At 68.4% G+C, this 54,743-nt stretch carries 55 protein-coding genes (1 of these 55 running past the window's edge); 26 read left to right on the plus strand and 29 right to left on the minus strand.

The features are described 5' to 3' along the window. Positions 1 to 964, plus strand: a 964-nt coding sequence (locus MFF22_RS11855; protein ID WP_238249173.1) for a glycosyltransferase, incomplete at its 5' end; no start/stop codon positions are given. A gap of 66 nt (positions 965 to 1,030) precedes the next feature. Here MFF22_RS11855 and metH read toward each other — a convergent pair. The 3 genes from metH to MFF22_RS11870 form a co-directional block, all read right to left on the minus strand. Further along, positions 1,031 to 4,771 (minus strand): methionine synthase, encoded by a 3,741-nt coding sequence (metH, locus tag MFF22_RS11860; protein ID WP_238249174.1) that lies wholly within the window; start codon positions 4,769 to 4,771, stop codon positions 1,031 to 1,033. 151 nt (positions 4,772 to 4,922) lie between these two features. Then, positions 4,923 to 5,837: a methylenetetrahydrofolate reductase [NAD(P)H] gene (metF, locus tag MFF22_RS11865; protein ID WP_238249175.1), complete on the minus strand. Its 915-nt coding sequence runs from the start codon at positions 5,835 to 5,837 to the stop codon at positions 4,923 to 4,925. Positions 5,838 to 5,938: 101 nt separating this feature from the next. Next, positions 5,939 to 6,976 (minus strand): ArsR/SmtB family transcription factor, encoded by a 1,038-nt coding sequence (locus MFF22_RS11870; protein WP_238249176.1) that lies wholly within the window; start codon positions 6,974 to 6,976, stop codon positions 5,939 to 5,941. 189 nt (positions 6,977 to 7,165) lie between these two features. Between MFF22_RS11870 and MFF22_RS11875 the strand changes: the two genes are divergently transcribed. Then, positions 7,166 to 7,690, plus strand: a complete 525-nt coding sequence (locus MFF22_RS11875; RefSeq protein ID WP_238249177.1) for a DUF2937 family protein — start codon at positions 7,166 to 7,168, stop codon at positions 7,688 to 7,690. A gap of 145 nt (positions 7,691 to 7,835) precedes the next feature. Then, complete coding sequence (locus tag MFF22_RS11880) at positions 7,836 to 9,086, plus strand: peptide ABC transporter permease (protein ID WP_238249178.1); 1,251 nt, start codon at positions 7,836 to 7,838, stop codon at positions 9,084 to 9,086. Between the two features lie 48 nt (positions 9,087 to 9,134). Here MFF22_RS11880 and MFF22_RS11885 read toward each other — a convergent pair whose 3' ends face one another. Continuing rightward, the gene (locus MFF22_RS11885) at positions 9,135 to 9,485 is read right to left on the minus strand and encodes a septal ring lytic transglycosylase RlpA family protein (protein WP_238249179.1); all 351 of its coding nucleotides are present in this window, start codon (positions 9,483 to 9,485) and stop codon (positions 9,135 to 9,137) included. Positions 9,486 to 9,948: 463 nt separating this feature from the next. On the opposite strand from MFF22_RS11885, the gene MFF22_RS11890 reads away from it, so the two are divergent. After that, positions 9,949 to 11,178 (plus strand): site-specific DNA-methyltransferase, encoded by a 1,230-nt coding sequence (locus tag MFF22_RS11890; protein ID WP_283206171.1) that lies wholly within the window; start codon positions 9,949 to 9,951, stop codon positions 11,176 to 11,178. Positions 11,179 to 11,227: 49 nt separating this feature from the next. Here the strand turns inward: MFF22_RS11890 and mutY are convergent, their stop codons facing one another. Then, positions 11,228 to 12,463 (minus strand): A/G-specific adenine glycosylase, encoded by a 1,236-nt coding sequence (mutY, locus tag MFF22_RS11895; protein ID WP_238249180.1) that lies wholly within the window; start codon positions 12,461 to 12,463, stop codon positions 11,228 to 11,230. A 68-nt stretch (positions 12,464 to 12,531) separates the two neighbouring features. Between mutY and MFF22_RS11900 the strand changes: the two genes are divergently transcribed. The 8 genes from MFF22_RS11900 to MFF22_RS11935 all read left to right on the plus strand — a co-directional run bounded on the left by MFF22_RS11900 (position 12,532) and on the right by MFF22_RS11935 (position 18,142). Next, positions 12,532 to 13,047 carry a DUF721 domain-containing protein gene (locus tag MFF22_RS11900; protein ID WP_238249181.1) on the plus strand — a complete coding sequence of 172 codons (516 nt, stop codon included), beginning with the start codon at positions 12,532 to 12,534 and terminating at the stop codon, positions 13,045 to 13,047. Between the two features lie 92 nt (positions 13,048 to 13,139). After that, positions 13,140 to 13,781 (plus strand): DsbA family protein, encoded by a 642-nt coding sequence (locus MFF22_RS11905; RefSeq protein ID WP_238249182.1) that lies wholly within the window; start codon positions 13,140 to 13,142, stop codon positions 13,779 to 13,781. Between the two features lie 193 nt (positions 13,782 to 13,974). Next, a complete protein-coding gene (locus MFF22_RS11910) occupies positions 13,975 to 14,349 on the plus strand; it encodes an AtpZ/AtpI family protein (protein WP_238249183.1) in 375 nt (124 codons plus the stop codon). A gap of 65 nt (positions 14,350 to 14,414) precedes the next feature. Then, positions 14,415 to 15,170 (plus strand): F0F1 ATP synthase subunit A, encoded by a 756-nt coding sequence (locus MFF22_RS11915; RefSeq protein ID WP_238249184.1) that lies wholly within the window; start codon positions 14,415 to 14,417, stop codon positions 15,168 to 15,170. Between the two features lie 63 nt (positions 15,171 to 15,233). Next, the gene (locus MFF22_RS11920; RefSeq protein ID WP_007566773.1) at positions 15,234 to 15,461 is read left to right on the plus strand and encodes a F0F1 ATP synthase subunit C; all 228 of its coding nucleotides are present in this window, start codon (positions 15,234 to 15,236) and stop codon (positions 15,459 to 15,461) included. A gap of 140 nt (positions 15,462 to 15,601) precedes the next feature. Then, complete coding sequence (locus MFF22_RS11925; RefSeq protein ID WP_238249185.1) at positions 15,602 to 16,180, plus strand: F0F1 ATP synthase subunit B family protein; 579 nt, start codon at positions 15,602 to 15,604, stop codon at positions 16,178 to 16,180. 15 nt (positions 16,181 to 16,195) lie between these two features. Further along, the gene (locus MFF22_RS11930) at positions 16,196 to 16,681 is read left to right on the plus strand and encodes a F0F1 ATP synthase subunit B family protein (RefSeq protein ID WP_238249344.1); all 486 of its coding nucleotides are present in this window, start codon (positions 16,196 to 16,198) and stop codon (positions 16,679 to 16,681) included. Positions 16,682 to 16,864: 183 nt separating this feature from the next. Continuing rightward, complete coding sequence (locus tag MFF22_RS11935) at positions 16,865 to 18,142, plus strand: NAD(P)/FAD-dependent oxidoreductase (RefSeq protein ID WP_238249186.1); 1,278 nt, start codon at positions 16,865 to 16,867, stop codon at positions 18,140 to 18,142. Positions 18,143 to 18,147: 5 nt separating this feature from the next. Here the strand turns inward: MFF22_RS11935 and MFF22_RS11940 are convergent, their stop codons facing one another. Both MFF22_RS11940 and MFF22_RS11945 read right to left on the minus strand, forming a co-directional pair. Beyond that, positions 18,148 to 19,011 (minus strand): formate/nitrite transporter family protein, encoded by an 864-nt coding sequence (locus MFF22_RS11940; RefSeq protein ID WP_238249187.1) that lies wholly within the window; start codon positions 19,009 to 19,011, stop codon positions 18,148 to 18,150. 26 nt (positions 19,012 to 19,037) lie between these two features. Continuing rightward, positions 19,038 to 19,778, minus strand: coding sequence for a competence/damage-inducible protein A (locus MFF22_RS11945; protein ID WP_238249188.1), 741 nt, complete (start codon positions 19,776 to 19,778; stop codon positions 19,038 to 19,040). A 91-nt stretch (positions 19,779 to 19,869) separates the two neighbouring features. Between MFF22_RS11945 and sfsA the strand changes: the two genes are divergently transcribed. Beyond that, positions 19,870 to 20,580 (plus strand): DNA/RNA nuclease SfsA, encoded by a 711-nt coding sequence (gene sfsA / locus MFF22_RS11950; RefSeq protein WP_238249189.1) that lies wholly within the window; start codon positions 19,870 to 19,872, stop codon positions 20,578 to 20,580. A 121-nt stretch (positions 20,581 to 20,701) separates the two neighbouring features. Here the strand turns inward: sfsA and MFF22_RS11955 are convergent, their stop codons facing one another. Beyond that, positions 20,702 to 21,529 (minus strand): FkbM family methyltransferase, encoded by an 828-nt coding sequence (locus tag MFF22_RS11955; RefSeq protein WP_238249190.1) that lies wholly within the window; start codon positions 21,527 to 21,529, stop codon positions 20,702 to 20,704. A gap of 104 nt (positions 21,530 to 21,633) precedes the next feature. Between MFF22_RS11955 and MFF22_RS11960 the strand changes: the two genes are divergently transcribed. Then, positions 21,634 to 22,398, plus strand: coding sequence for an alpha/beta fold hydrolase (locus MFF22_RS11960; protein ID WP_238249191.1), 765 nt, complete (start codon positions 21,634 to 21,636; stop codon positions 22,396 to 22,398). 21 nt (positions 22,399 to 22,419) lie between these two features. Here the strand turns inward: MFF22_RS11960 and MFF22_RS11965 are convergent, their stop codons facing one another. The 10 genes from MFF22_RS11965 to MFF22_RS12010 form a co-directional block, all read right to left on the minus strand. After that, a complete protein-coding gene (locus tag MFF22_RS11965; RefSeq protein WP_238249192.1) occupies positions 22,420 to 23,181 on the minus strand; it encodes an ABC transporter permease in 762 nt (253 codons plus the stop codon). Positions 23,182 to 23,189: 8 nt separating this feature from the next. After that, positions 23,190 to 24,116, minus strand: coding sequence for an ABC transporter ATP-binding protein (locus MFF22_RS11970; RefSeq protein WP_238249193.1), 927 nt, complete (start codon positions 24,114 to 24,116; stop codon positions 23,190 to 23,192). Between the two features lie 94 nt (positions 24,117 to 24,210). Beyond that, positions 24,211 to 24,498: a hypothetical protein gene (locus MFF22_RS11975; protein WP_238249194.1), complete on the minus strand. Its 288-nt coding sequence runs from the start codon at positions 24,496 to 24,498 to the stop codon at positions 24,211 to 24,213. A gap of 592 nt (positions 24,499 to 25,090) precedes the next feature. Then, positions 25,091 to 25,390: a hypothetical protein gene (locus MFF22_RS11980; protein ID WP_238249195.1), complete on the minus strand. Its 300-nt coding sequence runs from the start codon at positions 25,388 to 25,390 to the stop codon at positions 25,091 to 25,093. 104 nt (positions 25,391 to 25,494) lie between these two features. Next, positions 25,495 to 25,878 carry an SUF system Fe-S cluster assembly protein gene (locus tag MFF22_RS11985; protein ID WP_238249196.1) on the minus strand — a complete coding sequence of 128 codons (384 nt, stop codon included), beginning with the start codon at positions 25,876 to 25,878 and terminating at the stop codon, positions 25,495 to 25,497. Positions 25,879 to 25,934: 56 nt separating this feature from the next. After that, a complete protein-coding gene (locus tag MFF22_RS11990; protein WP_238249197.1) occupies positions 25,935 to 27,179 on the minus strand; it encodes a cysteine desulfurase in 1,245 nt (414 codons plus the stop codon). Positions 27,180 to 27,362: 183 nt separating this feature from the next. Further along, complete coding sequence (locus MFF22_RS11995; protein WP_238249198.1) at positions 27,363 to 28,685, minus strand: SufB/SufD family protein; 1,323 nt, start codon at positions 28,683 to 28,685, stop codon at positions 27,363 to 27,365. Then, entirely contained in the window at positions 28,685 to 29,437 is a 753-nt protein-coding gene (gene sufC, locus MFF22_RS12000; protein ID WP_238249199.1) for a Fe-S cluster assembly ATPase SufC, read from the minus strand. Before sufC ends, MFF22_RS11995 begins: the two co-directional genes overlap by 1 nt. 218 nt (positions 29,438 to 29,655) lie before the next feature. After that, positions 29,656 to 31,125 carry a Fe-S cluster assembly protein SufB gene (gene sufB, locus MFF22_RS12005; RefSeq protein ID WP_238249200.1) on the minus strand — a complete coding sequence of 490 codons (1,470 nt, stop codon included), beginning with the start codon at positions 31,123 to 31,125 and terminating at the stop codon, positions 29,656 to 29,658. 67 nt (positions 31,126 to 31,192) lie between these two features. Further along, entirely contained in the window at positions 31,193 to 32,362 is a 1,170-nt protein-coding gene (locus MFF22_RS12010; protein WP_238249345.1) for a cysteine desulfurase family protein, read from the minus strand. A 267-nt stretch (positions 32,363 to 32,629) separates the two neighbouring features. Here MFF22_RS12010 and MFF22_RS12015 point away from each other — a divergent pair, with 267 nt between their 5' ends. From MFF22_RS12015 to MFF22_RS12025, 3 genes are all read left to right on the plus strand, one after another. Beyond that, a complete protein-coding gene (locus MFF22_RS12015; RefSeq protein ID WP_238249201.1) occupies positions 32,630 to 33,286 on the plus strand; it encodes an alpha/beta hydrolase in 657 nt (218 codons plus the stop codon). 170 nt (positions 33,287 to 33,456) lie between these two features. Next, positions 33,457 to 33,843: a response regulator gene (locus MFF22_RS12020; RefSeq protein WP_238249202.1), complete on the plus strand. Its 387-nt coding sequence runs from the start codon at positions 33,457 to 33,459 to the stop codon at positions 33,841 to 33,843. 67 nt (positions 33,844 to 33,910) lie between these two features. Beyond that, positions 33,911 to 35,206 carry an O-acetylhomoserine aminocarboxypropyltransferase/cysteine synthase family protein gene (locus MFF22_RS12025; RefSeq protein WP_238249203.1) on the plus strand — a complete coding sequence of 432 codons (1,296 nt, stop codon included), beginning with the start codon at positions 33,911 to 33,913 and terminating at the stop codon, positions 35,204 to 35,206. 241 nt (positions 35,207 to 35,447) lie between these two features. Here MFF22_RS12025 and MFF22_RS12030 read toward each other — a convergent pair whose 3' ends face one another. The 9 genes from MFF22_RS12030 to mdcA all read right to left on the minus strand — a co-directional run bounded on the left by MFF22_RS12030 (position 35,448) and on the right by mdcA (position 45,762). Then, entirely contained in the window at positions 35,448 to 36,617 is a 1,170-nt protein-coding gene (locus MFF22_RS12030; protein ID WP_238249204.1) for an acetyl-CoA acetyltransferase, read from the minus strand. Between the two features lie 47 nt (positions 36,618 to 36,664). Further along, on the minus strand, positions 36,665 to 38,371 hold the full coding sequence (locus MFF22_RS12035; protein ID WP_238249205.1) for an IlvD/Edd family dehydratase: 1,707 nt from the start codon (positions 38,369 to 38,371) through the stop codon (positions 36,665 to 36,667). 222 nt (positions 38,372 to 38,593) lie between these two features. Beyond that, entirely contained in the window at positions 38,594 to 40,075 is a 1,482-nt protein-coding gene (locus MFF22_RS12040) for an aldehyde dehydrogenase (protein ID WP_238249206.1), read from the minus strand. A 226-nt stretch (positions 40,076 to 40,301) separates the two neighbouring features. Beyond that, positions 40,302 to 41,225 (minus strand): ACP S-malonyltransferase, encoded by a 924-nt coding sequence (locus MFF22_RS12045; protein WP_238249207.1) that lies wholly within the window; start codon positions 41,223 to 41,225, stop codon positions 40,302 to 40,304. Between the two features lie 149 nt (positions 41,226 to 41,374). Then, positions 41,375 to 42,016 (minus strand): malonate decarboxylase holo-[acyl-carrier-protein] synthase, encoded by a 642-nt coding sequence (mdcG, locus tag MFF22_RS12050; RefSeq protein ID WP_238249208.1) that lies wholly within the window; start codon positions 42,014 to 42,016, stop codon positions 41,375 to 41,377. Beyond that, positions 42,006 to 42,722, minus strand: a complete 717-nt coding sequence (gene mdcE, locus MFF22_RS12055) for a biotin-independent malonate decarboxylase subunit gamma (RefSeq protein ID WP_238249209.1) — start codon at positions 42,720 to 42,722, stop codon at positions 42,006 to 42,008. Before mdcE ends, mdcG begins: the two co-directional genes overlap by 11 nt. Then, on the minus strand, positions 42,709 to 43,623 hold the full coding sequence (locus tag MFF22_RS12060) for a biotin-independent malonate decarboxylase subunit beta (protein WP_238249210.1): 915 nt from the start codon (positions 43,621 to 43,623) through the stop codon (positions 42,709 to 42,711). The genes mdcE and MFF22_RS12060 overlap by 14 nt, the downstream gene beginning before the upstream one ends. Positions 43,624 to 43,625: 2 nt before the next feature. Continuing rightward, entirely contained in the window at positions 43,626 to 43,934 is a 309-nt protein-coding gene (gene mdcC, locus MFF22_RS12065) for a malonate decarboxylase acyl carrier protein (RefSeq protein WP_238249211.1), read from the minus strand. A gap of 181 nt (positions 43,935 to 44,115) precedes the next feature. Continuing rightward, positions 44,116 to 45,762 (minus strand): malonate decarboxylase subunit alpha, encoded by a 1,647-nt coding sequence (mdcA, locus tag MFF22_RS12070; RefSeq protein ID WP_238249212.1) that lies wholly within the window; start codon positions 45,760 to 45,762, stop codon positions 44,116 to 44,118. 216 nt (positions 45,763 to 45,978) lie between these two features. On the opposite strand from mdcA, the gene madL reads away from it, so the two are divergent. From madL to MFF22_RS12085, 3 genes are all read left to right on the plus strand, one after another. Beyond that, positions 45,979 to 46,440 carry a malonate transporter subunit MadL gene (gene madL / locus MFF22_RS12075; protein WP_238249213.1) on the plus strand — a complete coding sequence of 154 codons (462 nt, stop codon included), beginning with the start codon at positions 45,979 to 45,981 and terminating at the stop codon, positions 46,438 to 46,440. 17 nt (positions 46,441 to 46,457) lie between these two features. Beyond that, the gene (madM, locus tag MFF22_RS12080) at positions 46,458 to 47,222 is read left to right on the plus strand and encodes a malonate transporter subunit MadM (RefSeq protein ID WP_238249346.1); all 765 of its coding nucleotides are present in this window, start codon (positions 46,458 to 46,460) and stop codon (positions 47,220 to 47,222) included. 135 nt (positions 47,223 to 47,357) lie between these two features. Further along, on the plus strand, positions 47,358 to 48,038 hold the full coding sequence (locus MFF22_RS12085; protein ID WP_238249214.1) for a GntR family transcriptional regulator: 681 nt from the start codon (positions 47,358 to 47,360) through the stop codon (positions 48,036 to 48,038). 185 nt (positions 48,039 to 48,223) lie between these two features. Here MFF22_RS12085 and MFF22_RS12090 read toward each other — a convergent pair whose 3' ends face one another. After that, positions 48,224 to 48,631, minus strand: a complete 408-nt coding sequence (locus MFF22_RS12090; protein WP_238249215.1) for a cell division protein ZapA — start codon at positions 48,629 to 48,631, stop codon at positions 48,224 to 48,226. A gap of 4 nt (positions 48,632 to 48,635) precedes the next feature. Continuing rightward, a complete protein-coding gene (locus MFF22_RS12095) occupies positions 48,636 to 48,932 on the minus strand; it encodes a DUF4164 family protein (protein ID WP_238249216.1) in 297 nt (98 codons plus the stop codon). A gap of 539 nt (positions 48,933 to 49,471) precedes the next feature. On the opposite strand from MFF22_RS12095, the gene gap reads away from it, so the two are divergent. The 6 genes from gap to MFF22_RS12125 all read left to right on the plus strand — a co-directional run. Further along, the gene (gap, locus tag MFF22_RS12100; protein ID WP_238249217.1) at positions 49,472 to 50,476 is read left to right on the plus strand and encodes a type I glyceraldehyde-3-phosphate dehydrogenase; all 1,005 of its coding nucleotides are present in this window, start codon (positions 49,472 to 49,474) and stop codon (positions 50,474 to 50,476) included. Positions 50,477 to 50,574: 98 nt separating this feature from the next. After that, complete coding sequence (locus tag MFF22_RS12105) at positions 50,575 to 51,057, plus strand: hypothetical protein (RefSeq protein WP_238249218.1); 483 nt, start codon at positions 50,575 to 50,577, stop codon at positions 51,055 to 51,057. Positions 51,058 to 51,095: 38 nt separating this feature from the next. After that, positions 51,096 to 52,298, plus strand: coding sequence for a phosphoglycerate kinase (locus MFF22_RS12110; protein WP_238249219.1), 1,203 nt, complete (start codon positions 51,096 to 51,098; stop codon positions 52,296 to 52,298). A gap of 198 nt (positions 52,299 to 52,496) precedes the next feature. Further along, positions 52,497 to 53,567, plus strand: a complete 1,071-nt coding sequence (gene fba / locus MFF22_RS12115; RefSeq protein ID WP_238249220.1) for a class II fructose-bisphosphate aldolase — start codon at positions 52,497 to 52,499, stop codon at positions 53,565 to 53,567. A 33-nt stretch (positions 53,568 to 53,600) separates the two neighbouring features. Next, positions 53,601 to 54,254 carry a thiamine phosphate synthase gene (locus tag MFF22_RS12120; RefSeq protein WP_238249221.1) on the plus strand — a complete coding sequence of 218 codons (654 nt, stop codon included), beginning with the start codon at positions 53,601 to 53,603 and terminating at the stop codon, positions 54,252 to 54,254. After that, a protein-coding gene (locus MFF22_RS12125; protein WP_238249222.1) for a tetratricopeptide repeat protein crosses the window boundary here: on the plus strand, positions 54,251 to 54,743 show its start. The gene runs 524 nt beyond the window's last position; only the first 493 of its 1,017 coding nucleotides appear in the window; the start codon lies at positions 54,251 to 54,253; its stop codon lies beyond the right edge, outside the window. Before MFF22_RS12120 ends, MFF22_RS12125 begins: the two co-directional genes overlap by 4 nt.

Below are 54,743 nucleotides of genomic sequence, written 5' to 3' on the forward strand. Positions count from 1 at the left end.
TTCAACGCTGTTTGACAGCTTTTGTCCTGGGTGCGGGGTGCCGGCCAAGGTGAAAGGTCATCTCGATCACGAGGAGATCGATACCTATTCACGGACGAACGCCGACCTAGCTGAGAAGTCGGTCGCGAAGAAGAAGCGAAATGTGGTCGAGGTGACGAAGGAGAACTTCAAGAGCGTGGAAGAAAAGCCTGTCACACTCTACTCGCCAAACCTTTATCGGAAAGGTCCGCGTATCTTCGTGGTGACTCCCTACCATAAGGAGTCAATGGCCTACCTCCGGCGTTGCCACGAAAGCGTGGTGTCCCAGCAGGTCGAGGCCAGGGTGACCCATGTCATGGTGGCAGACGGGCATGCCCGGCCTGAGATCGATCAGTGGGAAGTCATCCATATCCGTCTTCCGAAGGAGCATGGCGACAACGGCAACACACCGCGGGGAGTTGGGGCCCTCGTCGCGCAGTCGAATGAGGCGGAGTTCATCGCCTTTCTGGACGCCGACAATTGGTACAATCCTGACCACCTGACCAGCATGCTGGAGATGCACCGGCAGACGAACGCGGACGTACTGTGCAGCTTGCGCCACTTTTACGATCCTGAAGGGAAACTGCTTTCCCTTTATGAGATCGACGAGAATGAAGGGCGACACGTCGATACCAGCTGCCTCATGCTCCACAAGCCCGTCTTCGATCTGAACACGATGTGGACGAGGATGCCGAAAGTGCTTTCTCCCTGGTGCGATCGGATTTTCTTCTCCGGGATCCAGCATCGACGCATAATCCGCGCCTATACCAACCAGCGAAGTGTGTCTTTCACAACCCTTTATCAGAATCACTATGTCGCGCTTGGGCTTCCCATCCCCGAGAACGCAAAAACGCCGCCTGAGCAGGACATGCTGACGTATCTGCAGTCGGTCGAGGGTGTGCGGGACACGGTGCAGCAGCTGGGCTTCTGGCCGCTGGCGGTCTGACTGGACAGACAAGTCGGCCCGGGTGCGCGATGGACCCGGGCCGTCGTCTGCGGATTTTGCTCGTCGTTATTCGGCGGCCTGGGCAAGGTAGGCGACCGGGTCGTAGTTAAGGATCGGCCCGAGCCACCGCTCCACCGCCGCGACATCCATGCCCTTGCGTCGGGCATAGTCTTCGACTTGATCGCGCTCGACCTTGGCGACGCCGAAATAGTGAGCGTCCGGGTGGGCTAGGTAGAGGCCGGAGACCGACGAGCCGGGCCACATGGCGTAGGACTCCGTGAGCTTCACGCCGATTCGACGCTCGGCCTTCAGCAGGTCGAACAGAGTCACCTTCTCAGTATGGTCGGGCTGGGCCGGGTAACCCGGCGCCGGGCGGATGCCGGCGTAGGGCTCGCCGGTTAAATCGGCGGGGGTAAAGGTCTCGTCCGGCGCGTAGCCCCAGAACTCCCGGCGGACCCGTTCGTGCATCCGCTCGGCGAAAGCCTCGGCGATCCGATCGGCCAAGGCCTTGACCAGGATCGCCCCGTAATCATCGTTGGCCCGTTCGAACCGCTCGGCGATGCGGACCTCCTCCAAGCCCGCCGTCACCACGAAGGCACCGACATAGTCCGCGATGCCCGTCTCCGCCGGGGCGACGAAGTCGGACAGGCAGAGGTTCGGGCGCCCGTCCCGCTTCGAAAGTTGCTGGCGCAGGCCGTGGAAGGTGGCGAGGCGCTCGCTGCGGGACTCGCCGGTCCAGAGGGCGATGTCGTCACCGACGCTGTTGGCCGGCCAGAAGCCGAGGACGGCTTTCGGATTGAACCAGCGCTCCTCGACGATTTTCTTCAGCATCTCCTGGGCGTCCTCGTAGAGGGCGCGCGCGGCCGGGCCCTGCTCCGGGTCGTCGAGGATCGCCGGGAAGCGGCCCTTGAACTCGTAAGTCTGCAGGAACGGGGTCCAGTCGATGTAGGGCACAAGGTCCGCGACCTCGTAGGAGCCGAAGACCCGGGCGTCGGTGAAGCTCGGCTTCTTCGGCGCGTAGGATGACCAGTCGACTTTGAAGGCGTTGGCCCGGGCCTTGGCGAGCGGCAGCCGCAGTTTGTCGGCCTCGCCGCGGGCATGAGCCTGCGCCACCTTGGCGTACTCGGCCTTCACCTTCTCGATGGTGGCCGTCCGCGTCTCCTTGGAAATCAGGCTCGACACGACGCCGACCGCCCGGCTCGCATCCGTCACGTAGATCGCCTGCCCGCGCTCGTAGGCGGGGTGGATCTTCACTGCGGTGTGGACGCGGCTCGTCGTGGCACCGCCGATGAGCAGCGGCACGTCGAAGCCCTCACGCTCCATCTCCCCGGCGACGTGGACCATCTCGTCGAGGGAGGGGGTGATGAGGCCCGACAGGCCGACGATGTCCACCTTCTCGCGCTTGGCCGTTTCCAGGATCTTGGCGGCCGGGACCATCACGCCGAGATCGATGATCTCGTAGTTGTTGCAGGCCAGCACAACGCCGACGATGTTCTTGCCGATATCGTGGACGTCGCCCTTCACGGTCGCCATCAGCACCTTGCCGGCCGCTTCGCGCTTCTGGCCCTCCTTCTCGGCCTCCATGTAGGGCTCGAGATAGGCCACCGCCTGCTTCATCACGCGAGCGGACTTTACCACCTGCGGCAGGAACATCTTGCCGGCGCCGAACAGGTCGCCGACGACGTTCATCCCGGCCATGAGGGGGCCTTCGATCACGTCGAGGGGGCGCTTGGACCCGGCGCGGGCCTCCTCCGTATCGGCGACGATGTACTCCGTGATGCCGTTCACGAGCGCATGCTCGATGCGCTTGGCGACGGGGGCCTCGCGCCAGGAGAGATCGGCCGTCCGCGCCTGCGCGGAGGCGCCGGTCTTGAAGCGCTCGGCTGCCTCCAGCAGGCGTTCGGTGGAATCGTCGCGGCGGTTGAGGACGACGTCCTCGCACAACTCCCTGAGCTCGGCGGGGATCTCGTCGTAGACGGCGAGCTGCCCGGCATTGACGATGCCCATGTCCATCCCGGCTTGGATGCAGTGGTACAGGAAGACCGCATGCATCGCCTCGCGCACCGGCTCGTTCCCGCGGAAGGCGAAGGAGAGGTTCGAGACGCCGCCGGAAATGTGGGCGTGGGGCAAGGTCTCGCGGATGGTCCGGGTCGCCTTGATGAAGGCGACGCCATAGCCGTTGTGCTCTTCGATGCCCGTGGCGACGGCAAAGATGTTCGGATCAAAGATGATATCTTCCGGGGGGAAGCCGATCTGCTCGGTGATGAGCTTGTACGCCCTGGTGCAGATCTCGACCTTGCGCTCGTAGGTGTCGGCTTGGCCCTGCTCGTCGAACGCCATCACCACCACGGCGGCGCCGTAGGAGCGGCAGACCTTGGCGGCCTCGATGAACTTGTCCTCGCCCTCCTTCATGGAGATCGAGTTCACGATGGCCTTGCCCTGGATGCACTTGAGCCCGGCCTCGATCACCTCGAACTTGGAGGAATCGACCATCACCGGGACCCGGGCGATATCGGGCTCGGCGGCGACGAGGTTGAGAAACTCGACCATCGCCTTCTGCGAATCGAGCAGGCCTTCGTCCATGTTGACGTCGATCACCTGGGCGCCCGCCGCGACCTGATCGCGGGCGACGTCGAGGGCGGCGGCGTAGTCGCCGCTGGTGATGAGCTTCCTGAACTTGGCCGAGCCGGTGACGTTCGTGCGCTCGCCGACGTTCACGAAGGGAATCTCCTTCGTGAACACGAAGGGCTCCAGGCCCGACAGGCGCATGAGCCGGGGGATCTCGGGGATCTGCCGCGGCGCCTTGTCGGCGACGGCCTCGGCGATGGCGCGGATGTGGTCCGGCGTGGTGCCGCAGCAGCCGCCGACCATGTTCACCAAGCCGGCTTCCGCGAACTCGCCGACGAGCTTGCCCATGGCCTCCGGGCTCTCGTCGTAGAGGCCGAACTCGTTGGGCAGGCCGGCATTGGGGTAGGCGCAGACCAAGGTGTCGCAGAGCCGCGACAGCTCGGCGATGTGGCCGCGCATCTCGCGGGCACCGAGGGCGCAGTTCAAGCCGAAGGTCAGCGGGTCGGAATGGCGGAGCGCGTTCCAGAAGGCGGCGGGCGTCTGGCCGGAGAGCGTGCGGCCGGACAGGTCGGTGATGGTGCCCGAGATCTGGATCGGCAGCCGAACCCCGGTCTCGTCGAAGGCCTGCCACGCGGCGGCCACGGCGGCCTTGGCGTTGAGGGTATCGAAGATCGTCTCGATCAGGATGAGTTCCGCCCCGCCCGCGATGAGGCCGCGAACCTGCTCGACATAGGCGGCCTTCACCTGGTCGAAGGTCACGGCCCGGTAGCCCGGGTTGTTCACGTCTGGCGAGATCGAGAGGGTCCGGTTCGTCGGTCCGATGGCGCCGGCCACGAAGCGGCGGCGGCCGTCCTTCTGCTCCGCGAGCTGGGCGGCCTCGCGGGCGAGGCGGGCGCCCTGCTCGTTCAAGTCGTGGACGATCGACTCCATGCCGTAATCGGCCTGGGCGATGGTCGTGCCGGAGAAGGTGTTGGTTTCGCAGACATCCGCCCCGGCCAGGAAGTAGTCGAGGTGGATCTGACGGATGGCATCGGGCTGGGTCAGAATCAGAAGGTCGTTGTTGCCCTTCTGATCGTGCCCGTGGTCCTTGAAGCGGTCGCCGCGGAAATCCTCCTCCGAGAACTTGAGGCGCTGGATCACGGTGCCCATCGCCCCGTCGAGGACGAGGATTTTTTCGGATGCCCGGTCCCGCAGGGCCTTGGCGATCGCGGTGCCGTCGACGGGGGCGAAATCGGTCATCGTCAGTCCTTGCAGACTACCTCGTCCTGAGGTGCCGAAGCGGAGCGAAGGCCTCGAAGGGCCTCCAGTAAGCTGTGCGATCCCTGAAGCCCTCCTTCGAGGCCCGCTGGGCGGGCGCCTCAGGATGAGGGCTCAGGTGGGAGGTGCGGTGTCAGGCGGCCTTGGCTGCGGCAATCTTCGGTGCCTGCGCCCGCAGCCCGAGCAAATGGCAGATGGCGTAGACGAGATCGGAGCGGTTCATCGAGTAGAAGTGGAAATCGTTGATCCCCTCGTCCACGAGGTCGAGCACCTGCTCGGCGGCCACTGCCGCGGCCACGAGGCGCCTCGTCTCCACGTCTTCGTCGAGACCTTCGAACCGGGCCGCGAGCCAATAGGGCACCGAGGCGCCGGTGCGCCGGGCGAAGTTCGCGGCCTGCTTGAAGTTCTGGACCGGCAGGATGCCCGGCAGGATCGGGATGGTGATCCCGGCCGCCCTCACCTTGTCGAGGTAGCGCAGGTAGACTTCGTTATCGAAGAAGAACTGCGTGATGGCCTGATCGGCGCCGGCATCGACCTTCGCCTTGAGGGCATCGATGTCGGCCTCCAGGCTCGCCGCCTCCGGGTGCTTCTCGGGGTAGGCCGAGACCGAGACCTGGAAGTCGCCGATGCGCTTGATGCCGGCCACGAGGTCCGCCGTTGAAGCGTAGCCGCCGGGATGCGGGCGATAGGCATGGCCGACGCCCTCCGGCGGGTCGCCCCGGAGGGCTACGACGTGGCGAACGCCGGCATCCCAGTAGGATTGCACCACCGCGTCGATCTCTTCCCGCGTGGCATCCACGCAAGTGAGGTGGGCGGCGGGCTTGAGTGTGGTCTCCCGGACCATCCGCGCCACGGTGTTGTGGGTGCGCTCGCGGGTGGAGCCGCCCGCGCCGTAGGTGACGGAGACGAACTTCGGCTGGAGCGGTGCGAGGCGCTCGATGGATGACCAGAGCACCTTTTCCATCTCCTCGCTCTTGGGCGGGAAGAATTCGATGGAGACCCGGATGGGGTGATAGCCGTCTCGGCTGGCGCGTTGGGGGCGACGCATGACTTTCGTTTCTCCTCGTCCTCAAGATCCGACGGTTCGGACGACTGACCCGTTCAACCTGTTTCCGCCCGGCCATGCCCGCCGGGCGATCTTCGATGTCGTTACGCCACCGCCCTGCCGGCAGGAGGCCGAGTGGGCCAGGCCGCGCCATCGGCGAGCCCTGCCCCCTCCCCTTTGCCCTGCGCCAGCCAGAGCGTGACCGTCAGCTGGCCGGAGGTCGTCGGCGCCAGATCCCTGGCCGCGACGGCGGGCAAACCGGCTTCGCCCAGCCACCCGGCGATCTGCTCCGTCGAGAAGCCGAGCCGGCGGTGCGCCTGAGCGGTACGCAGGAATTCGAGATCGTGCGGAGCGAAATCCACTACGAGGAGGCGACCACCCGGCGCCACGAGACGCGCGGCCGCCTTCAAGGCGCGGCCAGGATCATCGAGGTAATGCAGAACCTGATGCACGATGACGAGGTCGAACCCAGCCCGGGCGAAGGGTGGGGCGTGAATGTCGCCCTGCCGCAACTCTACCCGGGAGAGGCCCTGCCGCTCCAGGTTCGCGCGGGCGACCGACAGCATCGCGTGACTCGAGTCGAGCCCGACCGCCCTCGCCGCCAGGGGGGCCAGCAGCCCGAGCATCCGCCCGGTGCCGGTGCCCAGATCGAGGAGGCTGCCGATCGGCCGCGTTCCGAGGGCCTCGATGACCGCAGCCTCCACCACGGGCTCCGGCACGTGCAGGGAGCGCAACTCGTCCCATTTCGGCGCGAGCCGGGCGAAGAAGGTCTGTGCCGTGTCGGCCCGTTGAGCGCGTACCGCATCGAGCCGCGCCCGATCCTCCGACAGGGGGGGCGCCGACCGATCGAGGCCCGCCAGCAGCGGATCCGCCAGCCCGGCCCGGTTCTCCGCAAGGCGGAAGAAGGCCCAGGCGCCCTCCCGGTGGCGCTCCACCAGCCCCGCCTCGACCAGAAGCTTCAGGTGTCGCGAGATGCGCGGCTGCGACTGTCCCAGGATATCGGTGAGGTCCGAGACCGACAGTTCCCCTTCGGCAAGGAGGGCGAGGATTCGTAGGCGCGTTTCCTCCGCCGCGGCGCGCAGGACGGCCAGGGCTTCCGGAAAGGGGACCGACCCCGCTTCATGCCGGCTATCGCTAGACATAAAGATATCTTTATATGCCGTAGGCAGGCGGCGCAAGTGCGAAATGCACGCGCCTCACCGTCTTCCGCTTGGGGCCGCGCCGGGGTCCGACCTCACGATACCAAGTTCCCCTGCCCCCGCCTCCGCTGGAACTGGCCGCGGCGGCGTGCTCTTCTCTAGAGTATTGAGACGACCCTGTGAGGCCGCTTCGTGTTTGGTATCTTCCGTACCCTGGGCCTTGCCCTGGGCCTCCTCGGTGGCGCGATCGCGGCGCAGGCTCCTGAGTTCGCCCAGCAATATGCCCAGCGACTTGGCGGTGCGGTGGACGAACTGCGCCGTCAGATCGATACCCTCGAGTCGGATGCCCGGGCGAACGGGACGACCCGCGACAACGCGGTCGAGAGGCTTCGCACCAGCCCGGATGGGCTGGTGGCGCGCAGGGGCGAGGCGGCCCAGGCGGATATCGCCCGGCTCGCCCGCCTGTCGGCGCAGCGGCAGGCCCTGACCGAGGCAACGAGCCCTCTCGGGCGGACCGTGGCGGTGATCCGCAACCCGGATACCGCCATCGCCCAGGCGACCCTCCATGATTATCAGCCGGCCGTGCCGACGACGGCGGATGGGATCACCGCCGGACTCGTCGGGTTTCTCGCTGCCTGGGGCGGCTGGCGGGTTCTGACCGACCTCGGCCGACGGGCTGCCCGGCGGCGGCCGCGGCGGGAGGCGACGGTGGCGTGATCGTCCCCGCCCCTGCGAACCCACCGGTTCGTCGGCACGGGCAGATGTGAGCGGGGGCGGGGTGTTGCCCGGCGTCTACAGCCCTGTGCCCGCCCCTTGCTTATCGAGCCGGGATCCGTTCCATCCGGATCGGGAAAGGCGCACCATGCCACGCGCGTCGACACAGACCATCGATCCAGCCCTCGACGCCGCCGCCCTGCTCCGGCGGGTGGGCTTCTTCGGGCTGTTCGTCGTCCTCCCCGTCCTGGCGCAGGTCGCCCGCCGCGCGGCGGTGATCCTTGCGCCCATCGCCGTCGTCCTGCTGCTCATCGCCGGCGGGATCGACCGCCGGCAACGCCCCATGGCTCCCGCGATGCGGCGGCTTCTGACTGCTCCCGCCTTCCTGGCGGGCGCCCTGGTCATCCTGTGGTCGGCCCTGTCCCTGGCCTGGACGCCCTTCCTCGGTCCGGCCGGCGAAAGGCTCGCCAACCTCGTGGGGACCATCGCCCTCGGCCTCGTCGCCTATCTCGTCCTCCCGGACCGGATGCGCTCCGCCAACCTCTACCTGCTTCCGCTGGGCGTGACGGCGGGCGCCATCGTGGCGATCGTCCTCGGCATCTTCGGCGCACGGATGGCGCCGGGGGCCGAGGAGGATGGCGCGTTGGATCGTGGTCTGATCCTGTTGATTCTGCTCCTGTGGCCCGCCCTGGCGTGGCTCCGCTCCCGCCGCCGGGACCGTGAGGCCCTCGTGGTCGCCCTCCTGGTGGCCGCGGCCCTGACCGTCCAGCCGGACGCGACGCAGATCGCGGCCCTGGCCGTCGGTGCTGTCGCCTACGCCATTACCAGCGTCCGCCCCAAGCGCGGCGTGGCCCTGACCGCCCTGGTAAGCGCGATCCTGCTTGCCGCAGCGCCGATCCTACCGTTCCTGGCCCGGCCCGTCGCCTCGGCCTTGTTCGGGCCTCTGAGCCCCGCCGCCCTGTCTCTCAAGAGCTGGCAGCGGGTGGTGACGAGCGAACCCGTGCGCCTCGTCACCGGACACGGCCTGGAGACGGCCCTGCGTGGGCGCCTCGTGGGGCTCGTGCCGGTCAATGCGCCGACCACCGCCCTGTTCGAATTCTGGTACGAGCTCGGCATCGTCGGCGCCTTCGCCGCGGCCTTTGCCCTGTATGCTGCCGTCCGTCGGGCCGGCCGGGACGCCCCGGCCCTCGTCCCGGGCGCCATGGCCTGTTTCGCCAGCGCCTTTGCCATCGCTTGTCTGGGTATCGGCCTCACGACCGTGTGGTGGCTGGCGACCCTCGCCATCGCGGTGATGATCTTCATCGCGGTGGAGCGCGGTCAATTCCGGACCAGCCGCCCGAAGGTGGCACGCCTGCGCCGCCTCAGGGAGGATGGGGCGGCCGGTCCCATCGCAGGGTGACACTGCGGCCCGGAGGCACGCGCCGCGACGGAACCGGCCTGCTGACCGTTAGTTGAGCACACGCAGGGAGACGTAGGTCGTCCCCCGCATGCCGAGCGCCCGGGCCGAGCCCTTGGACAGGTCGATGATGCGGCCGCGGACGAACGGCCCCCGATCGTTGATCCGGACGACGACCGAACGGCCGGTGACGCGGTTCTCGACCCTGACGCGGGTGCCGAAAGGCAGCGTGCGATGCGCTGCGGTCAGCCCGTACGGGTTGTAGTGCTCACCGTTCGCCGTGCGATGTCCGCTGCCGTACCAGGAGGCCTTGCCGCTTTGGGCGGCGGCGGGAGAGACGGCGCCGGGGACGGCAGCCAGCATTCCGAGGACGACGGCGATTTGACCGAAACCAACCTTCATTGTTCCGCGCATTCCCTTGTTGTTAGCGGGGCGGCGCCAGTCGTTTCGGAAGCGGGCGACAATAAGGCACTGAGGATAGCGATTTCGCTGTCATAAAACTGCCGCATTCGAGCTGAACGCAACGATTACATGTGATGAAGCGCCGCTAGATTTGCGGCTCAAATAAAAATTACTTGCGATGAATGCTGCGTAAGTATCGGGATAGATTGCGCCGTCGGTGCCAAGCGGCTGCGAATATGCGATGATTATCCTAGTCCTGCGCTCGGCGAGGGGCAGCGTCCCGCTCAGCCGGACGCTGGCGCATGGTCTCGTCTGCCGGGCGCGGGTGTTCGCGAAGGAGGCTCGGGGATCGGGCGCGGGGTCGTCGGGTCAGAACGGGACGCCTTTTTGCCGACAGGCTGAACGCGGTTTTTACCGTAGCCGACGCATGGTCAGCCGGTCAGTCGCGTAACCGGTGTGTCTCATGGCTTCCCAGCGTACCGTGGCAGCCGACGCCATCGCCCGGAATCAGGTCTCGCGTGCCGGGCGGCCCGCGTCGGCGCCACGGATGGGTCTCTCCACCCAACCGTCGCCTCTCAGGTCCAGGGGTGTCCCGTCTGGACTGTCCGGCGGCCTGCCCCTCGACACGGTCCTTGAGGGCGATTGCATCGCCGCCATGAACGCCCTGCCCGCGTCGAGTGTCGACTGCGTGTTCGCGGACCCGCCGTACAATCTCCAGCTGGGAGATGCCGGCCTGCTGCGTCCCGATCAGAGCCGCGTCGACGCCGTCGACGACGACTGGGACAAGTTCGCGAGCTTCCCCGCCTACGACGCCTTCACCCGCGAATGGCTTGCCGCCGCCCGCCGGATCATGAAGCCGAACGCGACCCTCTGGGTGATCGGTTCCTATCACAACATCTTCCGGGTCGGCAGCGCTCTTCAGGATCTGGGTTACTGGATCCTCAACGACATCGTCTGGCGCAAGGCCAACCCGATGCCGAACTTCCGCGGGAAGCGCTTCACCAATGCGCATGAGACGCTGATCTGGGCGTCCCGTTCCGCGGACTCCAAGGGCTATACCTTCCACTACGATGCGCTGAAGGGGGGCAACGAGGATCTCCAGATGCGCTCCGACTGGTTCATCCCCCTCTGCACGGGGGACGAGCGCCTGAAGGACGAGGACGGACGGAAGGTCCATCCGACGCAGAAGCCCGAGGCCCTCCTCGCCCGGACCCTTCTCGCCGCCACCAATCCCGGCGACGTGGTGCTCGACCCCTTCTTCGGCACCGGGACCACGGGGGCCGTGGCCAAGCGTCTCGGGCGCCGCTTCATCGGCATCGAGCGCGATCCCGGCTATGCGGCCGCGGCGCGGGAGCGGATCGCGGGCGTGGAGACCCTGTCGCAGGCGTCGCTCCTCGTGGCGCCGACCAAGCGCGCCGAGCCGCGGGTGCCCTTCCTGTCGGTGATCGAAGCCGGCCTCGTCCAGGCCGGCGAGACCCTGACCGACGAGCGCGGTCGCTACCGGGCCACGGTCCGGCCCGACGGGCAGCTCGACAACGGGCTGGTCATCGGCTCGATCCACAAGATCGGCGCCCTCGTGCAGGGGTTGCCGGCCTGCAACGGCTGGACCTTCTGGCACGCCGAGCGCGGCGGCCGGCGGCTGTGCATCGATGCGTTCCGCAGCGAGATCCGCGCCGGGATGGGCGCGGCCTGATCCGCTCCCTCGCCGTCTCCGCTTCGTGCAACGACGGCGAGTGGCACCCTCACCCTTTCCTCGGGCCGCCCTTCCGCGGCGGTGCGGCGGCGATGGGGCGGCGGGACAGCACCTTCGGCACAGGCGCCCGGCGGGGCGGCGGCTCGGCCGGCGGCGGTGTCGCGAGATCCGGCTCGGGGGGCTGCGCCGGTGCGGGCGGCGGGGCGAGCTTCTGCTCCAGGGCGTGGGCCAGCACCTTCTTCATGGCGCCGGGCAGGGGTTCGTCCGCCATGCCGGCGGGCGTGGTGAAGCGCATCCCGTCCGGGGCGGGCGTGTCCGCCGCAACCCGTGCGGAAAACACCGTCAGCTCCAGGGGAAAATGGGTGAAGACGTGCCGCACGAGGCCCGGCAGGCGTTTCCAGCGGGCGTCGAGGGGGGCGTCGAGGAGGGCCTGGGCGACGTCGTAATCCGGCCGCCACTCGCTCGTCGGCGGTTCGGCCATGGCACCGAGCAGACCCGTGGGCGGCCGGGTGCGGAGCAGGACCGCCCCATCCCCGGCCCGCTGGACGACGAAGGCCGCTCCGCGCCGCAGGGCGCCGGCCTCCCGTTTCAGTTTGCGCGGGAAGGTCTCCTGGGTGCCCTCCCGCCGGGCCTGGCACGGCAGCATCCACGGGCAGAGGGCGCAGGCCGGGCGCTTCGGCGTGCACAGGGTGGCGCCGAGATCCATGACGGCCTGGGCGAAATCCCCGGGCCGCTCCTGCGGCACCAGCGATTCGGCGAGGCCGCGCAGGGCCGGGCGTGCGGCGGGCAGGGGCTGCTCCACGGCGAAGAGCCTTGAGACGACGCGCTCGACGTTGCCGTCCACCGCCGCCGCCGGACGATCGAAGGCGATCGCCGCGATGGCGCCGGCCGTGTAGGCGCCGATGCCGGGGAGCTTGCGCAGGCCCTCGACCGTGTCGGGGAAGGCGCCGGACGCCGCCACGGCCTTCGCGCAGGCGTGCAGGTTGCGCGCGCGGGAGTAATAGCCGAGGCCCGCCCAGGCGCTCATCACCGTTTCCTCCGGCGCGGCGGCCAGGGCCGACACGTCCGGGAAGCGCTCGAGGAAGCGGGCGAAATACGGCTTCACCGCAGCGACGGTTGTCTGCTGCAGCATGATCTCCGAGAGCCAGACCCGGTAGGGATCGGGCACGGTCCCGGGCAGGGCGCGCCAGGGAAGGGCCCGGCGGTGACGGTCGTACCAGACCAGCAGGTCGGCAGCGTCCGGCCACGGATCCGGCCTTGAGTGTGACGCCGCGGGCGTTACCATGACGCCGCCTTAACCGGTTTTTCGCGCCGACGGGAGAAGGTTTCTGGCGACCGGACACGACTGACCCGATGGCACGACCGAAACCCCTGGCCGAGTTGATCGATGCCTGCATTGGTCCGGCCTTCGCCGCGCAGGGCTTCGCCTCGACGGACATCCTGGCCGCCTGGCCGGAGATCGTCGGCGAGCGGCTGGCCCGATTCTGTCGTCCCGCCAAGCTCGAATGGCCCCGCCGCCGCCGATCCGCCGAGGACGGAGGCGGCCCGGAGCCGGGGACGCTCGTCGTGCGGGTGGAAGGTGTCTTCGCCCTCGAGCTGCAGCACCTCGCGCCGGTCGTGGTCCAGCGCATCAACGCCCATTACGGTTGGGCCTGCGTCGGCAAGATCGTGCTCAAGCAGGATCGCGTCGGACAGCGCGGCACCGTGGGCGCCGCCCGCGGGATCGATCCGGCCCGCCGCGGGGAGGTCGCGAAGGCGGTGGCCGGCATCGAGGATGCGCCCCTCCGGGACGCCCTCGACCGACTCGGCATCGCCGCCGTCGCCACCGCGGGGGCGCCCTCCCCCGCTCCGGGCAAGCCGAAGCGCTGAAACAGCGCCGTCGCGCCGCCTTGCCAGCCCCTCCGCCGCCGGATACCCGGTTGTGCGAACGAAGAACGCCAGCTGGCGGGAGGCATGACGCCATGACCACGCGACGCGACGCTTTGAAGCTCACCGGCCTCGTCACCGCGGGCCTCGCCCTGCCGAGCTTTGCCGGCTCCGCCTTCGCGGACTCGATCGACACCGCGGCCCTGATGCAGGCCGGACCCCTCGGCGACGTCTGGCTGGGACCGGCGGACGCCAAGTGCACGATCATCGAATACGCCTCGATGACCTGCCCGCACTGCGCGAAGTTCCATAAGGAAACATGGCCCGAACTGCGCAAGCGCTACGTCGATACGGGCAAGGTCCGTTTCACCCTGCGCGAGTTCCCCCTCGATCCCCTCGCCACCGCCGGTTTCATGCTGGCCCGCTGCGAGGGCGATAACATGTACTATCCGATCACCGACCTGCTCTTCGACCAGCAGGCCGGCTGGGCGTTCACCCAGAAGCCGGTGGACAATCTCGAGCAGATGCTCAAGCAAGCCGGCTACACGAAGGACAAGTTCGAGGCCTGCCTGAAGAACGAAAAGATCTATGCCGGCATCAACGCCGTGAAGCAGCGGGCGCTCGACGTCTTCAAGGTCGATTCGACGCCGACCTTCTTCATCAACGGCACCCGCTACACCGGCGAGATGACCCTCGATGCGATGGAAAAGGTCATCAAGCCGATCATCGGCGCCTGAGTACAACGCCGCGACAGGTGCGTGAAATCCAGCGGCGCCAAACGCCGCCGGAACGTCTATTCCATTAATGATTACAATGAGTTGCGACGATGTGCGGTCGCCTTGACACCCAAGGTAGGCGAAACTATGGTGCGCCCCGCTTGAGGGGGGCTTCCAGCACATTCCGGATCCACCAGTCCCAAGGGTTTGAGCCGTGAACGGCGACGACGCGAAGGACGGAAACGGGAAGGCAGGGCAGCCGCCGGAGGGCGACCTCTCCGCGAGGCTCAGGCGTCTCGAAGCTCAGATTGAACGGAAGCGGCCGCAGGTTGCTCCCGACACATCTGCGCGGCCTCGTGACACTAGCCGCACCCCGCTCGGGCAGGCGATGACGCTCTCCACGGAGTTCGTCGCCGGTGTGATCGCGGGGGGCATCCTCGGCTGGATCGTCGATCATGTCTTCGGGACGAAACCCTGGGGACTGATCGTTCTCCTGCTGCTCGGATGCGTGGCAGGCTTCTATAACGTGATGCGGGCCTCCGGGTTCGCCGGCTCGCGCCCCGGGCGGCGCGACAAGGCGGATCCCTGAGGCGGCCCCGACGGACGGGGCAGGGCCAAAAGGCCCGGAGAGAGACAAGAAGGGCGGGAGCGGGCATGGCGGTCACGATCGACCCGATCGAACAGTTCGAGCTGAAGTCCCTCGTGCCGCTCGGCCATATTGGCCATCAGCAGCTCGCGTTCACCCAGTCGGCGCTGTACATGTTCGCCGCCGTGGCGGTGATCGCGCTGATCACCATCGTTGCGACCTCGTCGCGCGCGATCGTGCCGGGCCGGATGCAGTCCCTGGCCGAGGTCTTCTACGAATTCATCGAGGACACGCTGCACCAGGCGACCGGCGACGGCGGCAAGCGCTTCATGCCGCTGGTCTTCTCGCTCTTCATGTTCGTGCTGATCCTGAACCTGTTCGGCATGATTCCCTACGCCTTCGCGGTGACCAGCCACCTCATCATCACCTTCGGCCTCGCCGCTTTGGTGATCAGCGTGGTGGTGGGCTACGGCGTGTACAAGCACGGCGCCCATTTCTTCGGCCTGTTCGTGCCGTCGGGCGTGCCGAAGCCGCTGCTGGCCATCCTCGTGCCGATCGAAGTAATCTCCTTCATCTCGCGGCCGATCAGCCTGTCCGTTCGTCTGTTCGCGAACATGCTCGCCGGCCACATCGCGATGAAGATCTTCGCCTTCTTCGTGGTTCAGCTTCTTCTCGCCGGGGCCTGGAGCGTGCTATCGCCCCTGCCGCTGTTCCTGACGATCGCCCTGACCGCCCTCGAATTCCTCGTGGCGGCCCTTCAGGCCTACGTCTTCGCGACGCTCACGGCGATCTACCTGAACGACGCCCTTCACCCCGGCCACTGACCGGCCGGCTTTCCCCGCCGCGAACGTCGCGTACGTTTCTCGAGAAAGACCTCAGGAGATATCATGGATCCCGTCGCTGCGAAGTACATCGGCGCCGGCCTCGCCTGCCTCGGCATGGCGGGAGCGGGCATCGGCCTCGGCAACCTGTTCGGTCAGTTCCTTGCCGGCGCCCTTCGCAACCCGTCCGCTGCCGACGGCCAGCGCGCCACCCTGCTCCTGGGCTTCGCCCTCACCGAGGCGCTCGGCATCTTCTCGCTGCTGATCGCGCTGCTGCTGCTGTTCGCCGTTTGATTGGCCCCCGCCGGGGCCGAGAGGCCCCGGCACCGGCGGCGCCCCGGTGCCGCCTTCCCACGGGAGGGTGACGCTCGGCGTCGTCCTCCTCGTCCGGCGCCTTCCGGCGCCCCCCGACGGTGTTTTCTCGGACCGGTTTGATGGCGCAGCCGAACTCCCTCACGACGCCGCCTCCGGGCGCCGACACCCAGATCGTGCCGGGCCATACCGAGCACACGGAAGCGCATACCGGCGCCTTCCCGCCCTTCGAGACTTCGGGCTTCCTCGCCCAGATCGTCTGGTTGGCCCTGGCCTTCGGGCTGCTCTACTACCTCATGGACAAGGTCGCCCTGCCGCGGCTCCGGGGGATCCTCCACAATCGTGCCGAGCGGCTCCGCGCCGATCTCGACCAGGCGCAGGCGATGAAGTCCCAGGCCGATGCCGCCGGCGTCGCCTACGAGACCTCCCTCCGCGATGCCCAGAACAAGGCCCGCGACATCGCGCAGGCCACCCGCAACGACCTGAACGCCGAGGCCGAAGCCAAGCGCAAGGCCCTCGAGGCGGAGCTGAATACCAAGCTCGCAGCGTCCGAAGCCACCATCCGCGCCCGCACCGAGGTGGCGATGGGCAACGTCCGGACCATCGCCGGCGAGACTGCCTCCGCCATCGTCGAGCGGCTGACCGGCCAGGTTCCGGATCAGGCGAGCCTCAACCGGGCGCTCGACGCCACGGCCCACTGACGGAAGACCGCCATGTTGCTCGAAGCCGAATTCTGGGTCGCCGTCGCGTTCGTCATCTTCATCGCCATCGCGTGGAAGGTCGGTGGCCTGAGCGCAATGACGAAGGGGCTGGACAACCGCGCCAACCGCATCCGCCATGAGCTCGACGAGGCCAAGCGCCTCCGCGAAGAGGCCGCCGCCGTGCTGGCCGATTACAAGCGCCGTCAGGTCGAGGCTGAGAAGGAGGCGCAGGCCATCGTGGCGAGCGCCCGGGAGGAGGCCCAGCGGGCCGCCGACGAGGGCCAGCGCAAGCTCAACGAGTTCCTCGCCCGCCGGACGAAGGCCGCCGACACCAAGATCGCCCAGGCCGAGGCTCAGGCCGAAGCGCAGGTCCGCGCAGCGGCGGCCGAAGCCGCGGTGCGCGTCTCTGAGACGATCCTCCGGGAGCGACTCCAGGGTGATGCCGCCCAGGGGCTCATCCGTTCGAGCCTCGGCGAGATCCGCACCCGCCTCCGCGCCTGATAACGGCTGCTAGAGCTTCGGCGGCGCCCTCGATGGCGGGGTCTATCCCACGCCGCTGAAGGGATCTGCCCTGTAGACCACCCGACTTTCGGAAAGCCGCCCCTCCGGGCGGCCTTTTCGCGCCTGGTCCCCTGAACGCCGGTCCCGCGGGGGGCGTTGGCGGGTTCGGGACTCGGAGGCAGCATGTCGGACAAGACGCGGGTTGTGATCGTCGGCGGAGGCGTGGCCGGCATGGAGGTGGCCACGGGCCTGGGGCGTGCGGGCAGTGCCGATGTGGTTCTGGCCGATCGCGGCCTGTCCCATGTCTGGAAGCCGATGCTCCACACCTTCGCCGCGGGCACCGCCCGGCCCGACCGCCAGAAGGTGGATTACTTCGCGCAGGCCAAGCGCAACCGATTCCGGTTCCAGCCCGGTACCCTCGTCGCCGTAGACCGGGTGGCGCGCACGGTCTCGCTGGTGGTGGAGGAGGCGGAGACCAAGCCCCCCGTTCAGCTGGCCTACGACCTGCTGATCCTCGCCATCGGAAGCCGCGCCAACGATTTCGGCACGCCGGGTGTCGCCGAGCATTGCCTCACCATCGACGACCTGACGGAGGCGGAGGGCTTTCACGCCGCCCTGCGCCGGCACCTTCTCCGGGCCCTCCGCGGGCAGGACGGATTGTCCGTCGCCATCGTCGGCGGCGGAGCCACCGGCGTCGAGCTGGCGGCCGAATTGAAACACGCGATCGACCTCCTCGCGCGCTACGGCTCGCCGGACCTTCCGCGTCACCTTCGCCTCGTCCTGTTGGAGAGCGGCCCGCGGCTTCTCCCCGCTTTCCCGGAGCGCGTCTCCGCGGCGGCGACCCGGACCCTCGGGGATCTCGGGGTGGAGGTGCGGACCGGGGCCATGGTCACGGGCGCGAACCCCGCGGGTTTCGCCCTGAAGGATGGGGGGCGGATCGATGCGGTGCTGAAGGTCTGGGCGGCGGGCGTGAAGGCGCCGGACGTCCTGTCGGGGATCGAGGGGCTCGAACGGTCCCGCACCGGGGGCCTCGTCGTCGGCCCTGACCTGCGCACCACCAAGGACCCAGCGATCCTGGCGCTCGGGGATTGCGCCAGCCTCACTGACCCGACATTGGAGCGGCCCGTGCCGGCGACGGCTCAGGCCGCCCACCAGCAGGCCGGGCATCTCGTGCCGGCCCTCCGGCGCATCCTGGCCGCCGGCACCCCTGAGGCGTCGCTGCCGCCGTTCCACTACCGGGATCGGGGCGCCCTCGTCTCGCTTGCGGATTTCAACGGGTGGGGGACCCTCGGGCGATATACCTTCGGTGGCGGCCGCCTCAACGGCCTCTCTGCCCGTCTGGCGCACGATCTCCTGTATCGCCAGCACCAGTTCGGATTGTTCGGCCCGGGCCTCGCCCTCGCCACTTGGGCCGCCGACGAACTCGACCGGATGGTCAGTCCGCCGGTCCGGCTCGATTGAACGGATCAATCGGGCCGTTCGCCCTCGACCTCGCGGGTCTCCTCGACCTCCGGGGCGACCTGTCCGTAATTGAGCACGGCTACAAGGGCGACGCCGCCGAACAGGTTGCCGAGGAGGGTGGGTACGAAGAACCGCCCGACATACTCGCCCATCGTCGCCGCGCCGGTCACGACGAGGTAGAAAGCCTCCACCGACCCGGCGACCACATGGGCGAGGCTGCACAGGGAGACGAGCCACGTCATCAACATGATGATGAACGGGGCTGCGCTGCCCGTCGCGGGCAGGAACCAAACCATGAGGGCGATCATCCAGCCCGCGAAGATCGCCTTGACGAAGGTCGCCGCGAATTCGTGGGCGATGGCATCGTGGCTGATCTCGGCGAAGGCCTTCTGCACCGCCGGCTCGAACGCGCCGGCATGGGCGATGAGGGTGGAGATCGCGAGCGTGCCGAGGAGGTTGCCGCACAGGACGATGGTCCACAGGCGCAGCACCCGCCACGTCGTCTTCACGGACCGGTCGTGCAACAGCGGCAGGACCGGGGTGATGGTGTTCTCCGTGAAGAGCTGCTGCCGTCCGAGCACCACCACGAGGAACCCCACGGCGTAGCCCATGGAGGTGATGACCTTGCTCCAGTCCGCATCTGGCAGGTGGGACTTCAGCACGCCCGGCACGATCAATGAGAGCGCGATGCTCAGTCCGGCGGCGAAGGCCGAGAGGAACAGCGCCCCTCCGTGCCGGCGCAGTTCCTCGTCTCCGCCAAGGCGGATCGCCTCATGGAGCACGTAGGCATCCGGCCGGGCGATCTCGTCCACCGTCTTGAGCAGTTCGTGGCGCCGCGCCTTCCGGTCCGACGTGTGGCGATTGGACATACGCTCCGCTCCGCTCGATGGCTGGGTCAGGCCGAGAGGCGCTTCACCAGCGCCTCGACCTCGGCGACGGCCCCGGCCAGGGCCGCGCCGTCGCGGCTGCGGACGACGATACGGTTGCGGAACCCCTCCGGCGTCATCATAGGGTAGGACCCGATGGACACGGCGGCGTGGTTCTTGGCGATCGCCCCCAGCTCGCCGGCATAGGTGCCTTCTGGGATACCCCGGGCCTCGATGGTCTCGGACAGCATCGCCGCCCCGCCCTTCAGGGTCGGCCCCACGGCATCGAGCATCGCCTGCATGATGGCCGGGACGCCGGCCATGACCATCACGTTGCCGATCCGGAAGCCCGGCGCCTTCGAGATCGGGTTGGCGATCAGGTCCGCTCCGAAGGGGATCCGCGCCATGCGCAACCGCGCCTCGTTCAGGTCCTCCGGCTTGTGCCGCTCCAGCAGCATCGCGCGGGCGCGTTCGTCGATGTCGATTCCGACACCGAAGGCTTTGGCCACGCAATCGGCGGTGATGTCGTCGTGGGTTGGCCCGATGCCGCCGGTGGTGAACAGGTACGTGTAGCGGGCGCGCAGGGCGTTCACCGCCTCCACGATCATGTCTGCCTCGTCGGGCACGATGCGCACTTCGCGAAGGTCGATCCCGGCGGCGGTCAAGTAATCGGCAATGGTGCCGATGTTCTTGTCCTTGGTCCGCCCCGAAAGAATTTCGTCACCGATGACGAGGATGGCGGCGGTAATCGTGTCGGGCGTGGCGTTCATCGGACCTGTCGTCGTGGGAGATTACGGTGCAGATAGCGCACTGCGGTTTCTCCGCCACGTTTCCTCCCCTGGTCTTTTCCGAGCGATCCCCATGCTATGGCCCTCGCCCCTCTCGGAGGGGCGGCTCCTGCGCCGGTACAAGCGCTTCCTCGCCGATATCGAGACGCCTGCGGGGGTCGAGACCGTCCACTGCCCCAATCCCGGGGCGATGATGGGCCTGCTCGCGCCCGGTAGCCGGGTTCTCATGTCCCACTCGGCCAATCCGGCGCGAAAGCTGCCGCTGACCTGGGAACTGGTCGAAGCGGATCTGCCCAGCGGGCCGCAGTGGGTTGGCATCAACACCGTGCGACCCAACGGCCTCGTGGCGGAGGCGTTTCGCGCCGGCCTGATCGCGCCGCTTGCCGGCTACGAGGCTTTGCGGCCGGAGGTGCGCTACGCCAAGGCGAGCCGGGTCGATTTCGTGGCGAGCGGCCCGGCGGGTCCGTGCCATGTCGAGGTCAAGAACTGCCATCTGATGCGCCGGGCCGGACTTGCCGAGTTCCCGGATTGCACCGCCGCCCGGAGCGCCCGGCACATGCGAGATCTTGCGGACGTGGTTGCCGCCGGCGGGAGGGCGCTGGTGGTGATCGTAGTTCAGATGCAGGCCGGGGCCTTCGACGTCGCCCGCGATATCGATCCGGCCTTCGACCGTGCTTTTCGCGATGCGCGGGCCGCAGGCGTCGAGACCCGGGCCTACCGCTGTGATGTCGGGCCGGCGGGCGTCACCATCGCGGGGGAGATCCCCATCGTGACGCCGGAGTGACTTTTTCGAGCCCGGCGCGCCACTCAACCAATTCGTGGGGGGCACCCCTTCCTGACGGGTCGCGCTGCCCTGGATTGCTTCGCTTCGCTCACAATGATGGGCGGGGCGTTAACTCCGGTGGTCACGCCCGCTCAAACATCAGGTTGAGGCGCGAGGGTGGCAGTTCCCGGTAGCCGTGCTCCTTGAGGAGCTTCGGCAGGTCGAGCTGCCACTGGCCGGTGCCGTTCTCGATGAGGAGGAGGCGCGGCAAGAGGCTTTCGGGCGCCTCCCGCAGGAAGGGTTCGAGGATCAGGTCCTCGGCGCCCTCCACATCGAGCTTGATCGCATCGACGCGGGTCAGACCCTCGCTGTCCAAGAGGTCGATCAGCGTGACGGCGGGCACGGTGATCTGCGCGCCCTCGTTGGTGCCGACGATCCTCAGGCTCGATTCGCCGCGGTTGCGGGGATCGATGAACAGGGTCAGCTCACCGGTCTTGTCGGCCACCGCGCAGGCGACGGCCTTGACCGTGTGGAACGGGTTCTGGGCGATGTTGTAGCTGAGGCGCTCGAATACGTCCTTCTGGGGCTCGACGGCGACGATGCGTGCCCGCGGCCCGGCGAAGGCGGCCACGAACAGGGCGTAGGCGCCGATATTGGCGCCGATATCGAGGAAGACGCAGTCCTCGGGCAGCCGCTCCTTCAACAGGGCCCGTTCCTGCGGGTCGAAGAATTGCGGCGTGAACAGCACCTTCTTCTCGCAGTTGTTGTTGTAGGGGTGCAGCCGCATCCGTGCCCCGTAGCGGGTCACGTCGAGGGGTTTGCCACCGAGCATCGAAATGGCGATGCGACGCAGCATCAGGGCGAGGCGCCGCCCGAACCAGTTCTCCGAGCCGATGCTGTTCGTGCGCCGGGTGATCGCGGCGACGAGGCCGGCCGGCGCGTAAGTCCCGTAGGGTCGTGAATCGCTCATAGCGCGGGGGTGATGCCAGCAGGGCGGCTTTGTCGCAAGCGCGCGTTGTCCGGCGGGGCCGTGGCCGGTAAGCCGGACCCCGTTTTTGCGGGATGGGTGCGGGGATGGACAGTTTCGATTCCGACGGCGTGCGGATCGCCTATATCGACGTGCCGCCGGCCTCGGGGCAGGGCGACGCGATCCTTCTCATCCACGGCTTCGCCTCGAACCATGCGGTCAACTGGGTCAACACCCAGTGGGTGCGGGCCCTGAGCCAGGCCGGTTACCGGACCGTGGCCCTGGACAATCGCGGCCACGGGGAGAGCGAGAAGCTCTACGATCCGGAAGCTTATTCCTCCGAGGCGATGGCTTCCGACGCGGTCCGGCTGCTCGACCATCTCGGGATCGAGTGCGCCCATGTGATGGGCTACTCGATGGGCGCACGGATCACGGCACACATCGCCCTCGACCACGCCGCCCGGGTGCGCTCGGCACTGATCGGCGGGCTCGGGATGCACCTCGTCGAGGGCCGCGGCCTGCCCTCGGGCATTGCCGAGGCCCTGGAGGCGCCCCCCGGCACCCCCGCCCCGAACCCCACGGCGGCGGCCTTCCGCACCTTCGCCGAGCAGACCCGCAGCGATCTGCGGGCGCTCGCGGCCTGCATGCGCGGCACCCGGCAGACCCTCAGCCGGAGCGAATTGGCGCAGATCGAGGTGCCGGTGCTCGTCTCTGTCGGCACCCTCGATACCGTGGCGGGGTCCGGCCCAGCCCTGGCGGCCCTGATGCCGGACGCCCGGTCCCTGGAGATCGAGGGGAAGGATCACTCCACCGCGGTGGGCGCCAAGCCGCACCGGGACGGCGTGCTGGCATTCCTGGCGGCGCAGCCCTGACGGGGTGAGCAGAAGGCGGCGTCAGGTCTTCAGCCGGTAGCCCGTGCGGAAGATGTACGTCACCAGCCCGAGGCAGATCACCAGGAATAGGCCGGTCATGGCGAGGCTCACGCCGATGCTGACGTCGGCGGAGCCGAAGAAGGCCCAGCGGAAGCCGCTGATCAGGTAGACGACCGGGTTGGCGAGGCTCAAGGCGTGCCAGAACGGCGGCAGCATGCTGACGGAATAGAAGCTGCCCCCGAGGAAGGTGAGCGGCGTCACCACCAGCAGCGGCACAAGCTGCAACTTCTCGAACCCGTCCGCCCATAGGCCGATGACGAAGCCGAAAAGGCTGAACGTCGTCGCCGTCAGCAGGAGGAAGGCGATCATCCAGAGCGGGTGGTCGATCCTCAGGGGCACGAACAGGGCCGAGGTCGCCAAAATGATCAGGCCGATCAGGATCGACTTCGACGCCGCCGCGCCGACATAGCCGAGCACCACCTCGGCCGGCGAGATCGGCGCCGAGAGGATCTCGTAGATCGTGCCCGCGAAGCGCGGGAAGTAGATGCCGAACGACGCGTTGGCGATGCTCTGCGTCAGCAGCGAGAGCATGATCAGGCCCGGCACGATGAAGAGCCCGTAGGGCACCCCGTCCACCGCCGAGACCCGGGAGCCGATGGCCGCGCCGAACACCACGAAGTAGAGCGTCGTGGAGATGACCGGGGCGAGGATGCTCTGCCCGGCGGTGCGCCAGAAGCGGCTCATCTCGAAGCGGTAGATCGCCCGGACTGCGGGCCAGTTCATGCCGCCCATCACGCCGCCTCCCCACGCACCAGACCGACGAAGATATCTTCCAGCGAGCTCTGCTCCGTCCGCAGGTCGCTGAACCGGATGCCCGCATCGGAGAGGGCGGTGAGCAGGCCGGTGATCCCCGTCCGCTCGGCCTTGGTGTCGTAGGTGTAGACCAGTTCCCTGCCCTGCCCTGCCAGGGCGAGCCCGAAATGCGCCAGTCCCTGCGGCACCGCCTCGAGGGGGGCCTGCAGCTGAAGCGTCAGGCGCTTCCGCCCGAGCTGGTGCATCAGCGCAGCCTTCTCCTCGACGAGGATGATCTGCCCGCCCCGGATCACCCCGATCCGGTCGGCCATCTCCTCGGCCTCTTCGATGTAGTGGGTGGTGAGGATGACCGTGACGCCCTGGTCACGCAGCTCTCGCACGAGGCGCCACATGTCCTGGCGCAGTTCCACGTCGACGCCCGCCGTCGGCTCGTCGAGGAACAGGACCCGCGGCTCGTGGGACAGGGCCTTGGCGATCAAGACCCGCCGCTTCATCCCGCCCGAGAGGGTCATGAGCCGGTTGGAGCGCTTGTCCCAGAGGGACAGGGCCTGCAGCACGTGCTCGATATGCGCCGGATCGGGCTTCATGCCGAACAGCCCCCGGGAGAAACTCACGGTGTTCCACACGGTCTCGAACGCGTCCGTGGTCAGTTCCTGCGGCACCAGACCGATCGACCGCCGTGCCGCCCTGTAATCCGCGGCGATGTCATGGCCATCCACCGTCACCTTGCCGGAACTCGGCGTGACGATCCCGCAGACGATATTGATGAGCGTGGATTTCCCCGCCCCGTTGGGGCCGAGCAACGCGAAGATCTCCCCCCGCTCGATGGCGAGGTTCACCCCCTTCAGGGCGCTGAACCCCGAAGCGTAGGTCTTCGAAAGGTCCGTAATGGAAATGATGGGCATCGGGCGAGGGCGGCCTCCGGGTGCCGGCCTATACCACCGCCGGCCTCCGCGCTCACCGCACTCCGGGTGTGCAGGCACACGCCGGGGATGCCACCTACTTCTGCGCGAAAGCCTGGAGCACCTGCAGGCAGAACTCGCGGATCTGCGGATCCCGGATCCGCCCGAAGGCGCTGAGCATAGCCGCACACTCGGCGCTGGACGGCCCCTCGACCTCATCCACCGAGAGCTTGCAGGTGAAGGCGGCGACCGGCACGTCGAGGGCGCACGCGATCTGGTTGAGCAAGCGGGCGCGTTCGACCGATCCGGTTCCCGTTTGCAGTTGAATGAGGCCGCCCGCGTCACTCATGGTGCCGTCCACTCGCTCGATCGGTCCGTTCTCCATCCGCGTCTTCCCGCGGCGTGGTCACCATTGTCGAATGATATGTAGATCTCCGCAAGATACCTTGCCAGATCCAGCCCGATCCCCGAAATCCAATTGTATTAATTATCGGATTGTCGCGTGGCATTTTGTATAATTATCGGTATCCGTTCATGCATGTCTTAGCATCGCGGCTGAGGTGCGCTCTTAGCTGCGACGATCGAGGATCAATTACAACCCGGACTAGGAGAACGCCTCAGCCTCATCATTCCGCCTGGAACGGCTTAGGCGTGCCCGACGGTCTCGGCGGTCGGTGCTGCCCTTGGGCGCCCGCTCCGCTCCGGAGGCCGCGGCTTGGCGCGATATAGTTAGCAATAACACCCGTGAGTTGCGGCCGTGTTAAGCTTTCGTCAATCATCCTGAAGAGAATCCATCGATTGATGGCTAACGGAGCGTGAAAAGACTCGCGAAGGAACCGTTAATGCTGGCATTCTTCAAGGGTCAGCAGCACCGGAAAAGCCGATGAGCGCCCGCCTCGAAGACCTGAAGTTCCTCTTCACGCTCAGCGCCGTCGTGCTGTTCGGCAGCGGCCTCGACATCATCCTGCGGTAGGGCCTCAGGCGGCCGCACGCTCCACCTGCCGGAGGGTTTCCAGGGCCCGGTTCAGGGCCGTGCGGGCAGCGACGCTGTCTTGGACGACGGCAGAGGGCGCCGGATCCACCACGACGCGCCGGGGCGCACGATGCGCCGTGCCGATACGGATCCCGCCAGCTGCAGCGGCATTGCCGGTGAGCAGCAGCCCCCGGAGTTCGGCTGCCCGGGCCCGTCGTTCCGCGCGCAGGCGGATCATCCCAATGACGAGACCGACGAGCCCCGCCGATTCCAATACCAGCGCGACGGCGTATCCCAGCCCCATCACGTGTCCCGCGCATCCATTCCGGCCAAGCCGAGACAGTGTCGGGATATGGTTAGCGAAAGCTTAAATTCGGCACGCCGCACCGACCTTCGCCAGGGGCTTAGCTACCACATGTCGAGGGCAACGCGGGCCTCGTCTGACATGCGGCTCTGGTCCCACGGGGGATCGAACACCATCGCCACCGTGCAGGATTGCACCCCCGGCACCGCGGAGACCGCATTCTCGACCCAGCCCGGCATCTCCCCGGCCACCGGGCAGCCGGGGGCGGTGAGGGTCATGTCGATGGCGACCTTCCGGTCGTCGTCGATATCGACCTTGTAGATCAGGCCGAGCTCGTAGATGTCGGCCGGGATTTCCGGGTCGTACACGGTCTTGAGGGCCGCGACGATGTCGTCGGTCAGGCGGTCCATCTCCGCCGGCGGGATCGCCGAGGCGCCTTCGACGGCGGGCGTGTTGCTGCCCCCGGTGATGGTGGCGTCGGTGCTCATCGGTCTCACCCTTTTCCCCGCCGCGTCAGGTCGCGGCCGGACCAATCCCAAACAAATCAGGCGAACAGCATTTCGGCCTTCGCCAACGCCTCGACAAGCGCATCGATCTCGGCGGTGGTGTTGTAAAGGCCGAACGAGGCCCGGCAGGTGGACGTCGTGCCGAACCGCGACAGCAGGGGCATGGCGCAATGGGTGCCGGCCCGCACCGCCACGCCCTGCCGGTCGATGACCGTGGCGATGTCGTGGGCATGGGCCCCCTTCATCTCGAAGCTGATGACGCCGCCCTTGCCCTTGGCGGTGCCGATGATGCGCAGGGAGTTCATCGCACTCAGGCGCTCCGTGGCATAGCGGGTCAGAGCCGCTTCATGGGCGGCGATCCTGTCCCGGCCAAGCGTCATCATGAATTCCAGCGCAGCCCCGAGGCCGACCGCCTCAATGATCGCGGGCGTGCCTGCCTCGAACCGGTGGGGCGGATCGTTGTAGGTGACGGAGTCCTCGCTCACCGTGCGGATCATCTCCCCGCCGCCCTGATAGGGGGGCAGCCGCTCCAGCCATTCCTTCTTGCCGTAGAGCACGCCGATGCCGGTCGGGCCGTAGACCTTGTGGCCGGTGAAGACGAAGAAGTCGCAATCGAGGTCGCGGACATCGACCGGCTGGTGGACGGCGCTCTGCGCCCCGTCGAGGAGCACCGGCACGCCGTGGGCATGGGCGATCCGCACGATTTCCTTGGCAGGCGTCACGGTGCCGAGCACGTTCGACATGTGGGTGATCGCCACCATCTTGGTGCGCGGGCTGAACAGCTTTTCGTATTCGTCGATGAGGAAGTTGCCCTCGTCATCGACGGGGGCCCACTTGATCACCGCCCCGCGCCGCTCGCGCAGGAAGTGCCAGGGCACGATGTTGGAGTGGTGCTCCATGATCGAGAGGATGATCTCGTCTCCCTCCCCGATCAGCCCGCCCCAGCCCATGGACGAGGCCACGAGGTTGTAGGCCTCGGTCGCGTTGCGGGTGAAGATGATCTCGTCCGTCGAGTCGGCATTGAGGAACTGGCGCGTGGTCTCGCGGGCGCCCTCGAAGCCTTCGGTCGCGGCGTTCGCCATGTAATGCAGGCCGCGGTGGACGTTGGCATAGCCGGTCTGCATGCAGTTCACCATCGCGTCGATGACGGCGCGGGGCTTCTGCGCGGAGGCCGCATTGTCGAGGTAGACCAGCGGCTTGCCGTAGACCTTCTCCGCCAGGATCGGGAATTCCTTCCGGATCTCGGTCACGTCGTAGGTCGGGGTGAGGACGGGTGCGTTCATGGTCGCGACCTTCTGAAAACTTTGCCGCTCCCTGCCGCAAGCCTCATCCTGAGGTGCCGGAGCGAAGCGGAGGCCTCGAAGGAGGCCTCCAGCTGTCATTGCGGTCCCTGGAGCCCACCTTCGAGGCGGCTGTCGCCGCACTTCAGGATGAGGTCCAGGGTGGGACGAGGTGCGGCGCGGGGATCACCCCCGCGCGGCGAGCCACGCCTCGATCTCGCCGATCAGCGCCGCCCGGGCGCCCTCGTGCGAGACCGATTCGATCGCCTCGCCCAGGAAGGCCTGCACCAGCAGGCTCTGCGCGAGGGGCCGCGGCAGCCCGCGGGCCATCAGGTAGAACAGCAGGTCCTCGTCCGGGGCGCCGCAGGTGGCCCCGTGGCCGCAGGCGACGTCGTCGGCGAAGATTTCGAGCTCCGGCTTGTTCATCATCTGCCCCTCGTCGGTGAGGAGCAGACAGTCGGACTTCATCTTGCCGTCGGTCTGCTGCGCCGCTTGGCGGACGATGATCTTGCCCTGGAACACGCCCGTGGCATTGCCGTCGATCACCGTCTTGAACTGCTCGCGCCCGACGCCGCCCACCGCCGCATGGTCTGCGAGCAGGGTCGAGTCGGCGAGCTGTCCGTCGCGCAGCATAGCCGCGCCGTTGACGACGACGTTGGTGCCCTCGCCCGCGATGTTCAGGAAGATCTGGTGGCGCGACAGCACGGCGCCCGTCACCACGGCGACGGTCTCCAGCTGCGCATCGTCGTCGAGCCGGACGCTGATCGTCGAAAGGGCGACCGCGGCGTTGCCTTCGCGGTTGGTGCGGGCGTGCCGGAACACGCCGCCCTTGCCGATGCGCACGTCGAGCGCATCGTTCGGCTGGTAGGCGATGCCGTCCGGCCCCTCGTGGCTTTCGAGGATCGTCACCTCGGCGCCCTCGCCCAGGTCCACCAGCACGCGGGTGGCGGTGGAGAACGCCTCGGTCCCCGTGGCGACGAAGCGCAGGTGCAGGGGCAGATCGGGCTTCGCGCCCGGGGCGACGGTGATCAGCGCGCCGTCCGCGAGGAAGGCGGTGTTCAACTGATAGATTGCGTTCTCCCGGGCCTGCTCGACCGGGGCGAGGCGCTTCAGGCGGGCGTCGCCCTTGCCCATCGCATCGTTGATCGGCGTCACGGTCACGCCCTCCGGCAGGCCGGAGAGGTCGGACAGGGCGCGGATCAGGTGGCCGTTGACGAAGGTCAGCCGGGCCGCCTCGATGGCGGCAAACCCCTTCGCGGCGGCGACCGCCTTGCGGGCGGCCTCGGCGGAAGGGGCCTCGGCCGGCGGGGCGGCGTCGGTGATGGCGGCGCGCAGGTCGGTGTACTTGAACGCCTCGACCCGCCGGCTCGGCAGGCCGGTGGCCTCGAAGAAGCGGAACGCCTCCTCTCGGCCGATGGCCTCCTCGGTGGCGAAGCTCTTGCGCCCCGCCTCGAACAGGGCCGAAAGGCCGGTTTCGGCCCCCGTGCGCAGGTTCTTGACGTCGGCCATCACGCAGCCTCCCCGGTCCGGTACTCGGCGTAGCCCGAGGCCTCGAGCTCCAGGGCCAGCTCCTTGCCGCCCGACTTCACGATCTGACCCTTGGACATGACGTGCACCACGTCCGGGACGATGTGGTTCAACAACCGCTGGTAGTGGGTGATGACAAGGAACGAGCGGCCTTCGGCGCGTAGGGCGTTCACACCCTCGGACACGATGCGCAGGGCATCGATGTCGAGGCCGGAATCGGTCTCGTCCAGCACGCAGAACTTCGGCTGAAGCAGCGCCATCTGGAGGATCTCCATGCGCTTCTTCTCGCCGCCGGAGAAGCCGACGTTGAGGGCACGCTTGAGCATTTCCTTATTGATCTCAAGCTTGTCGGCGGCTCCGTTCACGGCACGGATGAAGTCCGGCGTCGATAGCTCGGCTTCGCCTCGCGCCTTGCGCTGGGCATTCAGGCACGCCTTCAGGAAGGTCATGGTGCCGACGCCGGGAATCTCCAGCGGGTACTGGAAGGCCAGGAACACGCCGGCCGCGGCGCGCTCGTCCGGGGCCATCTCCAGCAGGTTCTGGCCGTCGAGAAGGATCTCGCCTTCGAGGACCTCATAGTCCTCCTTGCCGGCGATGACGTAGGAGAGCGTCGACTTGCCGGAGCCGTTCGGTCCCATGATCGCGGCGACCTCGCCGTCTTTCACGGTGAGGTTGAGGCCGTTGAGGATGCGGTTGTCCTCGATCTGCACGACGAGGTTCTTGATTTCGAGCATGTCGTAGTCGTCCTAATTCGATTCCGAGCATCCCTCCCCCCTCTGCGGGGGAGGGTGGCCCCTGCGTCAGCAGGGGTCGGGAGAGGGGAGCGCCCTCTCCGAATAGGTCGCGACGGGCACCGAATCCTGAGCCGTCGCGCTGCCCCTCTCCCGACCCCCTCACGGGGGCCACCCTCCCCCGTAGAGGGGAGAGGGAAAGGGCATAGTGTGCCTGTGGCTTAGCCCACCGAGCCTTCGAGGCTGATCGAGATCAGCTTCTGGGCCTCGACGGCGAACTCCATGGGAAGCTGCTGCAGCACGTCCCGGACGAAGCCGTTGACGATGAGCGCGGTCGCCTCCTCCTCGGAGAGGCCACGCTGCTGGCAGTAGAACTTCTGATCCTCGGAGATCTTGGAGGTCGTCGCCTCGTGCTCGAACACGGCGGAGGCGTTCTTCGACTCGATGTAGGGCACGGTGTGCGCCCCGCACTGATCGCCGATCAGCAGCGAGTCGCAGTTCGTGAAGTTCCGCGCACCCTTGGCCTTCTTGTGGGCCGAGACGAGGCCCCGGTAGGTGTTCTGCGAACGCCCGGCCGAGATACCCTTCGAGATGATCCGGCTCGTGGTGTTCTTGCCGAGGTGAATCATCTTGGTGCCGGAATCGACCTGCTGCATGCCGTTCGACACCGCGATCGAGTAGAACTCGCCGCGGCTGTCGTCACCGCGCAGGATGCAGGACGGGTACTTCCACGTGATCGCCGAGCCGGTCTCGACCTGCGTCCACGAGATCTTCGAGCGATCGCCGCGACAGTCGCCACGCTTCGTCACGAAGTTGTAGATGCCGCCCTTGCCCTCGTTGTCGCCCGGATACCAGTTCTGGACCGTCGAGTACTTGATCTCGGCATCTTCCAGGGCGACTAGTTCCACCACGGCGGCGTGGAGCTGGTTGTCGTCCCGCTTCGGGGCGGTGCAGCCCTCGAGATACGAGACGTAGGACCCCTTGTCGGCGATGATCAGCGTGCGCTCGAACTGGCCGGTGTCGCGCTCGTTGATGCGGAAGTAGGTCGACAGCTCCATCGGGCAGCGTACACCCGGCGGGATGTAGACGAACGACCCGTCGGAGAACACGGCCGAGTTCAGCGTGGCGAAGAAGTTGTCCGTCGCCGGCACGACCGAGCCGAGGTACTTCTTCACCAGTTCCGGGTGCTCGCGCACCGCCTCGGAGATCGGCATGAAGATCACGCCGGCCTTCTCGAGCTCCTTCTTGAAGGTCGTGGCGACCGACACGGAATCGAACACCGCGTCCACGGCCACCCGGCGCTCGGGGGCGATGCCCTCCAGCACCTCGACCTCCCGCAGGGGGATGCCGAGCTTCTCGTAGGTCTTCAGGATCTCGGGATCGATCTCGTCCAGCGATTCCGGGCCCTGCCGCTTGGGGGCGGCATAGTAGTAGATGTCGTTGTAATCGACCTTGTCATACGAGACCCGGGCCCATTCCGGCTCCTTCATGGTCTGCCAGCGCTTGTAGGCGTCGAGGCGCCACTCGAGCAGCCATTCCGGCTCACCCTTCTTGGCCGAGATGAAGCGCACGACGTCCTCGGAGATGCCCTTGGCGGACTTCTCCATCTCGATGGTGGTCTCAAACCCGTACTTGTACTGGTCGAGGTCGATCGAGCGGACCCGGTCGATGGTTTCCTGCACGGCAGGCATCAGCGTCTCCTAGCAAGCCCGGCGTCAAGGGCCGGGAAGCGTGTGGAAGTGGCTCGGGATGCGGCCCTCAGGCCGCTCGCCCTCGCCTCTCATATAGGGATGTCGCCACCCGTTCGAAGGCGTGGAGGAAGCGCGACACATCCTCCTCCACGGTATTCCAACCCATGCTCACCCGGAGCGCCCCACCCGCCAGGGCGGGTGAGACGCCCATGGCGGCCAGTGTCGCCGAGCGCGCCACCTTGCCCGACGAGCAAGCCGAGCCCGACGAGACCGCCACCCCGGCAAGATCGAGGGCGATCAGCGCCGCGGGAGCGTCGAGGCCCGGCACGGCGAAGCTCAATGTGTTCGGCAGACGGGGCGCCCCCGCCCCGAACACCACTGCATCCGGGGCCAAGGCGAGCACGCCCGCCTCGGCCCGGTCGCGCAGGGCGGTGAGCCGTTCCGCCTCCGGCCCGAGCGATTCGCGCGCGATCCGCGCCGCCTCTCCCATACCAACGAGGGAAGGGAGGCTTTCGGTGCCGCAGCGCTGGCGCTTTTCCTGGCCGCCGCCCCGGACAAAGGCCGTCTCGAGCGAGACGTCGTCGGCGAGAACCAGCGCGCCCACTCCCTTCGGGGCGGCGAACTTGTGGCCCGAGAGGGTCATGGCGTCGAGCCTGAGCCCGGCGAAATCCAACGGGATCTTGCCCGCCGCCTGCACCGCGTCACTGTGGACCAGGGCCCGCCCGTGGGCCCGGGCCAGGGCCACGATCTCCGCCAGGGGCTGGATCACGCCGGTCTCGTTGTTGGCGGCGTGGACCGAGATCAGCACGGTCTCGCCGGAGAGCGCCGCGAGGCGCGTGTCGAGGGCGGCGAGATCGAGGAGACCCGACCCATCGACGGGGATCGTCTCGACGGTGCCCTCGGCGAAACGGTGTCCCGCCGCCACGCAAGGGTGCTCGCTGGCGCTGAACAGCAGCCGGGTCGGAGCCGGCCAACCCCGGCGGCGCAGCGCTCCGGAGAGCACGGCATTCGCCGCCTCCGTGCCGCCGCTCGTGAAGACCACCTGAGCCGGCCGTGCGCCCACCAGCGATGCGACTTCGGCCCGCGCAGCTTCCAAGACCGCCCGGGCGGCCCGGCCCTCGGCATGGATGGAGGACGGGTTGCCCGGCAGGCTCAAGGCACGCCCCACCGCTGCCGCGACGTCCGGACGGACGGGGGCGGTGGCGTTGTGGTCGAGATAGGCGCGGGTCCTGTCCATCACCGAACGCTTCATCTCCTTGAGCGCGCGAAATCCTTGCACGCGGGGTGGCTCGCCGTGTTAAGGCGCGCCGACGAAATACCGGTCCCACCGGCCGAGACGCTCCCGGGCGGCAAACCTTGTCTTTGGATCCCCTCGTTCTTTAGAATAGTTCTAATCACCTAGAATTATTCTAAGAGCGCTTTTATGGTGTGCATCCAGTGAGTCAAGGCGCTCCTTCGCGGTGCGGGATCGGACGGAAGTGGGCGACGGAGTAAGAGGACGAACATGCCTGAGGTCATCTTCACCGGTCCCGCCGGCCGCCTGGAGGGCCGGTACCAAGCCCCGAAGAAGCGTGGGGCCCCCATCGCCATCGTGCTGCATCCGCACCCTCAGTTCGGCGGCACGATGAACAATCAAATTGTGTACAATCTTTTCTACACATTCGCCAACCGCGGTTTTGCAGCTCTGCGTTTCAATTTCCGCGGGGTCGGGCGCAGCCAGGGCTCCTTCGACCATGGGTCGGGTGAGTTGTCGGATGCGGCGGCTGCCCTGGACTGGGTGCAGGCGGTCAACCCGGAGGCCAAGGCCTGCTGGATCGCCGGCGTGTCGTTCGGGTCGTGGATCGGCATGCAGCTTCTGATGCGCCGGCCCGAGATCGAGGGGTTCATTTCCATCGCGGCGATGGCCAACCGCTACGACTTCACCTTCCTGGCGCCCTGCCCCTCTTCCGGCCTGTTCGTACATGGGTCCGAGGACCGGGTGGCCCCGGCCCGGGAGGTGATGCCGGTGATCGAGAAGGTGAAGACACAGAAGGGCGTCATCATCGAGCACCAGATCGTTGATGGAGCCAACCACTTCTTCGACGGCAAGGTCGAGGAGCTGACGCAGACCGTGGACACCTATCTCGACAAGCGGCTCGGCAAGCGCGAGGAGGCCGCCTGAGGCGGCGAAGAGGACGCCTGAGGCGACGAGGAGGCCGCCTGAGGCGGATTGACGGGTGGGGATGCGGCCGGCCGGTCCGGTCCCCACCTTCCTCCTCCACCTTGACGAAGGGGGGCACTGGGAATAGGGCCGCCCTTCGACCGCCCACTCGTGGAACACATCCAGGCCTGATGACGGATAGCCCTTCCGAGCAACCTGTTGTCCTGCTTGTCGAAGACGATGGTCTTCTTCTGATGGAGGCCTCCGACACCCTCGCCGATGCGGGATTCACGGTCGTGGAGGCGGCCCATGCGGACAAGGCCCTCGCGGTTCTGGAGAACCGGAGCGACGTCGAAGTGCTGATGACCGACGTGGACATGCCGCAGGGCTCCATGGACGGCTTTGCCCTCGCCCGCCTCGTGGCGCATCGCTGGCCGGGAATCCCGGTGCTCGTCGTCTCGGGGATGGGCACGCCCGGCCCCAACGACATGCCCGACGGGGCCCGGTTCATTCCCAAGCCCTACGAACCGACAACCCTGGTCCGAACCCTGCGTGCCTTCATTCACCGCGCGGCCTGATCCATAACACGCGCGACCGATCCGCGCGGCAGGCGCCGACGCGCGGCACCACGACGTGACGAGTCCCATGACCGACGACACCCGACCGCACCGGTTCGCCACCCAGGCGATCCACGCCGGCGCCGCCCCAGACCCGGCCACGGGCGCGCGGGTGATGCCGATCTATTTCACGAACGGCTTCGTCTTCGACTCGACCGAGCAGGCGGCCGACATCTTCGCCGTGCGCAAGACCGGCTTCTCCTATTCCCGCGGCTCGAACCCGACCGTCGCGGCCCTGGAACGCAGGGTGGCCGCCCTTGAGGGCGCCAAGGCGGCGGTGGCCGTGGCCTCCGGCCAGTCGGCGGTCCTGCTGGTGCTGATGACCCTGATGCGCAGCGGCGACGCCTATGTCGCCTCGCCGCGGCTGTTCGGCGGGTCGCTTGGCCTGATGCGCCGCCTTGACGGCCGCTACGACCTCAAGCCGCGCTTCGCCCGCGGTCTGGAGCCGGCGGATTTCGAGGCGGCGATCACGCCCGACTGCAAGGCGATCGTCTGCGAATCGATCGTGAACCCCTGCGGCTTCGTGATGGATCTGGAGGGCATTGCGGCGGTCGCCAAGCGTCATGGCCTGCCACTGATCGTCGACAACACCCTCGCCTCCCCCGCCCTGATCCGCCCGATCGAGCATGGGGCGGACATTGTGGTGCACTCCACGTCCAAGTTCCTGGCGGGCTCGGGGCAGGTGATCGGCGGCATGATCTGCGATGCCGGCTCGTTCGACTGGGTGAAGGCCGGCGGCTACGACCTGATCAACGATCCCTGGCCGGATTACGACGGCCTCGTCATCCCGCAGCGCTTCCCCGAGACACCCTTCGCGGTGGCCTGCCGTCTGTTCGGCCTGCGGGACCTCGGCCCCGGCCTTTCGCCGATGAACGCCTTCCTGACGCTGACCGGCATCGAGACCCTGCCCCTGCGCATGGAGCGCCACTGTTCCAACGCCAAGGCCATCGCCGCCTATCTCAAGGACCACCCGGCGGTGGAATGGGTGAGCTACCCCGGCCTGCCGGGCCAGACCGGCGAGGCCAATGCCGCGCGCTACACGCCGAAGGGCCCGGGCGCGATCTTCACCTTCGCCCTCAAGGGCGGGGAGAAGGCGGCGCTGACGTTCATCACGTCCCTCGAACTGGTCTCGCACCTCGTCAACATCGGTGAGATCAAGACCCTGGCGATTCACCCGGCGACCACCACGCACCGCCAGCTCCCCGAAGCCGAGAAGGCCATCGCCTTCGTCGGGCCGGAGACGGTGCGCCTGTCGATCGGTCTGGAAAACGTGGAGGACCTGATCGCGGATATCGCGCAGGCTTTGGAGAAGGCGGGCGGCTAACCCGCTGCCGTCATTGCGAGCGCAGCGAAGCAATCCAGGGCAGCGGGACGCCTCCCATCGTGACGGCTCCCTGGATTGCTTCACTCCGTTCGCAATGACGATGGTCATTGTAGCGTCCGCCCCCCGCCGTCATTGCGAGGCGGAGCCTAAGCAATTCAGAACTCGACTTGTCCGGACGAAGCGGCGCCGAATGAGTTGCTTCACTGCATTCGCACTGACGTGAGCGATAGTGCTTTTCCGCCTACCGCCGCCGCTCCAAAACCGACACGTAATTCGCCACCGCCGCGCCCCCCATGTTGAACACGCCGGCCAGCGCCGCATCCGGCACCTGCATCTCGCCAGCCTCGTTCATTAATTGCAGGCAAGCCATGACGTGCATCGAGACGCCCGTCGCGCCGACCGGGTGGCCCTTGGCCTTGAGCCCGCCCGACGGGTTCACCGGCAGCCGGCCGCCCTTCTCCGTCATCCCTTCGCGGACAATCCGAAAACCCTCGCCCGGTGCGGCGAGGCCCATCGCCTCGTATTCGAGCAACTCTGCGATGGTGAAGCAGTCGTGGGTTTCGACGAAGGATAGGTCATCGTTGGTGATGCCGGCCTGCGCCCGCGCCTTGTCCCAGGCCCGGCGGGCGCCCTCGAAGGCGGTGGGGTCCCGGCGGGAGAGGGGAAGGATGTCGTTGACCTGCGCCCGCGCCCGGAAGCCGATGGCCCGCTCCAACCGCGCGGAGGTCTCGGCATCGGCCACCACAAGGGCGGCGGCGCCGTCCGAGATCAGCGAGCAGTCGGTGCGCCGGAGCGGCGCGGCGACGTAGGGGTTCTTGTCGGAGACTCTGTTGCAGAAGTCGAAGCCGAGATCCTTGCGCAGCTGCGCGTAGGGGTTCCCGACGCCGTTGCGATGGTTCTTGGCGGCGATGCGGGCCAGTTCCTCGCTGCGGTCGCCGTAGCGCTGGAAGTAGCCCGCCGCGATCCGCCCGAACACGCCCGCGAAGCCGCCCTCGATCTCGGCCTCCTCCTTCCGGTAGGAGGCACCGAGCAGGATATCCCCGGTCTCGGCGACGGATTTGGCGGTCATCTTCTCGGCGCCGACCACCAGGGCGACCCGGCCCCGGCCGCTGTCCACGAAATCGAGGGCCGCGTAGAGCGCCGCCGAGCCGGTGGCGCAGGCGTTTTCCAGATGCGTCGAAGGGACGTGGGCGAGGTCGGGCTGGTTCAGGGCCACCAACGAGCCTTCGAAGCCCTGCTTCGAGAAGCCGGTGTTCATGACGCCGACATAGATGCCGTCGATCTCGCCAGCCCCGACGCCGGCATGGGCGAGCGCCTCGCCGGAGACCCGGGCGATCAGGCTCTCGACGTCGGGATCGTCCAGCTTGCCGAAGGGGGTGTGGGCCCAGCCCACGATGCAGGCGCGCGTCATCGTTTCCTCTCCCGTTGCCGGGACGATGGCCCCGGCGGAGGCGTGGATCAAGGGCGGTCCGAAGACGCCCCCGAGAGGAAATCGAAGTCGCAGCCCTCCGGCGCCTGAGTGACGCTGCGCCGGTAGAGGGCCTTGTAGCCGCGCTTTGGGGCGGGGGGCGGAACATGGGTCGCGAGGCGCCGGGCGACTTCCTCGGGCTCGACCAGCAGGTCGATCCGCTTATCCTTGACCGACAGACGGATGCGGTCGCCGTCGCGCACCGCGGCGAGCGGGCCGCCGATGGCCGCCTCGGGCGCGACGTGCAGGACGATGGCCCCGAAGGCGGTCCCCGACATCCGGGCGTCGGAGATCCGCACCATGTCCTTCACCCCTGCCCGGGCGAGTTTCTTAGGAATCGGTAGGTAGCCGGCTTCGGGCATCCCGGCGGCATGGGGGCCGGCATTCTGGAGGACGAGGATGTCGTCGGGGGTGACGTCGAGGTCGGGGTCGTCGATCCGGGCCGACAGGTCTTCGAGGCCGGTGAACACCACCGCCCTGCCCTCCGTCTCGAACAGGCCGGGCGTCGCGGCGGCGCGCTTGAAGATCGCCCCGTCCGGGGCGAGGCTACCGCCCAGCGCAATCAGCCCACCCTGGGGCGAGACCGGATCGGCGAAGGGGCGGACCACCGCCCGGTCGACCCAGCCCGCCGGCTCGTCTAGCCGCTCGGCCAGAGTGCGGCCCTCAACATCGACGGTGTCGAGGTGCAGCAGCGGGCGCAACTCGCGCAGCAGGGCGCCCATGCCGCCGGCCGCGTGGAAATCCTCCATGTAGCCCTCGCCGACCGGCTTCAGATCGACCAGCACCGGGGTCTCGTCCGAGATGGCGTTGAAGCGCTCGTAAGGCACCCGGATGCCGAGCCGGCCGGCGATGGCCGTGAGGTGCACGATGGCGTTGGTCGAGCCCGAGACCGCCATCAGCACGCGGATCGCGTTCTCGACCGACTTCTGGGTGATGACTTGGCTCGGCCGGATCCGACTCTCGATCAGGCGGACGGCGGCCCGGCCGGTCTCCTCGGCGGCGACCAGACGGTCGGAATGGACGGCCGGGATCGCCGCCGTGCCCGGCAGCGACATGCCGAGCGCTTCGGCGATGCAGGCCATGGTGGAAGCGGTGCCCATCACCGCGCAGGTGCCGGCGGTGACGGAGAGCCGGCCTTCGACCTCGGCGATCTCTTCCGCGTCGACGGTGCCGGCCCGGTACTTCGCCCAGAAGCCCCGGCAATCGGTGCAGGCCCCGAGCCGCTGGCCCCGGTGGCGGCCGGTGGACATCGGCCCGGTGACGAGCTGGATCGCCGGCAGGTCAGCCGACGCCGCGCCCATGAGTTGGGCGGGCACGGTCTTGTCGCAACCGCCGATCAGCACCACCGCGTCCATCGGCTGGGCGAGGACCATCTCCTCCGTGTCCATGGCCATCAAGTTACGGTACATCATGCTGGTCGGATTGAGGAAAACCTCCCCCAGCGACACGGTCGGGAACGGCCGCGGCAGGGCGCCCGCCGCCAGCACCCCCCGGGAGACGGCCTCCACGAGGTCCGGCATGCTGCGGTGACAGTTGTTGAAGCCCGACGGTGTCATGGCGATGCCGACCACCGGCTTGTTCAGCAGCCGGGGCGAGATGCCCATCGAACGGGCGAAGGAGCGTCGCAGGTAGCGGGCGAAATCCCGGTCGCCGTAATTGGTCAGGCCCCGGTCCAGGCCGTGCGGTTCGTCGGTCATCGTGGTTCCTCGGGCCTCACCGCAGGTGGAACGCGATCCACGCCGCAGCGAGGAGGATGACGGCTGTGAGGGCGAGGCGAAAGGCCGGTTTCATCTGCTTTCGCCCATGGCACCACTCATTGCGAGCGTAGCGAAGCAATCCAGGGATGCGGGCCTTCTCAGAACGCAGCGCCGCCCTGGATTGCTTCGCTGCGCTCGCAATGACGGTGTAGCTCTTGCGCTTCAGCGCATGACGAACGGGTTCTCCGGCGCGTCGCGGCTGGTGGAGATCCAGATGCTCTTGGTCTCCAGATACTCGCGGATCGCCTCGATGCCGCTTTCGCGGCCGAGGCCGGAGCGCTTCATGCCGCCGAAGGGCATCATGAAGCTCACAGCCCGGTAGGTGTTCACCCAGACCGTGCCCGCCTTCAGACCCTTCGACATCCGCATCGCCTTGCCGATATCCTGTGTCCAGACACCGGCCGCGAGGCCGTAGATCACGTCGTTGCCGATCCTCAGAGCCTCGGCCTCGTCCTCGAAGCCGATGATCGACAGGACCGGGCCGAACACCTCCTCCTGGGCGATGCGCATGGTGTTGGTGACGTCGGCGAAGATCGTTGGCTCCACGAACTGGCCGCCCTTCACCCCCTCGCCCGTGGCGGGGTTGCCGCCGAACACACAGCGGGCGCCCTCGCTCTTGGCCACCGCGATGTAGTCCAGCACCTTCTGGTACTGCGGCGGGGTGGTGATCGGGCCGATATTGGTGCCGGCCTCCATCGGGTCGCCGAGCTTGGCGGACTTCGCCAGCTCGATCAGCCGGGCGGTGAATTCCTCGCGGATGCTGTTTTGCACTAGAAGCCGCGATCCGGCGATGCAGGTCTGGCCGGTGGCGGCGAAGATCCCGGAGATGGCGCCGGCGGCGGCCATCGTCAGGTCCGCGTCGGCGAAGACGATGTTGGGCGACTTGCCGCCGAGTTCGAGGGAGACACGCTTGATCTGCTTGGCGGCGTCCGAGTAGATCCGCGCCCCCGTGACGTCGGAGCCGGTGAAGGTGATCTTGGCGACGTCCGGGTGCTCGACGATGGCCGCACCGGTCTCGGCGCCGTATCCGGTGACGACGTTCAGCATCCCGTCCGGCAGGCCGGATTCCTTCAGCAGCGCGGCGAATTCCAGGGTGCTCGCCGAGGCGAACTCGGACGGCTTGATCACCACGGAACAGCCGGCCGCCAGGGCCGGCGCGCATTTCCAGGCCACGAACAGCAGCGGCGAGTTCCAGGCGGTCAGGGCGCCGACCACGCCCACCGGCTCGTGGGTGGTGAAGGCGAAGGTGTCGGGCTTGTCGATCGGTACCTGCGTGCCCTCGATCTTGTCGGCGAGACCGGCGAAGTAGTGCCACCATTCCGGCTGGTAGCGGGTCTGGCCATACATCTCGGCGAACAGCTTGCCGTTGTCGCGGGTCTCGACCTCGGCGAGGTGGCGGGCCTCCCGCTCGACGATGTCGCCGATCCGGCGCAGCACCTTGCCCCGGGCCGAGGCGGTCATCGTCGCCCAGGGCCCCTCGGTCATGGCCCGCTTGGCCGCCGCGACGGCCCGGTCGACATCGGCTTTCGAACCCCGGGGAATCTTGGCCCAGGGCTCGCCCCGGTACGGGTCGACCGAGTCGAACCACTGGCCCTCGACCGGATCGACGAACGCGCCGTCGATGTAATGCTGGTAGGTCTTCATCGGGGCGGGCTCCCTGGTCCGGCGATCCGGTTCGGGTATGGATCAGCCCGCGGCAAGCCGCCACCCCGTCCGACGCAGCCGGGGTTACGCGATCCCCGTCATTGCACCCTCCCCCGTCATTGCGAGCGCAGCGAAGCAATCCAGGTTAGCGCCGCGTTCGGCGAGGTCCCGCATCCCTGGATTGCTTCGCTACGCTCGCAATGACGGCGGGGTGGGGGGAAGGCCCTCACCCCCGGCGGATCCAATCCAGCACCCCGTCCGCCGAGCGGAAGGCGTCGAGGGCATGGACCCGGGCGTCGGGCAGGGAAGCCTGGGCCATGGTCGCCAGGGCGTGGCCGGGGCCGAGTTCGAGCACGCGGGTCGCCCCGTACTCGCCGCAGGCGTCGAGGCAGGCCGCCCAGTCGAGGGTGCGGGAGATTTGCGCCGCAAGCTTGTCGAGGCCGGCTTCCGGCTGGAACACCGCCGCCCCGTCGAGGCCACTCAGAAGGCGGGGCGCCGAGGGCGGCGGGCGGTGCAGTTCCGCCTCCGCCAGGAGTGCGCGGAACCGCGTGCTCGCTTCGGCCAGCAGGGGCGTGTGGGAAGGCGTCTCGACAGGCAGCGGCACCGCCCGCTGCGCCCCGTGGGCAAGGGCGTCCTCGCAGAGCGGATCGAGGGCATCCCGGCGGCCGCCGACCACGAAGCTGTCGGCAGCGTTGCGGATCGCGAGGTGGCACCCGTGCCGGCGGATGAGTGGGTCGAGGACCGGCAGGCCGATTCCCCGGATCCCGGCGAGGCCGAACCCTTCCCCCGAGGCGGCGTCCATTGCCTCGGCCCGGGCGGCGGCCAGCCGCAGCACGGTGGCGGCGTCGAAACGGCCGGCGATGCCCCAGGCGGCGAGGTCACCGATACTGTAGCCCGCCACCACCGCCCGGCCGGGCTTGCCCACGGCGATCACACTCCAGCCGGCAAGCGCCGCGACGCAGCACAGAATCTGCCCGGTGCGGTTGCCGTGAAGCCCCTCACCCGATGCGGCGAGGTCCCGGGGATCGGTGCCGCCGAGCAGCGGCCGGGCCGCCTCGAAGACGCCCTGTGCCTCGGGCCGGTCGGCGGTGAGGGCGAACATCGCCGGGTGCTGGCCGCCTTGGCCGGACAGAAGGATCGCGAGGGTCATGCGGGGTTCCGGAGCGCGCTACGGTCCATGCCGCCCACATCGTCATGGCGAGCGCAGCGAAGCCATCCAGGGTAGCGCTCCGTTCGGAAATGTCCCGCTGCCCTGGGTGGCTTCGCTGCGCTCGCAATGACGGCGCGGGTTTGGTTCGTTCAGACGATCAACGCCATAGCCGGCATCATCGCCACCCGGTCGCGGTGCTTCACGAGCACGCTGCCGCCCTCCGGCGCCTCATAAAGCTCGCGCCACTGCACCCCTCCCCCATCCGGCAGGAGGATCTCTCCGTCGAGGCGCATCGGCGCCTCCGCATCGAGGCGGGCGAGGCCGGCGAGAAGTGTCCGCGGGACGGGGCCGGGCCAGAGCAGGTCGAGGTCGGAGGTGGGGGCGAGGTAGGTGAGCCCCGTCACCGCCTGCCAGAGCAGGGCGCCGAACGGGCGGGGCACGAGGCCGTGCTCCTCGCCCAGCACGATCAGCGCGTCGAGGGCCGGCTGCCACGCGGCCGGCGCGCAGGGGGCCGCATCGCGCAGCGTCGGCGCCGCCATCGGTGTCAGGGCCGCGGCCGGGAGGGCGAGGCCGATCCGGCGCTTGCCGTCGGCGGGGGGCAGGGGCAACCCAAGGGGGACGAGGCCCGCCTCCTCCCCCGGCACCCGGCGGCGGACGATCAGCGGGCGCCCGGCTTCAGCCCAGCCGGGCAGGTGGGGCACCCCGTCGAGGTCGCGCCGGGCGCGCAGCAGATCCGCCCAGGCGGCAGGGTCGGCCGCCACGAGGTCGTGGCGGGCGGCCTCAGCCGGCACGGATCTGGTCGGCCACAGCCTTCGCGATGGCCTCCGCCACGGGACGCCCGCCCCGCTCCTGGCCGAGCCGGTCGCGCTCGTCCCGCTCCGGCAGGACGGCGATCAGGTCGCGGATCTGCGGCCCGAGGGGCTTTTCCGGGTCGAGCACCGCGTGGACCGCGCCGGTGGCGAGCATGTTGTCGAGGCCCGGCGCAAAGACCGGTGTCGATTTCGCCATCTCCTGCAGCTTCTCCAGGGGCAGCTTGGTGACCCGGGCGACCGAGGGCAGGTCCATCACGCTCGGGTTGGCGCCGGGCAGGGCGGCGAGCACCCGGGTCGCCAGCGCCGTGGCAATGAAGGCGCCCGCCGCCGAGTGCCCGTAAAGGAGCCCCACCGTCGGGTGCCCGCGCCGGTCGGCCAGCAGCAGCGCCTTGGCGAGGTGGGCGAGGCATTCGTTGAGGCCGAGCAATTCGTCCCTCCGGCTCATCCGCTGGCTGTCGGAATCAACCGCCACGAGGATTGGCGCCTTGTCCCCCGCCCGTACCGCGTCGAGGACGTGGCCGGCGAGCGTCAGCGCGCCCTCGACGCCCAGCGGCGCGTCGCCATCGACGCCGATGACCCGCAGCCGGCCTCCCTCGAACGGGCCTTCGCCCGCGACGAGCCCATCCGCGACCGTGACGGCATGGCCTTCGGGGAAGAGCGAGGCCAGGATCTCAGCGAGCGTCATGAACCGCCTCCCGTGCCTGCGCGACGGTTTCGTCGAAGGCGCCCGTGTCCATGGCCGGCACCGCATCCGGATCGTTGACGCCGAGCTTCGCCCAGATGTCGGTCGCGTCCCGGCATTGGCCGAACCTGTCGATCCGGGCCCGCAGGCGGGCTTGCTCGGCCGTCAGCGTGTCGAGGTCGAAGGCCGGGGCGTCGGCGATCAGGCGAAGCGCCGCCTCGCGGAAGGCGGAGACCGTGTCCGCGCAGAAGGCGTCGGCGCCGCCGATCAGCCGGCGATGCTTGCCGCCCATGGTGCGCCAGACCAGCGCCCGGTCCTTCGAGTCGAATTCCTCGGCGCCCTTGTTGGTCTCGATCACCTCCGGCCCGGAGACGGAGATGCGCCCGCCCTCAGAGACGGCGAGCCGCGAGCAGGTGCCGGCGATCAGCCCACCGCCGCCGAAGCAGCCGGCCCGTCCGCCGATCAGCCCGACCACCGGTACGCCGGCCGCCCGCGCGGCGACGATGGCCCGCATCGCCTCGGCGATGGCGGTCTCGCCGGCATTGGCCTCCTGCAGGCGGACGCCGCCGGTATCGAGGAGCAGCAGCACGGCCGCCGGCTTCACGTCTAAAGCGGCCCGGAGCAGGCCGACGAGCTTGGCCCCGTGAACCTCGCCGAAGGCACCGCCCATGAAGCGACCCTCCTGGGCGGCGACGAACATGGTCTTGCCGTCGAGGCTGCCGGAGCCGACGACGATGCCGTCATCGAAGGCCCGCGGCAGGTCGAACAGGGGCAGGTGCGGGCTCATCCGGCGCTCGGCCGGGCCGAGCACTTCCGTGAAGCTGCCGGGGTCCAGCAGGGCGTCGAGGCGCTGGCGGGCGCTGGCCTCGTACCAGCTCAGGCGGTCGCGGTCGGGTCCGGCCATGCTCACGCCTCCATCAGGCGCGCGCCCTGGAGCAGGCGCAGGGAGACGGTGTCGGGCCGGGCGCCGCCGTCGTTGATCGAGATGCGCACGCCCCCCGGCTGGGCGCGGGCGACGAAATCCGCCACCACCGCCTCCCAGACCGGCCCATAGCCGGCGACCGGCGTCTCGATCGCCACCTCGCAGGCATCCGGCGGCAGCACCCGCTCCAGCAGGATCTCCAGGTTGCCGGAGGCGACGACCCCGGTGATCGCTTGGGGCTTGGTGCCAGGCAGTGGTTTCGTCGTGGTGTGGCGGAACGTCAGGGATTCCATGGTCTGTTCCTAGAAGGCGGCGACTCGATCCCATCAGACCACCTCATCCTGAGGTGCCCGCGGCAGCGGGCATCGAAGGGGGCCTCCAGACGTCTCGCGGGTCCTGGAGGCCTCCTTCGAGGCCGCTTCGCGGCACCTCAGGATGAGGTCGTGGAGGGGAGGACAGTCATGATGTATCGGCTCACCAGTTCCTGAACCGGGCCGGCGGCTCGTAGAGGCCGCCGGACCAATGCACGAGGTCCTTGATCGAACGCGCCGCCAGCAGCGAGCGGTCGGCGTCCAGGGGCTCGATGCCAAGGTCTTCCGGCCGGCGGATGATCCCCCGGGCGCGCAGTTCCTCGACCTTCGCCCGGTCCCGGCCCCGGCCGATCTCGGTATAACCCGCCACCCCGCGGATCGCCTGCTCCCGGTCGTCCGCATCGCGGCAGAGGAGGAGGTTGGCGATGCCCTCCTCGGTGACGATGTGGGTCACGTCGTCGGCGTAGATCATGACCGGCGCCAGCTCGAGGCCGATCTTTTTGGCGAGCTCCATCGCGTCGAGCTTTTCGACGAAGGTCGGGACCAGCTTGTCGCCGAAGGTCTCGACCAGCTGCACCACAAGCTTGCGCCCGCGCATCAGCGCCGGATCGCCGACGATTTGCGCCTCGCGCCCCGCCTTCATCCACGGGTCGGAGGGATGGCGGCGGCCATGCGGGTCCGAGCCCATGTTCGGGGCGCCACCGAAGCCCGCCACCCGCGATTGCGTCACCGTCGAGGAATGACCCATCAGGTCGATCTGGAGCGTCGCGCCGATGAACATATCGCAGGCGTAGAGGCCCGCCGTCTGGCACAGCGCCCGGTTCGAGCGCAGCGATCCGTCCGCCCCGGTGAAGAACACGTCCGGCCGCTCGCGGATGTAGCGGTCCATGCCGACTTCCGAGCCGAAGCAGTGGACTTGGCGGACCCAGCCGGATTCGATGGCCGGGATCAGGGTCGGGTGCGGGTTCAGGGCGAAGTGGGTGGCGATCTCACCCTTCAGCCCGAGTTTCTCGCCGTAGGTCGGCAGCAGCAACTCGATGGCCGCCGTGCCGAATCCGATGCCGTGGTTGAGCCGGCGCACGCCGTATTCCGCGTAGATACCCTTGATCGCCATCATGGCGATCAGGATCTGCGTCTCGGTCATCGCCGCCGGGTCGCGGGTGAACAGCGGCTCCACGAAGAACGGCGTGTCCGCCTCGACCACGAAATCCACCCGGTCGCCGGGGATATCGACCCGGGGCACCTTGTCGACGATCTCGTTGACCTGCGCGACGACGACGCCGTTCTTGAAGTGCGTCGCCTCCACGATGGTCGGCGTGTCCTCGGTGTTCGGCCCCGTGTAGAGGTTGCCCTCCCGGTCGGCCGAGACGCCCGCGATCAGCGCCACATGCGGCGTCAGGTCGATGAAGTAGCGGGCGAACAGTTCGAGGTAGGTGTGGACTGCCCCGAGCTTGATCTGGCCGCCATACAGCATTTTGGCGACCCGGGCGCCCTGCGGACCCGAATAGGAATAGTCGAGCCGCTCGGCGATGCCGGTCTCGAACACGTCGAGATGCTCAGGCAGGACGATGCCCGACTGCACCATGTGCAGGCCGTGGACCTTGCCTGGGTCGCACTGGCTCAGCGCCCGGGCGAGGCAATCCGCCTGCTTCTGATTGTCGCCTTCGAGGCAGACCCGATCGCCCGGCTTCAGCACCGCTTCCAGCAGCGCCACCGCGTCGCCCGCCGGCACGACCTTCCCGTTCGCGTGCGCCCGCCCCGCCTCGATGCGCGCGTCGCGGGCCTTCCTCTCCCCGCGCCAGTCGGCCATCGTCCGTCTCCCTTGTATGCGCTTGATAGACTAGCGGCCCTCAACGGATTTTCAAACCGGTCGTTGTCACTTTTTCGTATACGAAGTTGCGGACGACGCACAATCCTGCATACTCGTCGGCAACAAGGGCAACAGCCACGGAAGGAAACGCGCCATGCCGGAAGAGGCAGAATTCGCCTGCACTCCGCCCACGCCGAAGTGCGGGAGGGCCGGGCGATGATCGTCCTGGGAGTTGGCCTCCTCGCCACCTGCACGCTGATCGGCGTCTATCTCGGCGACCTCCTCGGCATCGCGCTGGGGGTGAAGGCGAATGTCGGCGGCGTCGGCATCGCCATGATCCTGCTCATCGCCGCTCGCGTCTGGCTCGACCGGCGGGGGCGCCTGTCCAAGGGCGTGAAGTTCGGCGTTGAGTTCTGGGCTGGGATGTACATCCCGATCGTGGTCGCCATGGCGGCGCAGCAGAACGTGGTGGCGGCGCTGACCGGCGGTCCCATCGTGATCATCGCCGCGGTCGGCTCCCTGGTCCTGTGTTTCGGTGCCGTCGCGATCCTCAGCCGCTTCGGCGGGCGGAGTGCGCTTGGCCCGGAGGCGGCCCATGCCGGCTCGGTCATTGAGGGCGAGGCCGACGACATCGCGGCGGCGCCCGTAGGCCACAACACCGCGCGGCGGGAGGGCTGAGGCCGATGCTTCACGATATCTGGCACGGCATCGAGCATGTCTTCATCGAGCAGAGCCTGGTCGCGGCCTTCGCCGTGGTGGGCGGGTTGATCCTGGTCTCGAACCTGGCGGCGAAACGCCTGACCAACGGCCGGGTTCACGGCTCGGCCATCGCCATCGTGCTCGGGCTGGTGCTCGCCTATTTCGGCGGGCTCTATACGGGCGGCAAGAAGGGCGTGGCCGACATCCCGGCACTGGCCGGAATCGGCCTGATGGGCGGGGCGATGCTGCGGGACTTCGCCATCGTCGCCACCGCCTTCGAGGTGGACGTGATCGAGGCCCGCCGGGCGGGGCTGCTGGGCGTGCTGGCCCTGGCGCTGGGCACGATCCTGCCGTTCATCGTCGGGACGCTGACGGCGGTGGCCTTCGGCTACCATGACGCGGTGTCGATCACGACCATCGGCGCCGGGGCGATCACCTATATCGTCGGCCCGGTAACGGGGGCGGCCATCGGCGCCGACTCTACGGTGATGGCGCTGTCCATCGCCACGGGCGTCACCAAGGCGGTCATGGTGATGGTGGGGACGCCGCTGGTGGCCAAGCTGATCGGGCTCGACAATCCCCGCTCGGCGATGGCCTATGGCGGCCTGATGGGAACGGTGAGCGGCGTCGCCGGGGGGCTCGCGGCCACGGATCCGAAGCTCGTGCCTTACGGCGCCCTGACCGCGACGTTCCACACCGGCATCGGCTGCCTCGTGGGGCCGTCGATCTTCTTCCTGACGGTGCGGGCGCTGGTCGGGTAGAGCAACGTGGCTCCGTCATGGCGAGCGGAGGGATGCAAACCGGGGATGCGCTCCGTTCGTCGGACGGCGCGCCGACCCTGGATTGCTTCGCTGCGATCGCAATGACGGCGAGGGTACGACAGTGGGGTGCTGGGCATGGATGCTGTCGATGGGATAGGAGGGGCCGAGCGGGGGCTCCTATCGGAGCGGATCCGCAACGCGCTGACCGATGCCATCGCGGCGGGCGATTTCGCCGCCGGCACGACCCTCGACGAGCAGGTGCTGGCCGATCGCTACGGTGCGTCGCGCACCCCCGTCCGGGAAGCCCTGCGCCAGCTCGCGGCGTCGGGGCTCGTGGAGATCCGCCCCCGCCGGGGCGTGGTGGTGGCGCAGCTCACCCCGCAGCGGATCGGCGACATGTTCGAGACCTCCGCCGAGGTGGAGGCCCTGTGCGCCCGCCTCGCCACCTACCGGATGACGCCCCTGGAACGGGGGGCGCTGATCGACCTCCACGATCAGTCGGCCCAGGCGGTGGCGGCGGGGGATGTCGACGCCTACGACCACCTCAACCGCGCCTTCCATGAGGCGCTCTATGCCGGCACCCATAACGGCTTCCTGGCCGAACAAGCGCTCGCCCTGAGGGAGCGCCTCGCGGCCTTCCGGCGGACGCAACTCCGGCAGGGGGACCGGATCCACCGCTCCCGTGATGAGCACGGCGAGATCCTGGCGGCCCTGTCCGAGGGCGACGGCGAGGCCGCCGCCCGGCGGATGCGCGCCCACATGCTCCGCGCCGCCGCGGCGCTGGGGCGCTACATCGCCGGGCCGGGGATGGGCTGAGGGCGGTTCTCGTAGACCGCCGTCATTGTGAGCACACCGTCGCCATTGCGAGCGGAGCGAAGCAATCCAGCAGCGCCACGGTCTGAGGCGTCCCGCTTCCCTGGGTTGCTTTCCTCCGCTCGCAATGACGGTGAAGCGCACGCAATGACGGTGAAGCGGCGGAGGCGTGGCCCGCCCTACTCCCGTCAGCCGATCCCCTCCCCATCGCCCGGCCGTGCGAGGGAGGCGCTGCCCGGCGGGGCGGCCAGGGCGTCGGCGAGGCGGGCGATCCGGCCGGCGGCGCTGACGATCCCTTCGGCTGCCCGCGCAGCGGCCTCGTCCCGCGCGCTTTCCGCGGCAGCGACGACGGAGCGGGACTCGGCCACCTCTGCTTCCAGGGCGGCGAACCGCTTGCGCAGGTCGGCCAGCTCGTCGGCTATCGTCAGTGCGGCCATCACGTGGAGCCGCATATCGCCGATCTCGCCGAAGCTCGTCCGCATCTGCGCGATGCGGTCACTGAAGTCGGCGCTCAGGGCGGTGAGATGCGCCTCCTCGTCCTTGCCGCAGGACATGCGGTAGGTCTTGCTGTCGATGGTGACGGTGATGATCGGCATCCGGTCAGTGCCTCTCCAGGACGCCCGCGACGGCGGCGATCGCCCGGTCAAGCCGGCCTCCGACCTCGCCCGACGTGGCCTCCACCTGGGCAAGGCGGGCGCTGGCCGCGTCGAGGGCGGCGGCGAGGCGGCTCCGGTCCTCCCCCAGAAGGGTGAGTTCGGCATCCCTGTCGTCCGGGGCGGCCTCCGCTTCCAGCCGGCGGGTCACGGCGGCTTCGAGGCGCGACAGGGTCACGTCGAGGTGGTGCAGGGCGTCAGTCACGGGGTCCCGCTCGGGCGCGTCGTCGGGCGGCATCGTCATCGCGTATTTCGCATCCTGGAACATGTCTCGCCGCGCGGGACGCGGTGCGGCGCCGCGAGCCTCGCAGCCTTCGGCCGGTGCCGCCGGCCCGTTGCGCCGTACCTGGGCCGGACCGTGCAACAAGTTTCGATCGGATTATCGGCGATTTCCAGGGAAAAAGCCGTTCCGAGGACTCTATGCACTTTGCCTCGCGTTGAATTCGCCGAAGTTCGTGACAACTCATGGTTTGTCACTTGCGCGCGTTTGACAGGCAGGGGCGCCATGCTAGACAGCCGCGCGTTCCCAAAGTGGTTCACCGAGCCGTCGCCTGACAAGCCCGTGACCGCCCCGATCCTTCGCCCGCCCAAGGCGGTCGGCCCGGTGTCGTGGCAGCCTCGTGGAGGTGGCGGGATACCGGTTCATGGCCGGTTCAAGCCCGATCTCTCAAGGGCTGTCCCGCCCAAGGCCCGGAGGCAGGTTCGGGGCGCGGGCGCCGGGGGGCACCAGGCTGGGGCCACCGCCGAGTGGGCGGCAGGCCGGCATCAGGAAGGATCAATGCCGTGACGAAGGTTGCCATCAACGGGTTCGGACGTATCGGCCGCAATGTGCTGCGGGCCATCGCCGAGGCCGGCCGCAAGGATATCGAGGTCGTGGCGATCAACGATCTCGGCCCGGTCGAGACCAACGCGCACCTGCTCCGCTTCGATTCCGTGCACGGCCGGTTCCCGGGTGAGGTCTCCGTCGATGGCGAGTTTCTCGTGGTGGACGGCCGCCGCATCAAGGTGACTGCGGTCCGCAACCCCGCCGAGCTGCCCCACCGCGACCTCGGCGTCGACATCGCCCTCGAATGCACCGGCATCTTCACGTCGAAGGACAAGGCGAAGGCCCATCTCGACGCCGGCGCCAAGCGCGTCCTCGTCTCGGCCCCCGCCGACGGTGCCGACCTGACGGTGGTCTACGGCGTCAACCATGACAAGCTCCAGGCCGACCACCTCGTCGTGTCGAACGCGTCCTGCACCACCAACTGCCTCGCGCCGGTCGCGAAGGTGCTGAACGAGGCCGTGGGCATCGAGCGCGGCTTCATGACCACGATCCACTCCTACACCAACGACCAGCCCTCGCTGGACCAGATGCACAAGGACCTCTACCGGGCCCGCGCCGCATCGCTCTCGATGATCCCGACCACGACCGGTGCCGCCAAGGCGGTGGGCCTCGTGTTGCCGGAGCTGAAGGGCAAGCTCGACGGGACCTCGATCCGCGTGCCAACCCCGAACGTCTCGGCGGTGGACCTCGTCTTCACGGCCAAGCGCGAGACCTCGGTCCAGGAGATCAACGACGCGATCAAGGCCGCCGCAGCGGGCCCGCTCAAGGGCGTGCTCGGCGTCACCGACCGGCCGAACGTCTCGATCGACTTCAACCACGACCCCCATTCCTCGACCTTCCACCTGGACCAGACCAAGGTGATGGACGGGACCTTCGTGCGCATCCTGGCGTGGTACGACAACGAGTGGGGCTTCTCGAACCGCATGGCCGACACGGCCGTCGCGATGGCCAAGCTGCTCTGATCGGGTCGGCCTGATCGTGTGCGAAACGCTCCGTCGCCCCCCTTGGGCGGCGGAGCCTTTTGTTCCCCACGGCGTTCTTTGGTAAGGGTGGTATCGGGATGGCAGACGCGTCGCAGGGCCCCACGGGCGGCCAGGGTTCCACCCCGCAGGCTCCCTCTTCCTCCCCTCCGCCTCCTCCCTCGCCCTCCCCCGCCGTCACGACAGCCCCCTCACCCGCCGCCGGGCCGGTGACGTCGCTTTCAGCGAACCAGCTCTTCGACCAACTCGCCCGGATCGAGGACAAGGCCTCCCGCATCGAGGACAAGTACGCCCGCTCCGAGGCGCTGCTGTCGCGGGTGGAGGACAAGGTCGAGGGGGCCACGGGCCGGATGAACGAGGCCGCCCGCCAGTCGGACCTCGCCGCCCTCCGCAACGAGGTGCGCGGCCTCGCCGAGCGCACCCGCCGCCTTCCGGGCACCGGCGCCCTCGTCCTCACCGCGGTCATCACCGCTGTCCTCACCGTCGTGCTGATGGTGGCCGTCCAGCGCCTCAACCTTGACGGGCTGCTGCCGCCCCGGCCGAACGCCGCCGCTGTCCGCTGAGCCCTCCCCGCCCATCTCGCACTGAAGACAAGGACCCGATGAGCGCCTTCCGCACCCTCGACGATGCCGGCTCGCTCCAGGGGAAGCGCGTGCTCATGCGCGTCGACCTGAACGTACCGATGGAGAACGGGCGCGTCACCGACGCGACTCGGATCGAGCGGGTCGCCCCGACGATCCGGGAGGTCGCGGGCAAGGGCGCGAAGGTCGTGCTGCTGGCCCATTTCGGGCGGCCCAAGGGCAAGCGCGAGCCTAAGGATTCCCTGGAGCCGGTGGTGCCGGCGCTCTCCGCCGCATTGGAACAGTCGGTCTCCTTTGCCGCCGACTGCATCGGCGACGCGGCTGCCGCTGCGGTCGCTGCCCTGAAGGACGGCGACGTGCTGCTCTTGGAGAACACCCGCTACCATGCGGGCGAGGAGAAGAACGATCCGGCCTTCGCCGACGCCCTGGCCGCCAACGGCGACGTCTACGTCAACGAGGCGTTCTCCGCCGCCCACCGGGCCCACGCTTCCACCGAGGGCCTCGCCCACCGCCTGCCGGCCTATGCCGGCCGCGAGATGCAGGCCGAGCTGGACGCCCTGACCAAGGGACTGGAATCGCCACAGCGCCCGGTGATCGCCATCGTCGGCGGCGCCAAGGTTTCGTCGAAGATCGACCTGTTGGAAAACCTCGTCGCCAAGGTCGACATGCTGGTGATCGGCGGCGGCATGGCCAACACCTTCCTGCACGCGCAGGGCAAGGGCGTGGGCAAGTCCCTGTGCGAGAAGGACCTGGCCGAGACCGCCACACGCATCCTTGCCGCAGCCAACAAGGCCGGCTGCCGGATCGTCCTGCCGGTGGATGCCGTCTCGGCCGCCGAGTTCAAGGCCAATGCGCCCCACGAGACCGTGCCGGTGGATGCTGTGCCGGAGACCGGCATGATCCTCGACGCCGGCCCGCGCTCGGTCACCGAGATCAACGCTGCCATCGATACCGCCAAGACCCTCGTCTGGAACGGCCCCCTCGGGGCCTTCGAGCTGACGCCCTTCGATGCGGCCACCGTCGCGGCGGCCAAGCACGCGGCGGAGCGGACCAAGGCCGGGCAGCTTGTCTCGGTGGCGGGTGGCGGCGATACCGTGGCCGCACTCAACCACGCTGGCGTCGGCGCGACCTTCACCTATGTCTCGACGGCGGGCGGCGCCTTCCTCGAATGGCTGGAAGGCAAGGCCCTCCCGGGCGTCGAGGCGCTGCGGGCGAAGGGCTGACCGGACGACTGCGCGTTTCCAAGTCTCCGCCTCATCCTGAGGTGCCCGCGTCAGCGGGCTTCGAAGGAGGGCTCCAGGGAACGCGGTGAGATCTGGAGGTCTCTTTCGAGGCCTCCGCTTCGCTGCGACACCTCAGGATGAGGTGTCAGGATGGGATCGGCCGAAGGTGCCGACCGAACGATAGCCGAGGTGGGACACATGGCACGCATCACCCTGAGGCAGCTCCTCGACCACGCCGCCGAGCATGAGTACGGCGTGCCGGCCTTCAACCTGAACAACATGGAGCAGGGGCTCGCCATCATGGCGGCGGCGGACGCCACCGACTCGCCGGTCATCCTGCAGGCGAGCCGCGGGGCCCGCGCCTATGCCAACGACATCGTGCTGGCCAAGCTGATCGATGGCCTCGTCGAGATCTATCCGCACATCCCGGTCTGCATGCACCTCGACCACGGGAATAACGAGGCGACCTGCGCCACCGCGATCCAGTACGGCTTCACCTCGGTGATGATGGACGGCTCGCTGAAGGCCGACGGCAAGACCCCGGCGGACTACAACTACAACGTCGAGATCACTCGCAACGTCACCAAGATGGCCCATTGGGCCGGTGTCTCGGTGGAAGGCGAGTTGGGCGTGCTCGGCTCCCTGGAGAGCGGCCAGGGCGAGGCCGAGGACGGCCACGGCGCCGAGGGCACCCTCTCCCACGACCAGCTCCTCACCGACCCGGAGGAGGCGGTGAAGTTCGTCGAGGCCACCAAGGTCGATGCGCTCGCCGTCGCGATGGGCACCAGCCACGGCGCCTACAAGTTCACCCGTCAGCCGGACGGCGAGGTGCTGGCCATGAACGTGATCGAGGAGATCCACCGCCGCCTGCCGACGACCCACCTCGTCATGCACGGCTCGTCCTCGGTGCCGCAGGACCTTCAGGACATCATCAACAACTATGGCGGCCAGATGAAGCCGACCTGGGGCGTGCCGGTCGAGGAGATCCAGCGCGGCATCAAGCACGGCGTCCGCAAGATCAACATCGACACCGACAACCGGATGGCCATGACCGGCCAGATCCGGAAGGTGCTGACGGAGAACCCCTCCGAGTTCGACCCGCGCAAGTACCTGAAGCCTGCCATGGAGGCCATGACGAAGCTCTGCAAGCAGCGCTTCGAGGAGTTCGGCACGGCGGGCAAGGGCTCCAAGATCCGCCCGATCTCCGTGGCCGAAATGGCCAAGCGCTATGCGAGCGGCACCCTCGACCCGAAGATCGGGGCGCAGTAAGCGAAGGCGGTTCTCAGCCCTGGCATCAGGTCGATGGTCGCACAGCGTATTGCCCTCCTCGGTCCCCACGGCCTCGACGCCGCGGGGGCCGAAACCCTCCTGCCGGCCCTCGAAGCCGCCTGCACCGCGGGGGATGTCGCCGCGGTAATCCTGCGGTTCGCGGCCGCGGACGAGCGGACCCTGACGGGTCTCGTCAAGCGCGCCGCTGCCGTGGTGCAGGCCCGGGAGGCCGCCCTCGTGATCGCCTGCCCCGGCTTCACCCGGGACCTTGTCCAGGTCTCGGCCAGGGGTGGGGCGGATGGCGTGCACCTCGACAAGCCCCGCGACCCTGCCAGCGACCTCGCGGACCTGCGGGGTCGGCTCAGGGACGGGCGCATCCTGGGCGCCGGGGGCTTCGAATCGAAGCACATTGCGATGGAGGCCGGCGAGGCCGGGGTCGACTATCTGATGTTCGGCGGCCTGTACCCGGACGGGGCCGCCCCCGATCCTGAGACGGTGCTGGCCCGGGCGGCATGGTGGGCGGAGATCTTCGAGACGCCCTGCGTCGCGGTCGCCATCACCGAGGCCGAACTGCCCGCCCTCATCGAGACCGGCGCGGAGTTCGTTGGCCTGGAAAGCGCGATCTGGATGCCGGATCCCGACGCTGTCGCCCGGACGCAGGCACTGCTCGGAGCTCAGGCCGGATGAGGCCGCTCATCCTCGCCTTCGCCGCGCTTCTTGTCGCCCAGGAGGCGACTTCGGCCGCGTCCCTGGCCGACCCGAAGGCCACGCCTGTCCCTGCGACCGACCAGAAGCTCTCGCGGGAGCTCCCCTCCCCCTACACGCCGAACTTCACCGGCGGGGCGGTGCCGCCCGCCACCGGGCAGCCGCCGGATTTCGCCTACGGCGCCTACCAGCGCGGGCAATACGTCACCGCCTTCCGGGAGGCCACCAAGCGCATCGAGGCCAATCCCAAGGATGCGCCGGCGATGACCCTCCTCGGCGAGCTTTACAACCAAGGGCTCGGCGTTCCCCAGAACCCGGTGAAGGCCGCCGACTGGTACAAGGTCGCTGCGGCACAGAACGACCCGGCGGCCATGTCGTCCCTTGGCCTGATGGCCCTCGACGGGCGCGGCGTGCCCCGGGACCCCAAAGCTGGCCGGCGCTGGCTCGAACAGGCCGCCGCCCTCGGCTCGC

This window comes from Methylobacterium persicinum (assembly GCF_022179525.1).
Lineage (GTDB): Bacteria > Pseudomonadota > Alphaproteobacteria > Rhizobiales > Beijerinckiaceae > Methylobacterium > Methylobacterium persicinum.

What these genes read in the sequence shown, in the direction of transcription:
- MFF22_RS12060 (WP_238249210.1), bottom strand. Translation starts at nt 43,623, where the DNA reads ATGGCCGGACCCGACCGCGACCGCCTGAGCTGGTACGAGGCCAGCGCC.
- MFF22_RS12120 (WP_238249221.1), top strand. Translation starts at nt 53,601, where the DNA reads ATGGTCGCACAGCGTATTGCCCTCCTCGGTCCCCACGGCCTCGACGCC.
- mdcA (WP_238249212.1), bottom strand. Translation starts at nt 45,762, where the DNA reads ATGGCCGACTGGCGCGGGGAGAGGAAGGCCCGCGACGCGCGCATCGAG.
- MFF22_RS11990 (WP_238249197.1), bottom strand. Translation starts at nt 27,179, where the DNA reads ATGAACGCACCCGTCCTCACCCCGACCTACGACGTGACCGAGATCCGG.
- MFF22_RS12040 (WP_238249206.1), bottom strand. Translation starts at nt 40,075, where the DNA reads ATGAAGACCTACCAGCATTACATCGACGGCGCGTTCGTCGATCCGGTC.
- MFF22_RS12110 (WP_238249219.1), top strand. Translation starts at nt 51,096, where the DNA reads ATGAGCGCCTTCCGCACCCTCGACGATGCCGGCTCGCTCCAGGGGAAG.
- MFF22_RS11890 (WP_283206171.1), top strand. Translation starts at nt 9,949, where the DNA reads ATGGCTTCCCAGCGTACCGTGGCAGCCGACGCCATCGCCCGGAATCAG.
- MFF22_RS11870 (WP_238249176.1), bottom strand. Translation starts at nt 6,976, where the DNA reads ATGTCTAGCGATAGCCGGCATGAAGCGGGGTCGGTCCCCTTTCCGGAA.
- MFF22_RS12025 (WP_238249203.1), top strand. Translation starts at nt 33,911, where the DNA reads ATGACCGACGACACCCGACCGCACCGGTTCGCCACCCAGGCGATCCAC.
- mutY (WP_238249180.1), bottom strand. Translation starts at nt 12,463, where the DNA reads ATGGTAACGCCCGCGGCGTCACACTCAAGGCCGGATCCGTGGCCGGAC.
- MFF22_RS12105 (WP_238249218.1), top strand. Translation starts at nt 50,575, where the DNA reads ATGGCAGACGCGTCGCAGGGCCCCACGGGCGGCCAGGGTTCCACCCCG.
- metH (WP_238249174.1), bottom strand. Translation starts at nt 4,771, where the DNA reads ATGACCGATTTCGCCCCCGTCGACGGCACCGCGATCGCCAAGGCCCTG.
- MFF22_RS12035 (WP_238249205.1), bottom strand. Translation starts at nt 38,371, where the DNA reads ATGACCGACGAACCGCACGGCCTGGACCGGGGCCTGACCAATTACGGC.
- metF (WP_238249175.1), bottom strand. Translation starts at nt 5,837, where the DNA reads ATGCGTCGCCCCCAACGCGCCAGCCGAGACGGCTATCACCCCATCCGG.
- fba (WP_238249220.1), top strand. Translation starts at nt 52,497, where the DNA reads ATGGCACGCATCACCCTGAGGCAGCTCCTCGACCACGCCGCCGAGCAT.
- MFF22_RS11920 (WP_007566773.1), top strand. Translation starts at nt 15,234, where the DNA reads ATGGATCCCGTCGCTGCGAAGTACATCGGCGCCGGCCTCGCCTGCCTC.
- MFF22_RS11980 (WP_238249195.1), bottom strand. Translation starts at nt 25,390, where the DNA reads ATGGGGCTGGGATACGCCGTCGCGCTGGTATTGGAATCGGCGGGGCTC.
- sufB (WP_238249200.1), bottom strand. Translation starts at nt 31,125, where the DNA reads ATGCCTGCCGTGCAGGAAACCATCGACCGGGTCCGCTCGATCGACCTC.
- MFF22_RS12020 (WP_238249202.1), top strand. Translation starts at nt 33,457, where the DNA reads ATGACGGATAGCCCTTCCGAGCAACCTGTTGTCCTGCTTGTCGAAGAC.
- MFF22_RS11900 (WP_238249181.1), top strand. Translation starts at nt 12,532, where the DNA reads ATGGCACGACCGAAACCCCTGGCCGAGTTGATCGATGCCTGCATTGGT.
- MFF22_RS11880 (WP_238249178.1), top strand. Translation starts at nt 7,836, where the DNA reads ATGCCACGCGCGTCGACACAGACCATCGATCCAGCCCTCGACGCCGCC.
- MFF22_RS11905 (WP_238249182.1), top strand. Translation starts at nt 13,140, where the DNA reads ATGACCACGCGACGCGACGCTTTGAAGCTCACCGGCCTCGTCACCGCG.
- MFF22_RS12045 (WP_238249207.1), bottom strand. Translation starts at nt 41,225, where the DNA reads ATGACCCTCGCGATCCTTCTGTCCGGCCAAGGCGGCCAGCACCCGGCG.
- MFF22_RS11915 (WP_238249184.1), top strand. Translation starts at nt 14,415, where the DNA reads ATGGCGGTCACGATCGACCCGATCGAACAGTTCGAGCTGAAGTCCCTC.
- mdcC (WP_238249211.1), bottom strand. Translation starts at nt 43,934, where the DNA reads ATGGAATCCCTGACGTTCCGCCACACCACGACGAAACCACTGCCTGGC.
- sfsA (WP_238249189.1), top strand. Translation starts at nt 19,870, where the DNA reads ATGCTATGGCCCTCGCCCCTCTCGGAGGGGCGGCTCCTGCGCCGGTAC.
- MFF22_RS11955 (WP_238249190.1), bottom strand. Translation starts at nt 21,529, where the DNA reads ATGAGCGATTCACGACCCTACGGGACTTACGCGCCGGCCGGCCTCGTC.
- MFF22_RS11885 (WP_238249179.1), bottom strand. Translation starts at nt 9,485, where the DNA reads ATGAAGGTTGGTTTCGGTCAAATCGCCGTCGTCCTCGGAATGCTGGCT.
- MFF22_RS11940 (WP_238249187.1), bottom strand. Translation starts at nt 19,011, where the DNA reads ATGTCCAATCGCCACACGTCGGACCGGAAGGCGCGGCGCCACGAACTG.
- MFF22_RS11965 (WP_238249192.1), bottom strand. Translation starts at nt 23,181, where the DNA reads ATGAACTGGCCCGCAGTCCGGGCGATCTACCGCTTCGAGATGAGCCGC.
- MFF22_RS11925 (WP_238249185.1), top strand. Translation starts at nt 15,602, where the DNA reads ATGGCGCAGCCGAACTCCCTCACGACGCCGCCTCCGGGCGCCGACACC.
- MFF22_RS12010 (WP_238249345.1), bottom strand. Translation starts at nt 32,362, where the DNA reads ATGGACAGGACCCGCGCCTATCTCGACCACAACGCCACCGCCCCCGTC.
- MFF22_RS11960 (WP_238249191.1), top strand. Translation starts at nt 21,634, where the DNA reads ATGGACAGTTTCGATTCCGACGGCGTGCGGATCGCCTATATCGACGTG.
- MFF22_RS11970 (WP_238249193.1), bottom strand. Translation starts at nt 24,116, where the DNA reads ATGCCCATCATTTCCATTACGGACCTTTCGAAGACCTACGCTTCGGGG.
- madL (WP_238249213.1), top strand. Translation starts at nt 45,979, where the DNA reads ATGATCGTCCTGGGAGTTGGCCTCCTCGCCACCTGCACGCTGATCGGC.
- MFF22_RS11975 (WP_238249194.1), bottom strand. Translation starts at nt 24,498, where the DNA reads ATGGAGAACGGACCGATCGAGCGAGTGGACGGCACCATGAGTGACGCG.
- MFF22_RS12015 (WP_238249201.1), top strand. Translation starts at nt 32,630, where the DNA reads ATGCCTGAGGTCATCTTCACCGGTCCCGCCGGCCGCCTGGAGGGCCGG.
- MFF22_RS12085 (WP_238249214.1), top strand. Translation starts at nt 47,358, where the DNA reads ATGGATGCTGTCGATGGGATAGGAGGGGCCGAGCGGGGGCTCCTATCG.
- MFF22_RS12030 (WP_238249204.1), bottom strand. Translation starts at nt 36,617, where the DNA reads ATGACGCGCGCCTGCATCGTGGGCTGGGCCCACACCCCCTTCGGCAAG.
- sufC (WP_238249199.1), bottom strand. Translation starts at nt 29,437, where the DNA reads ATGCTCGAAATCAAGAACCTCGTCGTGCAGATCGAGGACAACCGCATC.
- MFF22_RS11995 (WP_238249198.1), bottom strand. Translation starts at nt 28,685, where the DNA reads ATGGCCGACGTCAAGAACCTGCGCACGGGGGCCGAAACCGGCCTTTCG.
- mdcE (WP_238249209.1), bottom strand. Translation starts at nt 42,722, where the DNA reads ATGACGCTCGCTGAGATCCTGGCCTCGCTCTTCCCCGAAGGCCATGCC.
- MFF22_RS11945 (WP_238249188.1), bottom strand. Translation starts at nt 19,778, where the DNA reads ATGAACGCCACGCCCGACACGATTACCGCCGCCATCCTCGTCATCGGT.
- MFF22_RS12090 (WP_238249215.1), bottom strand. Translation starts at nt 48,631, where the DNA reads ATGCCGATCATCACCGTCACCATCGACAGCAAGACCTACCGCATGTCC.
- MFF22_RS11985 (WP_238249196.1), bottom strand. Translation starts at nt 25,878, where the DNA reads ATGAGCACCGACGCCACCATCACCGGGGGCAGCAACACGCCCGCCGTC.
- MFF22_RS12095 (WP_238249216.1), bottom strand. Translation starts at nt 48,932, where the DNA reads ATGACGATGCCGCCCGACGACGCGCCCGAGCGGGACCCCGTGACTGAC.
- MFF22_RS11935 (WP_238249186.1), top strand. Translation starts at nt 16,865, where the DNA reads ATGTCGGACAAGACGCGGGTTGTGATCGTCGGCGGAGGCGTGGCCGGC.